The 57671-nt window shown below is 73.4% G+C and carries 44 protein-coding genes, 1 tRNA gene and 1 pseudogene (2 of these 46 running past the window's edge); 23 read left to right on the top strand and 23 right to left on the bottom strand.

The window, feature by feature from the left end:
• Together ACZ6JS_RS04950 and ACZ6JS_RS04945 are read left to right on the top strand one after the other, a co-directional pair.
• On the top strand, positions 1 to 512 hold the final stretch of the coding sequence (locus tag ACZ6JS_RS04950; RefSeq protein ID WP_469295816.1) for a VWA domain-containing protein. Its footprint begins 814 nt before the window's first position; only the last 512 of its 1326 coding nucleotides appear in the window; its start codon lies off the left edge, out of view; the stop codon is at positions 510 to 512.
• 45 nt (positions 513 to 557) lie between these two features.
• The gene (locus ACZ6JS_RS04945; protein ID WP_469295815.1) at positions 558 to 1559 is read left to right on the top strand and encodes an FHA domain-containing protein; all 1002 of its coding nucleotides are present in this window, start codon (positions 558 to 560) and stop codon (positions 1557 to 1559) included.
• On the opposite strand, the gene ACZ6JS_RS04940 is transcribed toward ACZ6JS_RS04945, so the two are convergent.
• Complete coding sequence (locus tag ACZ6JS_RS04940) at positions 1560 to 2549, bottom strand: methyltransferase domain-containing protein (RefSeq protein WP_469295814.1); 990 nt, start codon at positions 2547 to 2549, stop codon at positions 1560 to 1562. It abuts the gene before it with no gap.
• An 83-nt stretch (positions 2550 to 2632) separates the two neighbouring features.
• Between ACZ6JS_RS04940 and ACZ6JS_RS04935 the strand changes: the two genes are divergently transcribed.
• On the top strand, positions 2633 to 3037 hold the full coding sequence (locus ACZ6JS_RS04935) for a globin (RefSeq protein ID WP_392155063.1): 405 nt from the start codon (positions 2633 to 2635) through the stop codon (positions 3035 to 3037).
• A 65-nt stretch (positions 3038 to 3102) separates the two neighbouring features.
• On the opposite strand, the gene ACZ6JS_RS04930 is transcribed toward ACZ6JS_RS04935, so the two are convergent.
• From ACZ6JS_RS04930 to ACZ6JS_RS04890, 9 genes are all read right to left on the bottom strand, one after another.
• On the bottom strand, positions 3103 to 3813 hold the full coding sequence (locus tag ACZ6JS_RS04930) for a DUF8010 domain-containing protein (protein ID WP_469295812.1): 711 nt from the start codon (positions 3811 to 3813) through the stop codon (positions 3103 to 3105).
• On the bottom strand, positions 3810 to 4259 hold the full coding sequence (locus ACZ6JS_RS04925) for an acyl-CoA thioesterase (RefSeq protein WP_030655344.1): 450 nt from the start codon (positions 4257 to 4259) through the stop codon (positions 3810 to 3812). Before ACZ6JS_RS04925 ends, ACZ6JS_RS04930 begins: the two co-directional genes overlap by 4 nt.
• A 22-nt stretch (positions 4260 to 4281) precedes the next feature.
• Positions 4282 to 5946, bottom strand: a complete 1665-nt coding sequence (ettA, locus tag ACZ6JS_RS04920) for an energy-dependent translational throttle protein EttA (RefSeq protein WP_469295811.1) — start codon at positions 5944 to 5946, stop codon at positions 4282 to 4284.
• 122 nt (positions 5947 to 6068) lie between these two features.
• Positions 6069 to 6296, bottom strand: coding sequence for a hypothetical protein (locus ACZ6JS_RS04915; protein WP_469295810.1), 228 nt, complete (start codon positions 6294 to 6296; stop codon positions 6069 to 6071).
• 216 nt (positions 6297 to 6512) lie between these two features.
• Entirely contained in the window at positions 6513 to 7991 is a 1479-nt protein-coding gene (locus ACZ6JS_RS04910; protein ID WP_469295809.1) for a phosphatase PAP2 family protein, read from the bottom strand.
• An 83-nt stretch (positions 7992 to 8074) separates the two neighbouring features.
• The gene (locus tag ACZ6JS_RS04905) at positions 8075 to 9382 is read right to left on the bottom strand and encodes a thioester domain-containing protein (RefSeq protein WP_469295808.1); all 1308 of its coding nucleotides are present in this window, start codon (positions 9380 to 9382) and stop codon (positions 8075 to 8077) included.
• A 68-nt stretch (positions 9383 to 9450) separates the two neighbouring features.
• Positions 9451 to 9858, bottom strand: coding sequence for a single-stranded DNA-binding protein (locus tag ACZ6JS_RS04900; RefSeq protein WP_469295807.1), 408 nt, complete (start codon positions 9856 to 9858; stop codon positions 9451 to 9453).
• Between the two features lie 100 nt (positions 9859 to 9958).
• Positions 9959 to 11803: a GTPase gene (locus tag ACZ6JS_RS04895; protein WP_469295805.1), complete on the bottom strand. Its 1845-nt coding sequence runs from the start codon at positions 11801 to 11803 to the stop codon at positions 9959 to 9961.
• 4 nt (positions 11804 to 11807) lie between these two features.
• A complete protein-coding gene (locus tag ACZ6JS_RS04890; protein ID WP_469295804.1) occupies positions 11808 to 13442 on the bottom strand; it encodes a dynamin family protein in 1635 nt (544 codons plus the stop codon).
• A gap of 332 nt (positions 13443 to 13774) precedes the next feature.
• On the opposite strand from ACZ6JS_RS04890, the gene ACZ6JS_RS04885 reads away from it, so the two are divergent.
• The 3 genes from ACZ6JS_RS04885 (at position 13775) to ACZ6JS_RS04875 (ending at position 16680) form a co-directional block, all read left to right on the top strand.
• A tRNA-Arg gene (locus tag ACZ6JS_RS04885) sits at positions 13775 to 13847 on the top strand.
• A 370-nt stretch (positions 13848 to 14217) separates the two neighbouring features.
• Entirely contained in the window at positions 14218 to 15489 is a 1272-nt protein-coding gene (locus ACZ6JS_RS04880) for a phosphoribosyltransferase family protein (protein ID WP_469295803.1), read from the top strand.
• 60 nt (positions 15490 to 15549) lie between these two features.
• A complete protein-coding gene (locus tag ACZ6JS_RS04875) occupies positions 15550 to 16680 on the top strand; it encodes a sulfite oxidase (RefSeq protein WP_469295802.1) in 1131 nt (376 codons plus the stop codon).
• A gap of 158 nt (positions 16681 to 16838) precedes the next feature.
• Here the strand turns inward: ACZ6JS_RS04875 and ACZ6JS_RS04870 are convergent, their stop codons facing one another.
• Positions 16839 to 17306 (bottom strand): phospholipase, encoded by a 468-nt coding sequence (locus ACZ6JS_RS04870; RefSeq protein WP_469295801.1) that lies wholly within the window; start codon positions 17304 to 17306, stop codon positions 16839 to 16841.
• Between the two features lie 189 nt (positions 17307 to 17495).
• Between ACZ6JS_RS04870 and ACZ6JS_RS04865 the strand changes: the two genes are divergently transcribed.
• The 6 genes from ACZ6JS_RS04865 to ACZ6JS_RS04840 all read left to right on the top strand — a co-directional run bounded on the left by ACZ6JS_RS04865 (position 17496) and on the right by ACZ6JS_RS04840 (position 24202).
• Entirely contained in the window at positions 17496 to 17978 is a 483-nt protein-coding gene (locus tag ACZ6JS_RS04865) for a hypothetical protein (RefSeq protein ID WP_469295800.1), read from the top strand.
• 294 nt (positions 17979 to 18272) lie between these two features.
• Positions 18273 to 18686 (top strand): GNAT family N-acetyltransferase, encoded by a 414-nt coding sequence (locus ACZ6JS_RS04860; RefSeq protein ID WP_469295799.1) that lies wholly within the window; start codon positions 18273 to 18275, stop codon positions 18684 to 18686.
• Positions 18687 to 18822: 136 nt separating this feature from the next.
• Positions 18823 to 20079, top strand: coding sequence for a S8 family peptidase (locus ACZ6JS_RS04855; protein WP_469295797.1), 1257 nt, complete (start codon positions 18823 to 18825; stop codon positions 20077 to 20079).
• Positions 20080 to 20499: 420 nt separating this feature from the next.
• A complete protein-coding gene (locus tag ACZ6JS_RS04850) occupies positions 20500 to 21795 on the top strand; it encodes a hypothetical protein (protein ID WP_469295796.1) in 1296 nt (431 codons plus the stop codon).
• A gap of 91 nt (positions 21796 to 21886) precedes the next feature.
• Positions 21887 to 22963 (top strand): WxL protein peptidoglycan domain-containing protein, encoded by a 1077-nt coding sequence (locus ACZ6JS_RS04845; RefSeq protein ID WP_469295795.1) that lies wholly within the window; start codon positions 21887 to 21889, stop codon positions 22961 to 22963.
• A gap of 60 nt (positions 22964 to 23023) precedes the next feature.
• Entirely contained in the window at positions 23024 to 24202 is a 1179-nt protein-coding gene (locus ACZ6JS_RS04840; RefSeq protein WP_469295794.1) for a hypothetical protein, read from the top strand.
• A 164-nt stretch (positions 24203 to 24366) separates the two neighbouring features.
• On the opposite strand, the gene ACZ6JS_RS04835 is transcribed toward ACZ6JS_RS04840, so the two are convergent.
• Genes ACZ6JS_RS04835 through iolC form a run of 4 tightly spaced genes read right to left on the bottom strand, consistent with a single transcriptional unit; the run spans position 24367 to position 29614 of the window.
• Entirely contained in the window at positions 24367 to 25866 is a 1500-nt protein-coding gene (locus ACZ6JS_RS04835; RefSeq protein WP_469295792.1) for a CoA-acylating methylmalonate-semialdehyde dehydrogenase, read from the bottom strand.
• Positions 25867 to 25879: 13 nt separating this feature from the next.
• Positions 25880 to 27754, bottom strand: coding sequence for a 3D-(3,5/4)-trihydroxycyclohexane-1,2-dione acylhydrolase (decyclizing) (iolD, locus tag ACZ6JS_RS04830; protein WP_469295791.1), 1875 nt, complete (start codon positions 27752 to 27754; stop codon positions 25880 to 25882).
• A complete protein-coding gene (iolB, locus tag ACZ6JS_RS04825) occupies positions 27751 to 28626 on the bottom strand; it encodes a 5-deoxy-glucuronate isomerase (RefSeq protein WP_469296402.1) in 876 nt (291 codons plus the stop codon). Before iolB ends, iolD begins: the two co-directional genes overlap by 4 nt.
• A 7-nt stretch (positions 28627 to 28633) precedes the next feature.
• A complete protein-coding gene (gene iolC / locus ACZ6JS_RS04820) occupies positions 28634 to 29614 on the bottom strand; it encodes a 5-dehydro-2-deoxygluconokinase (RefSeq protein ID WP_469295789.1) in 981 nt (326 codons plus the stop codon).
• Between the two features lie 26 nt (positions 29615 to 29640).
• Between iolC and ACZ6JS_RS04815 the strand changes: the two genes are divergently transcribed.
• The 5 genes from ACZ6JS_RS04815 (at position 29641) to ACZ6JS_RS04795 (ending at position 34821) form a co-directional block, all read left to right on the top strand.
• Positions 29641 to 30555: a sugar phosphate isomerase/epimerase family protein gene (locus ACZ6JS_RS04815; RefSeq protein ID WP_469295787.1), complete on the top strand. Its 915-nt coding sequence runs from the start codon at positions 29641 to 29643 to the stop codon at positions 30553 to 30555.
• A gap of 21 nt (positions 30556 to 30576) precedes the next feature.
• Positions 30577 to 31590 (top strand): Gfo/Idh/MocA family protein, encoded by a 1014-nt coding sequence (locus tag ACZ6JS_RS04810; RefSeq protein ID WP_469295785.1) that lies wholly within the window; start codon positions 30577 to 30579, stop codon positions 31588 to 31590.
• Between the two features lie 265 nt (positions 31591 to 31855).
• Positions 31856 to 32056, top strand: a complete 201-nt coding sequence (locus tag ACZ6JS_RS04805; protein WP_469295783.1) for a helix-turn-helix transcriptional regulator — start codon at positions 31856 to 31858, stop codon at positions 32054 to 32056.
• Positions 32057 to 32196: 140 nt separating this feature from the next.
• Positions 32197 to 32430: a heavy-metal-associated domain-containing protein gene (locus ACZ6JS_RS04800; protein WP_469295782.1), complete on the top strand. Its 234-nt coding sequence runs from the start codon at positions 32197 to 32199 to the stop codon at positions 32428 to 32430.
• 117 nt (positions 32431 to 32547) lie between these two features.
• Positions 32548 to 34821 (top strand): heavy metal translocating P-type ATPase, encoded by a 2274-nt coding sequence (locus ACZ6JS_RS04795; RefSeq protein ID WP_469295780.1) that lies wholly within the window; start codon positions 32548 to 32550, stop codon positions 34819 to 34821.
• A 381-nt stretch (positions 34822 to 35202) separates the two neighbouring features.
• Here ACZ6JS_RS04795 and ACZ6JS_RS04790 read toward each other — a convergent pair whose 3' ends face one another.
• Together ACZ6JS_RS04790 and recD2 are read right to left on the bottom strand one after the other, a co-directional pair.
• Positions 35203 to 36492, bottom strand: a complete 1290-nt coding sequence (locus ACZ6JS_RS04790) for a citrate synthase (RefSeq protein ID WP_350995241.1) — start codon at positions 36490 to 36492, stop codon at positions 35203 to 35205.
• A gap of 183 nt (positions 36493 to 36675) precedes the next feature.
• Entirely contained in the window at positions 36676 to 38931 is a 2256-nt protein-coding gene (gene recD2 / locus ACZ6JS_RS04785) for an SF1B family DNA helicase RecD2 (RefSeq protein ID WP_469295779.1), read from the bottom strand.
• Between the two features lie 443 nt (positions 38932 to 39374).
• On the opposite strand from recD2, the pseudogene ACZ6JS_RS04780 reads away from it, so the two are divergent.
• Positions 39375 to 39872 (top strand): annotated as a pseudogene (locus ACZ6JS_RS04780) (GNAT family N-acetyltransferase); the annotation flags it as partial.
• Here the strand turns inward: ACZ6JS_RS04780 and ACZ6JS_RS04775 are convergent.
• Complete coding sequence (locus ACZ6JS_RS04775; protein WP_469295777.1) at positions 39823 to 40749, bottom strand: EamA family transporter; 927 nt, start codon at positions 40747 to 40749, stop codon at positions 39823 to 39825. The pseudogene ACZ6JS_RS04780 and the gene ACZ6JS_RS04775 sit on opposite strands and share 50 nt — an antisense overlap.
• Positions 40750 to 40838: 89 nt before the next feature.
• Between ACZ6JS_RS04775 and ACZ6JS_RS04770 the strand changes: the two genes are divergently transcribed.
• Together ACZ6JS_RS04770 and ACZ6JS_RS04765 are read left to right on the top strand one after the other, a co-directional pair.
• Complete coding sequence (locus tag ACZ6JS_RS04770) at positions 40839 to 41744, top strand: LysR substrate-binding domain-containing protein (protein WP_469295775.1); 906 nt, start codon at positions 40839 to 40841, stop codon at positions 41742 to 41744.
• 333 nt (positions 41745 to 42077) lie between these two features.
• Positions 42078 to 43895 (top strand): glycoside hydrolase family 3 protein, encoded by a 1818-nt coding sequence (locus tag ACZ6JS_RS04765; RefSeq protein ID WP_469295774.1) that lies wholly within the window; start codon positions 42078 to 42080, stop codon positions 43893 to 43895.
• Between the two features lie 89 nt (positions 43896 to 43984).
• On the opposite strand, the gene ACZ6JS_RS04760 is transcribed toward ACZ6JS_RS04765, so the two are convergent.
• Together ACZ6JS_RS04760 and ACZ6JS_RS04755 are read right to left on the bottom strand one after the other, a co-directional pair.
• Positions 43985 to 45418 (bottom strand): aminopeptidase, encoded by a 1434-nt coding sequence (locus tag ACZ6JS_RS04760; protein WP_469295773.1) that lies wholly within the window; start codon positions 45416 to 45418, stop codon positions 43985 to 43987.
• Between the two features lie 1063 nt (positions 45419 to 46481).
• Positions 46482 to 50336, bottom strand: a complete 3855-nt coding sequence (locus tag ACZ6JS_RS04755; protein WP_469295772.1) for an ABC transporter ATP-binding protein — start codon at positions 50334 to 50336, stop codon at positions 46482 to 46484.
• Positions 50337 to 50557: 221 nt separating this feature from the next.
• Between ACZ6JS_RS04755 and ACZ6JS_RS04750 the strand changes: the two genes are divergently transcribed.
• Positions 50558 to 51550, top strand: coding sequence for a hypothetical protein (locus ACZ6JS_RS04750; RefSeq protein ID WP_469295771.1), 993 nt, complete (start codon positions 50558 to 50560; stop codon positions 51548 to 51550).
• Here the strand turns inward: ACZ6JS_RS04750 and ACZ6JS_RS04745 are convergent.
• The 3 genes from ACZ6JS_RS04745 to speB all read right to left on the bottom strand — a co-directional run bounded on the left by ACZ6JS_RS04745 (position 51540) and on the right by speB (position 54954).
• Entirely contained in the window at positions 51540 to 52160 is a 621-nt protein-coding gene (locus ACZ6JS_RS04745) for a hypothetical protein (protein WP_469295770.1), read from the bottom strand. The genes ACZ6JS_RS04750 and ACZ6JS_RS04745 overlap by 11 nt on opposite strands.
• A 128-nt stretch (positions 52161 to 52288) precedes the next feature.
• Positions 52289 to 53974 (bottom strand): thiamine pyrophosphate-binding protein, encoded by a 1686-nt coding sequence (locus tag ACZ6JS_RS04740; RefSeq protein ID WP_469295768.1) that lies wholly within the window; start codon positions 53972 to 53974, stop codon positions 52289 to 52291.
• Positions 53975 to 53991: 17 nt separating this feature from the next.
• Complete coding sequence (speB, locus tag ACZ6JS_RS04735) at positions 53992 to 54954, bottom strand: agmatinase (protein ID WP_030840481.1); 963 nt, start codon at positions 54952 to 54954, stop codon at positions 53992 to 53994.
• A gap of 116 nt (positions 54955 to 55070) precedes the next feature.
• Here speB and ACZ6JS_RS04730 point away from each other — a divergent pair, with 116 nt between their 5' ends.
• Both ACZ6JS_RS04730 and ACZ6JS_RS04725 read left to right on the top strand, forming a co-directional pair.
• The gene (locus ACZ6JS_RS04730; RefSeq protein WP_469295767.1) at positions 55071 to 56468 is read left to right on the top strand and encodes a helix-turn-helix domain-containing protein; all 1398 of its coding nucleotides are present in this window, start codon (positions 55071 to 55073) and stop codon (positions 56466 to 56468) included.
• Between the two features lie 125 nt (positions 56469 to 56593).
• Positions 56594 to 57671, top strand: the 5' portion of a protein-coding gene (locus ACZ6JS_RS04725) for an acyl-CoA dehydrogenase family protein (protein ID WP_030655469.1). It continues 80 nt past the right edge of the window; 1078 of the gene's 1158 nt are visible here — the first part of the coding sequence; its start codon is at positions 56594 to 56596; the stop codon falls past the right edge of the window.

Below are 57671 nucleotides of genomic sequence, written 5' to 3'. Positions count from 1 at the left end.
CGGGCCCGCGCGCGGGCGACTACCCGACCGGGTCGTGGGGCGACGAGTCCCGCGAGTACCACGTGTGCGTACGCGTCCCCGGTGCGGCCGTCGGCCAGGAGATGCTCGCCTGCCGTGCCACCATGGTGCGGCCCGCGGCGGGCGGCGAGCCCGAGGCCGTCCTGGCCCAGGGCCTGGTGCGCGCGGTGTGGACGAACGACGTGGCCGCGTCCACCGCCATCAACCCGCAGGTCGCCCACTACACCGGGCAGGCGGAGCTGGCGAAGGCTATCCAGCAGGGCCTCGAGGCCCGCAAAATGGGCGATGTCGATGGTGCTACGGCCAAACTCGGACGGGCCGTACAACTGGCGAGCGTCTCCGGGAACGCCGACACAGCACGACTCCTGTCGAAGGTGGTGGATGTGGTGGACGCGGTGGCAGGTACTGTGCGGCTGAAAGCGAAGGTTGCCGACGCCGACGAGATGACTCTCGAAACGCGTTCGACGCAGACCGTCCGAGTGAAGAAGTCCTGAGAGCCTCCCGCGATGACGCAGGGAGAAGAAGGGGGAAGAGCCGCCATGCCGACCTGCCCGAACGGGCACCAGTCCGCCTCCGACGACTGGTGCGAGGTCTGCGGCCACCGCATGGGTACCCCGGAGGGGCCCCCCGCGGTGCCTTCCTACGGCTACGGCTTCCCCCCGACCGCCGGTGAACCGACGGCCCAGGCAGAACTGTGCCCGCAGTGCCGGACCCCGCGCGAGGCCATGGCCCCGTTCTGCGAGGAGTGCCGGTACAACTTCCTGACCCGCTCGGCGACCTCGTACACGCCGTCGGCCGCGGACCCGGCTCCGCCGGGGCCCGGCGCGGGCGCCCCCGCCGGGCCCCGTCCCGGCAGCACACCCCCGCCGCCCGTGCCCGCGCCGGGGACCTACGCGCAGGACCACTTCGAGTACCAGGGCTCGCGGCCGTCCCGGGTCAACCGCCCGGCCGAGCCGCTGCAGCGCGAGGACGACTGGCTGCTGTCGCCGCCCTCGCACGAGCCGCCGCAGGCCTACCAGCAGACCCCGCAGCCCCAGTACCAGCAGCAGCCCCCGCCGCAGCACCAGCAGGAGTACCAGCAGGAGTACCGGCAGCAGCCCCAGACGCCGTCGTACCAGCCCCTCCCGCCCCAGGGCGGTTCCTGGTCCGCGACGATCGGCCCCGACCGCTCGTACTTCATGGCGATGATGCAGCGCAGCGGACCGGAGGCGACCGGGCTCAACCTCCCCGCGTACTCCCCGGAGCAGCACCTCCCGCTGTCCGGCGGCCAGATCACCATCGGCCGCCGCCGCGCCTCCACGGGCGAGTCCCCCGACATCGACCTGTCGGTTCCCCCGGAGGACCCGGGTGTCTCCCACCAGCACGCGGTGCTGGTGCAGCAGCCCGACATGAGCTGGGCCGTGGTGGACCAGAACTCCACCAACGGCACCACCATCAACGGCGGAGAGGACCCGATCCAGCCCTACGTCCCGGTCCCGCTGGCCGACGGCGACCGCGTCCACGTGGGCGCCTGGACCACCATCACCATCCGCCGCGGCTGATCACGCCTCTCCCAGGGGCCATACGTAGGGCCCCTGGGGGTCGTCCAGCCATGACCACTGGCCTTCCGGGCCGACCGAGACCCCGAAGCGTTCGCGGGCCGGGCGGCCTTCGCTGCGCCACAGGTCCAGGGCCTCGCGGGGGGTGAGCACCCCGGCGGTCAGCACCAGCATGAACTGGAACCGCTCGTTCTCCACCAGGTCGTACGGGAGCCCGCGCACCATCGCCATCCGGTCGGGCGGCGGTACGGCCGTGGCCCCGCGCAGGGGGACGAAGTAGGCCGCGGTGTGCAGGAAGCGGCCCTCCGCGACATCGGCGTCCCGGACCGTGAGCGCGATCAGCCCGGTCGACAGCGGGGCCAGGATGCGCGCCCCCGGCCGGCACTGGCCGAGCCAGGCGTGCGGGACCAGCGGGAGGGTGCAGGTCACCAGGATCCGGTCGAAGGGGGCCCGGGCGGGGCAGCCCCGGGCGCCGTCGCCGGTGGCCACGGTCGGGTGGTACCCGAGGTGGGCCAGGTGGGCTCGCGCGGACTCGGTGATCTCCTCGTCCAGGTCCACCGTGGTGACGTGCTCGTCGCCGAGGCGGTGGCAGAGCAGTGCCGCGTTGTAGCCGGTGCCCGCGCCGATCTCCAGGACGTCGTCGCCGTCGCGGACGTCGAGGGCGGCCAGCATCTTCGCCATGAGGGAGGGCTGGCTGCTGGAGGAGACCAGCCGGCCGTCGCGCAGCCGGGTCGCCAGCGGAGCGTCGACGTACACGCCGCGCAGCCAGCGGGCACGGATCTGGGGGTCGGGGTCCTCGGCCCAGAGCCGTTCCTGGCCGGCGCCGCGCTCGGTCCAGAAGTAGGGGACGAAGACGTGCCGGGGCACGGCCGAGAAGGCCGCCCGCCAGCGCGGGTCGTCCAGTACCCCCGCCGCGGTCAGCTCCCGCACCTGGGCGGCGTGCGCGGTCTCCCGCAGATCCCGCGTCCCGGTGCGTGCCGTGTGTGCGCCCATGCCTCCACTGTCCTGCGCCCGGCCCCCACGTGCGAGCGCGAAGGCGCCCCCGGGCGGTACCGGACGTCTGAGACGATGGTCGGGTGAATGAGATTCCGCGGGGCGGCCTTCAGGAGCAGACCTTCTACGAGCAGGTGGGCGGCGAGGACACCTTCCGTCGCCTCGTGCGGCGCTTCTACCAAGGGGTCGCGGAGGACCCGCTGCTGCGCCCGATGTACCCGGAGGAGGATCTCGGTCCGGCCGAGGAGCGGTTCGCGCTGTTCCTGATGCAGTACTGGGGCGGTCCGACCACCTACAGCCAGCACCGCGGCCACCCGCGCCTGCGGATGCGGCACGCACCGTTCCAGGTGGACTCGGCGGCCCACGACGCCTGGCTGAAGCACATGCGGGTGGCGCTGGACGAGCTGGACCTGGCGCCGGAGCACGAGGCGCAGCTGTGGAAGTACCTCACGTACGCCGCCGCGTCGATGATCAACACGGCGGGTTAGGGAGTCACGCCGGGGGCCGGTCCCCGGGCGGGGGGGCCGGGGGTCGGACCGGGCCGGACCCGGTCTCAGACCGGGCGGACCTGGAAGGCGCCGAGGCCGCCGGTGGCGCCGGGGCGGCGGGTGGCGACGGAGCCGTACGGGGTGCGCAGCCGCAGCCAGCTCCCGGAGGCGAGCAGCGCCACGGGGTCGGGGGCGGCCGCGGGCGTGGGCGCGGGGACGGCGGCCCGTACCGGCCGCAGGAAGCCCAGGGACTGCGCGGCGTGGGCGACGCGCAGCGGGAGCTCGGTGTCGCCCAGGGTGCGGGACCAGATCTCGCGGCCGATGCGGTCACGCTCGGACCGGGTCCGGTGCTGCGCGGGCAGGGCCTCGTCGCGGGCTCGGAATTCGGCGACGGAGGCCGCCACGGCCTGCGCGATCGCCTCGGGTCCGGGCAGCCCCGGCACCTGCCGCCAGCCGCCGCGGGGCGGGAGCACCCCGGTCCAGGGCGGTCCGGTGACCGGCCCGGGCACGGTGGCCTCGGCCGTGGCCTCGTCGACGGATTCCAGGAGCTCTCCGGCGGACACGGTCACGTCCAGCGGCGTCGCCACGGGGACGGCGAGCCGCACGGTGCGGATGGCCAGGACCTCGAAGGAGGGCGGCCGCCCGAACACGCCGAGCGCGCCGCCGAGCGCCTGGAGGCGGACGGCGGCGGCCCGGTCGTAGTGCACCAGCCGGCCCAGGAAGGCGGCGAGGTCCGCCGCCTCCCCGGAGTCGGCGAAGCGCAGCTGCTCGCTCATGCCGCGATGGCCTCGGAACGCGGCTCGTCGAGGTACTCCTCCAGGAAGTGCCTCTCCTCGGCCGTGATGCGGCGCGGCCGTCCAGCGGCGAGGTTGTACGGCACGACCACGGTCTCCGCGCGCACGTAGACCGTTTCGGGCCTGTCCTCGGTCGCCTCGTCCTTGACCTCGTAGCGGATGGTCAGGGAAGCGGCGCCGATCCGGGTCACCCAGGACTCGATGAGGACGGGCTCGTGACGGTGCACGAGGGGCAGCTTGTAGTCGATCTCGTGGCGGGCCACGACGGATCCGCCCGTGAAGGACTCGCTGCCCTCGCCCGGCGCGAGGCGGAACATGAAGTCGATCCGCGCCTCCTCCAGGTAGCGGAGGAAGACGACGTTGTTGACGTGCCCGAAGGCATCCATGTCCGCCCAGCGCAGGGGGCAGCGGTAGTGGTGTCTGGCCATGGCCGTGACCTCAGCTCTCCCCTCAGCCTCGGGTGAGCTTCTTGTAGGTGGCGCGGTGCGGACGGGTCGCGTCCGGGCCGAGCCGCTCGATCTTGTTCTTCTCGTAGGACTCGAAGTTGCCCTCGAACCAGAACCACTTGGAGTCGCCCTCGTAGGCCAGGATGTGCGTGGCCACTCGGTCCAGGAACCAGCGGTCGTGGGAGACGACCACGGCCGCACCGGGGAACTCCAGCAGCGCGTTCTCCAGCGAGCCCAGGGTCTCGACGTCGAGGTCGTTGGTGGGCTCGTCGAGGAGCAGCAGGTTGCCGCCCTGCTTGAGGGTCAGCGCGAGGTTCAGGCGGTTGCGCTCACCGCCCGAGAGCACACCGGCCGGCTTCTGCTGGTCCGGGCCCTTGAAGCCGAAGGCGCTGACGTACGCGCGGGACGGCATCTCGACCTGGCCGACGTTGATGTAGTCCAGCTCGTCCGACACGACCGCCCAGAGGGTCTTCTTGGGGTCGATGTTGGCGCGGCCCTGGTCCACGTACGAGATCTTGACGGTCTCGCCGACCTTGATCTCGCCGGAGTCCGGCTTCTCCAGGCCCTGGATCATCTTGAAGAGCGTGGTCTTGCCGGCGCCGTTCGGGCCGATGATGCCGACGATGCCGTTGCGCGGCAGGGTGAAGGACAGGTCGTCGATGAGGACCTTGTCACCGAACGCCTTGGAGAGGTTGTTGACCTCGACCACGATCGAGCCCAGGCGCGGGCCCGGCGGGATCTGGATCTCCTCGAAGTCCAGCTTGCGCATCTTGTCGGCCTCGGCCGCCATCTCCTCGTAGCGGGCGAGGCGGGCCTTGGACTTGGCCTGGCGGCCCTTGGCGTTGGAGCGGACCCACTCCAGCTCTTCCTTGAGGCGCTTGGCGCGCTTCTCGTCCTTCTTGCCCTCGACCTTGAGGCGCTCGGCCTTCTTCTCCAGGTAGGTGGAGTAGTTGCCCTCGTAGGGGTGGGCGCGGCCGCGGTCGAGCTCGAGGATCCACTCGGCGACGTTGTCCAGGAAGTAGCGGTCGTGGGTGACGGCCACGACGGCACCCTTGTACTGGGCCAGGTGCTGCTCCAGCCAGTTCACCGACTCGGCGTCGAGGTGGTTGGTGGGCTCGTCGAGGAGCAGCAGGTCGGGGGCCTCGAGCAGCAGCTTGCAGAGGGCCACGCGGCGCTTCTCGCCACCGGAGAGGTTGGTGACGGGCCAGTCGCCGGGCGGGCAGCCCAGGGCGTCCATGGCCTGCTCCAGCTGGGCGTCGAGGTCCCACGCGTTGGCGTGGTCCAGGTCGTCCTGGAGCTTGCCCATCTCCTCCATCAGCTCGTCGGTGTAGTTCGTCGCCATTTCCTCGGCGATCGCGTTGAACCGGTTGAGCTTCTGCTTGATCGGGCCGACGCCGTCCTCGACGTTCTCCAGGACGGTCTTGGACTCGTCGAGCTTCGGCTCCTGCATGAGGATGCCGACGGAGTAGCCGGGCGAGAGGAAGGCGTCGCCGTTGGACGGCTGCTCGATCCCCGCCATGATCTTCAGAACGGTGGACTTACCGGCACCGTTCGGGCCGACCACACCGATCTTCGCGCCGGGCAGGAAGTTCAGGAAGACGTCGTCAAGGATCACCTTGTCGCCGTGTGCCTTGCGCGTCTTGCGCATGGTGTAGATGAACTCAGCCAAGAGAAACCGTCCGGCAGATCGATGGTGGGCAGATACACCCCATCTTGCCGTACGTCCATACCCGCGGGCGAATGGGTAGGTCAGAGCCCTCGAGCCGGGGATGTGCCCGCAGGCGGGTCCGGTCAGGCCGCTTCCCGGCGCGGGGGCGCCTTCCGTGCCTTCACCCCGACGGCGACGAGCGCCAGCCCGACGGCGACGATGCCCAGGTGGGCGGCGGACGGAAGGTCGACGACCTTGTGCAGCCACCCCCACTCCGTACCGAAGAAGGTTCGGGAGGCGAAGCCGAGGAGCCCCTGGACTCCTACGACGTAGCCGATGCTCTCGACGGTGTATCCGATGGTTGTCCGCACGGGTCAACCCTCTCGCGGCCGCGCCGCGGGGTCGTCCTCCACAGGGCCGAGGTGGCAGTAGGCCGAAGGATGCAGTCGCCGAAGGATGCTGGGGGCCGGAGGATGCTGGGGGCCGGAGGATGCAGTGGCCGCGTCCTGACGATCCGGCCGGGTTCGTGCCGCTTCCGGACGGCCTTGTCCGGGCCCCCGGCCCGCCCCGGTTCCGCGGGGCGGGCGTCAGAGGGGGCGGTAGACCGTGAGGGCCCCGGGGAGGGTGTCGAGGACCAGTTCGCCCGGCGCCTTGGCGTATTCGCCGTCGTAGGCGAGCGGGGTGCCCTTCGGAACGGACCCGATGCGCAGGCTGCGCAGGTGGGTGGCGGCGTGGACCGGGGACCGGCTCAGCGGGCCGGCGAAGGCGGCGGCCAGCAGGCGGGGGCCGGGCCGTCCGCCGCCGTAGACGACCCGCAGGTCGAGCAGACCCTCGCCGACGCTGTCGCGGCGGCCCGGGGTGGGGCCGGTGCCGTGGTAGGTGCCGTTGCCTGCGAAGAGAAGCCAGACACTGCGTGGCCGTCCGGCCAGTCGCAGCCGTACGGGCCGCTCGGCGCGCAGGACCTTCCAGGCGGCCAGCAGCGCGGCCGGGCCGCCGCCGATGCGCGGGCCCCAGCGCAGCCGGTGGCGCAGCAGTTCCGGGTAGGCGCCGATGCTGAAGTTGTTCAGGAAGTAGCCGGGCTCGCCGTCTGGGCCGGGTCCCGGGGAGAAGCGGCCCACGCCGATGTGGACGGCCTCTCCGTGTTCCAGGGCCTCGCAGGTGCTCTCGGGTCCGATGAGGCCGAGGTCGAGCGCGAAGTGGTTGAGGGTGCCGCCGGGGAACACGGCCAGGGGTACCCCGGCCCGCAGGGCGGCGGTGGCGGCCGCGTTGATGGTGCCGTCGCCGCCGCACACCCCGAGTACGGTGGCGTGCGCGGCCGCCTCAGCGAGTGCGGGAAGCAGGTCCCCGCCCGTGCACTCGACCACCTCGGCCTTGGGCAGCCGGGCGCGCAGTACGTCTTGCACGGCCGCCGCCGTCCCGGACCCGGTGTTGACGACCACCGTCAGCCCGGCCCCGTCGGGCAGCGCCGGGACCCCGATCGCCTTCGGTTCGTCGCCCGGCACGGCCCGGGCCTCCTGCACGTCCCGCGCGAGCCGGCGTACGACGAGGGCGGCGGCGACGCCCAGCGCCGCGCCCGCGACCACGTCGGAGGGGTAGTGCACTCCGGTGTAGACGCGGGAGAACGCCACCGACGCGGCGACCGGGGCGAGCGCGGCGCCGAGGGCGGGGGCCTCGAGCGCCAGCCCGGCGGTGAAGGCGAAGGCGGACGCCGAGTGCCCGGACGGGAAGGAGGTGGTCTGCGGCTGCACGGCCAGCTGCCGCACCACGGGCACTCCCTCCAGCAGCGGCCGGGGGCGGCGTACGGACCATTTGCCGACGGTGTTGATGGTGGAGGAGGCCAGCGCCAGTGAGGCCGCCCCGCGCAGGGCGGCCTTGCGCGCCCGGGCCGATCCGAAGACGGCGATGGCAGCGGCGGCCCCGCCCCACAGCACCCCGTGGTTCGCGGCACGCCCCAGGCGCGGCAGCACGCGGTCGGCGCCGGGCCAGTGCCTGCGGGCCACGGCGTCGAAGAGCCGGCGGTCCCACCGCGCGAAGGTGCCGGTCCAGGTCAGTTCTTGATCAACCATCTTCTGCCTCTACCCCCGATCCCGTGGCGGAACCGGCCCGGCGCTCCGCGCCGGCCGGCCTTCCTTCCCTTCCCACTCCTCTCCTACTCCTCCTCGTCGAGGGGGCGCTTGCGCAGCAGCAGGACGACGAGGCCGCCCAGTACGACCAGGCCCACCGCCAGGGAGGCGATGACGGGCGTGGCGGCCGAGCTGCCGCTGGTCGCCAGCCGCTCCTCGTCCGGGGAGGACGTGGGGAGCGACGCGGACTGCGCGCCCAGCGCGACCGCCGCCGAGCCGGCGCCCGGGTCCGATGCCGGGGTCGCGCCGGCCTCGGGCGCCGGGGCCGGCTGCCAGGCCGCCCGCGCCGTGGCGGCGGCCACGGACTCGCTGGAGCCGGCCACGATCTGCGCCTGGGCGGGGACGCCGCTGGTGAATACCCGGCCGACGGGCACCCTGGTCGCCCCCTGGACGGTGACCGAGGCCGTCCCGTCGGGGGTGCCCGCGGGCACCTCGAAGTAGATCCGGCTCCCGTTGACCGCCGTGGTCAGCGGCTGCCCGTCGGCGTCCACGACGCGCACCCCCATGGCGACGGCCGCCGCGTCCGGGACGACCGACACGCTGCGCGCGCCGGTGCGCACGGTCACCGGGCCGAGCCGCGTACCGACCGGCCCCGAGACGTCGCCGGGGTCGAGCCCCAGAGAGGCGGGCGGCTCCGGCAGCTGTCCCGCCGCCCGCTGGAGATAGTCGGCGAGCTTCTCCGCGGCCGGGTCAGCCGCCTCGACGCGCACGCCGTCCGCGAGCCGCCAGATCGCCACCTGGGTACCGGCCGCCGCGCTCTCCGCGGTGAGCGACACGGCTCCGGCCGCCTTGGCGAGCCCGGCCAGGTCGTTCAGCTGGGGGTAGGAGTGCTCCAGCACCCAGCGGATCCGCCCGGCCTGCCCGTTGCCCGCCAGCGGGCTGCCGCTCCAGCCGCTCTCCGTGTACCGGGCCTGCGGCTGGGCGTTGCCCGCCACCCCGACCCCGTACGTCTGGAGCATCCCGCCGCCGTCGACCCGCATCTCGTACAGGCCGGCGGGGATGTGCCGCACCGATCCGTCGCCGCCGTGGAGGACCGCCTGCCCGAACGTCTTCAGCCCGTCCAGGACGGCGCTCGCGCCCTCCGGTGAGCGGGGCGCCGGAGGGCCGGAGTCGGCGGCGGCCCGGGCGCCGGGCGCGGTGGCGAGGGCCGCGGCGAGCAGGGCGGCCGCGAGCGGCCGGCGCGCGGAGCCCCGTACCGCCGCGGCGGGTTCGAACGGGCCGGGACCAGGGGCGCAAGCGCCTGCGGGAACAGCGGGTGCGGGAGCAGCGGGAGCAGGAGCGGGAACAGCAGGAGCGGGAGCAGGAGTGGAGGATGCGGGAACGGCAATCGACACAGTCTTCCCCTTCGGGCCAAAGACCCAGGTGCCCGTGAGTACCGGGGAATCCTATCCGCCTCGAACACTCAACCCACCGCCGCCTTCTGAGTGTCCATCAGCGGATGATCGGTTCTCACCACTCGCCTGAAGGCCGCCGTGCCCCGGTTCAGGTCGTGCCCGATGGCGGTCGCGTCGATCTCCGCGCCGAAGCGCCGGCTGCCCTCCCCGTCAGGCGGGTCGTCCCGCACGCGCAACCGCCCGTGCACCACCAGCGGCTCGCCCACCGATACGGAACCGGCGAGGTTCACGGCGAGGGTGCGCCGGGCCCACACGGTGTAGAAGCTCGTGGTCCCGTCCGTCCAGGCGTCCTTGCGCCGGTCGAAGTACCGGGGCGTCACCGCGAAACGGAACCGCGCCGACGGGCCGTTCACCGTCTCCTTGTAGTCGACCTGCGTCGCCACGTGCCCCACCAACGTCACCTGGGTGTCGTACATCCCGACCGTCCTCCCCCGTCGTCCCGGCCCGCACGGACCATCCGTACGGGCTACGAGCCATGCTGCGGCCCGCGGCCGGTTTCCCGCTCCGGCCTGTGGACTACTGGCGGGTTGTGGACAACCGGCTCCCCCCTGCGGCGACCGCGGCGTACTGTTCGCGCACCTCGCGGTAGCGCAGCAACTCCGCCGCCACCGGTTCCAGCACCCGGGCCCGTCCGCATCCGGCCGCCGCCTGCCGCAGCCTGCGCTCCGCGTCCTGCCCGTACCGCCGCGCCGGGCCCCGCGCCGCGATGGAGCAGGCCCATTCCACGAGCGGGCCGCCGATGATGCCCGCCACCATGAGCAGCACCGGCGGCATCAGCTGCGGTTCCAGGACCCCGACGATCTGACCGACGAGCCACAGCCCGCCGAAGATCTGGAGCAGGGTCATGGCCGCCTGTGCCAGCACCGCCACCGGCCACCACGCGGGCCGCGGGGGTTTGGCGTTCGGCGCGGCGGCGGCGGGCCCGAGCGTCACCGCGATCTCGTCGAGCGCCTCCGGAAGCCGGTCCGCACCGCGCACGGCCGCCTCCCGGACGGCCTGCGCCCACGGTTCGGGCAGGCCCGCGACGGCTTCGTCGGCGACCACCCGCACGGCCTGCTCCACCCGCTGACGCGCGGTCACCTCCTCCTCGGCCGGAGCCGGCGCGGCCGTCTGGCCCCGGCCGCCGATCGCCGCCAGGGCGGCCAGGCCCGCCAGGGTGCGCGGTGCGCGGCGGTTCTCGTACCAGCGCCACAGCCGCAGCCACGGGGTTCCGCACGCCTTGCCGGCGTTGCGCCGCCAGGCCCGTTCGGCGGCGAGCCCGGCCGCGCAGGCCCCGACCGCCTCGGCGAGCCGGTCCTCGAACTCGGCGCGCGCCACCTCCCCGATCTCGGGTCCGGGGTGGCCGTCGGCGACGTACAGCGGCCGCAGCCGGACGGCCGCGCGGTCCACGTCCGCCGAGATCCGCCGGGTCGCGGCGCCCTTCTCCTGGGTGAACTGCCCGAGCAGTTCGCGCAGCTCCCCGACGCCGTCACCGGTCAGGGCGGACAGCCCGAGGACCGTCGCGCCGGGCTCGCCGTGTTCGCCGAGCGCGATGCCGTCCTCGTCGAGCAGCCGGCGCAGGTCGTCCAGGACCAGGTCGGCGGCCTCGCCGGGCAGCCGGTCCACCTGGTTGAGCACCACGAAGGTCACCTCGGCGTGTCCGGCCAGCGGGCGCAGGTACCGCTCGTGCAGCACCGCGTCGGCGTACTTCTCCGGGTCGACGACCCACACCACGGCGTCGACCAGCGCCAGTACGCGGTCCACGTGCTCGCGGTGCGCACCCAGCGCCGAGTCCAGGTCCGGCAGGTCCACGAGGACCATCCCGCGCAGGGCCTCGGCCTCCGGGGTCTCGCGGGGCCGGCGCCGCAGCCGTCCGGGGATCTCCAGCCGGTCCAGCAGCCCGGCGGCCCCGTCCGACCAGCTGCACGCGATGGGCGCGGCGGTGGTCGGGCGGCGCAGCCCGGTCTCGGAGATCTGTACCCCGGCGAGTGAATTGAAGAGCGTGGACTTGCCGCTTCCGGTCGCTCCGGCGATCGCGACGACCGTGTGCTGGGGTGAGAGCCCGCGGCGCGCGGCGGCCTCGTCCAGCACCCGTCCGGCCTCGGCGAGGGTCTTGCCGTCGAGCCGGGTCCGGGAGAGCCCGACCAGCTGGCGCAGTGCGTCGAGGCGCTGGCGCAGGGCCTGCGCCTCGGGGCTGAGCGGGGGCGCCGAGGACTTGCCGCCGTCGCTGCCCGCGCCGGAGACGGCCCGTACGAGCGCTTCGTCGCCCTCGCCGTCCGCGTCGGCGGCGTCCTCCTCGCCCGCTTCGACGGGGCGGGGGCGGGAACGCGCGATGAACCCGTCGTCCCAGCGGTCGTCGGTGCGGTCGGTCAGGGCGGTCACGGCGTCACCTCTCCTTCTGCAGTACGGACAGCGCGGCGATGAGTTCGGCCTGCGGTTCCGGGGTCACTTCGAGTGCTTCCAACGGGGCCAGGCGTCGGTCGCGTTCGCCGCGCAGCACCTCGTCGAGGTGGTCGCCGACCAGTTCCCCGCCCTTGTCGCGCAGCCGCAGGGCGGCTTGGGCGCCGATCCGCTCGGCGAGCTTCTCCCCGGCGGGCCGGGCCCGTTTGCCGCCGAGCAGCGCGGCGACGAGAAGGGCCGCGACGGCGTCGGCGTCGGGTGTCGGCTGCCTGTCGAGCCGGGCCACCTCCTCCTCGGCGAGTTCCTCCAGCACGCGCCGCCAGCGGCGTACGGCCATGCCGATGCGTTCCCCCGCCTCCCTGTCGGGCGTGGGCAGGGCCAGCGCACCGGAGGCCGGTTCGCGCCGCCAGGCTTCGGCGATCCGCTCGTCGGCGGCGGCGACGGCGCACTGGAGCAGGGCGGCGAGGGACTCGGCGAGGGAGTCCAGCAGTTCGTCGGCACTGGTGTCGAGGGGGTAGCCGCGCCACCGGGTCAGCGCGTCGCCGGCCAGTACGGCACCGCGGTCGAGGCGGCTCCGGACCCTTTTGCCCTCGCGCCGGTAGGCGTCCTCGACGGCCGAGGTCAGCCGTACGGCGGCGGCGTGCTGGGCGGCGACGGCGGAGGCGAGTTCGGGCATCCGCCGCCCCAGGGAGTCCAGCGCGCCGAGGGCGGTGCGCCCGACGGCGTACTGGCGGGCCGCCGGGTCCTGCGCGTGGTGGGCGAGCCAGGCGAACAGCGGGGCGACGGCGCTGGTGGGCAGCAGTCCGCCGCCGCCGGTCGATTCGGGGAGTTCGGGGACGGTGAAGCGCGGTACGTCGCCCAGTCCGGCCTTGGTGAGCAGGGCCCCGTACTGGCGGGAGACCTCGGCGAGGACCTGGTGCGGGACGCGGTCCAGGACGGTGACGAGGGTGGCCCGGTACTGCTTGGCGGTGCGCAGGAGGTTCCAGGGGACGGCATCGGCGTACCGCGAGGCGGTGGTGACCATCACCCAGACGTCGGCGGCGCAGATGAGTTCGGCGGCCAGTGTCCGGTTCTCGACGACGAGGGAGTCGATGTCGGGGGCGTCGAGGATGGCGAGGCCGCGCGGCAGGCTGGTGACGGTCTCGATCCGCATCTCGCGGGTCTCGTGGCCGCCCTGGGCGCCGGCGTGGCCGCGGCCCGGGCGCCGGCCGGGGGGCTTGGGGGGCTTGGGGGACGTTTCGTCGTCCTCGTGCGGCACCCAGACCCGCATCAGGTCGGGGAGTACGCGCATTCCGGCGAACCAGTGGTGGTCGTCGGGATGGCAGACGAGCACCGGTGTGCGGGTGGTGGGGCGCAGCACGCCGGCTTCGCTGACCTGGCGCCCTACGAGGGAGTTGACGAGGGTGGACTTACCGGCCCCGGTGGACCCGCCGACCACGGCGAGCAGGGGCGCCTCGGGCGCCTTCAGGCGCGGTACGAGGTAGTCGTCGAGCTGCGCGAGCAGCTCGGCTCTGGTCTGACGGGCCCGTGGGGCGCCGGGCAGGGGCAACGGCAGACGTACGGACGCGACCCGGTCGCGCAGGGCGGACAGGGCATCGAGCAGCTGAGGCCGAACATCCAAGGTCACCACATGCGAAGAATGCCCAATTTAGGACCATTTTTGAAGCTTATACGCCCCCTGCGCGCCGATCGCGACTTCAGCGGGACATTCCGGGCACGACGGACGAGTGGGGCGCAGGCATAACGAGTGCACAACACCCAGGGCGCCGCGGCGCAAAAGCGATGCGAGAATCGCACCTGCCTGCGATTATCGGGACCGCTTCACCGAACCTCCACATCGTGGCACGCGAGTGAAGCAACCGGGACAAGGCAACCGGAGCCCTATCCTTGACCCGGCACGGACCGAAGCCCCACCCCCACCAGGGGCTCCAGGCCCACCAGGGCCACCTTCCGGCCCCCGTAGCTCAGTGGATAGAGCAGGTGCCTTCTAAGCACTTGGCCGCAGGTTCGAGTCCTGCCGGGGGCACATATTCTCCACCACCCGAAGCCCTCCCGCCGCGGAGGGCTTTCGCGCAGGTCGCAGCGGTCGACCGGCCCGCCCGAGGGGCGGCTCCCACAGGCCGCGGGGCCGCGCCGGGGCCCGCTTCGGAGGCGCCGGAAGGCCGCGCCCGGCGCCAGTCGTCGCGGTCGTGCGGGGCGAACTCGCCCGCACCGAGCCACAGATCGGCTGAAAGGAGCCGTCCGGCGAGGCGTTCACCGGAAGGGGTCACTCCGCTTGGGGGTGCCGATGCCAGGTCCGCCGGCTCCCCCGACTTGCGGGAAGCCCCCGCGTGGGGTTGCGTCGGTAGAGGGGCTGTCCGTGCTCACGTCTCCCCTCGGGTTGGGGGTGAAACCCCGTGCTCTTCACCGACCGTACGGACGCCGGGGAGCGGCTCGCCGAAGCCGTCCGCCATCTGCAGGGGGAACGTCCCATCGTGCTGGGCCTGCCCCGCGGCGGCGTCCCGGTGGCCTTCCCCGTGGCGCGGGCCCTCGGCGCCCCGCTCGACGTGATCGTGGTCCGCAAGCTCGGCGTCCCGTACCACCGCGAGCTCGGGTTCGGCGCGATCGGCGAGGGCGGCGTACGCGTCATCAGCGAGGACATCGTCCGCAGCAGCCGCGCCACGCAGAAGGAGCTGGCTGCCGTCGAGCACGCCGAGGAGGCGGAGCTCGCCCGGCAGGCCCGCAGGTTCCGCGGCGACCGGCCCCGGATCCCGCTCGACGGCCGTACGGTGATCGTCGTGGACGACGGGATCGCCACCGGCGCCACGGCCGCCGCCGCGTGCCAGGTCGTACGGGCCCAGGGCGCGGCCCGTGTGGTGCTGGCCGTTCCCGTGGCGTCGCCCGACGCGGTCGCCCGGCTGCGCGGCGAGACCGACGAGGTGGTCTGCCTCTCCGCGCCGCGCTCCTTCCGGGCCGTCGGCGAGTGGTACCGGGACTTCTCCCAGACCCCCGACGAGGAGGTCGTCTCCCTCCTGGCGCGGGCGGCAGGCCCCGCGCCCGGGCCTGCCGCGCGGGCCGTACCGGTCGAGGTGGACGCCGGAGGTCTGGCCCTGGCCGGCGACCTGGTCCTGCCGGAAGGCGCCGGGGCGGTCGTCATGTTCGCCCACGGCTCCGGCAGCAGCCGTCGCAGCCCGCGGAACCGGGCCGTCGCGGCGGACCTGAACAGGGCGGGCCTGGGCACCCTGCTCTTCGACCTGCTGACACCCGCCGAGGAGGCCGACCGGGCCAACGTCTTCGACATAGCGACCCTGGGCGGACGGCTCGCGGACGCCACCGCCTGGCTGCGCCGGCGCCAGTCCCTCCCGATCGGATACTTCGGGGCGAGCACCGGGGCCGCCGCCGCGCTGTGGGCCGCGTCCGCGGCCGATGCGGACATCGGCGCCGTGGTGTCCCGCGGCGGCCGGCCCGACCTCGCCGGGCCCCGGCTGGCCGCCGTACGGGCGCCCACGCTGCTCGTCGTCGGCGGCCGCGACACCACCGTGCTCGACCTCAACCGCGCGGCGCAGCGGGAGCTGCGCTGCGAGAACCGGCTGGAGGTGGTCCCGGGCGCCACGCACCTCTTCGAAGAGCCGGGCGCCCTGGAGGAGGTGGCCGCCCTGGCCCGTGCCTGGTTCGCCCGGCACCTGTGACGGGACGGGCCGGGGGCGCGACGACGTGCCCCGCGGCGTGGGACGCGCGACCATGGGGAGATGGAGCAGGCGTCCGTGCGGGATGTCAGCGCCCCGGCGCGCATCGCCCCGGCCGGTGAGGGCATCGGCGAGGAGGAGTTGGCACTCGCCGCCCGCAACCACGGCCTGCCGTTGGAAGCCCTGCGCTACGACGTCACACCTCCCGGGCTGCACTACGTACTGGTCCACTACGACATCCCTGCCGCCGACGCGGACGGCTGGCGGCTGACCGTGGGCGGCCGGGTCGGCACGCCGCTCGCGTTGGATCTCGACGCCCTGCACGCGCTGCCCGCCGTCACCCACCGGGTCACGATGGAGTGCGCGGGCAACGGCCGGGCACTCCTGTCGCCCCGGCCGGTCAGCCAGCCGTGGCTCGTCGAGGCGGTCGGTACCGCCGACTGGACCGGGGTCCCCCTGGGCCTCGTACTGGACCGGGCGGGGGTGCGGCCCGATGCGGTCGAAGCCGTCTTCACGGGAGCCGACCACGGTGTGGAGCGCGGTGTCGAGCAGGACTACCGGCGCAGCCTGCCGCTGCCGTACGCCACCGCGGACGACTCGGGCGTGCTGCTCGCGTACGCCATGAACGGCCTGCCCCTGCCGCCGCAGCACGGATACCCGCTGCGGCTGGTAGTGCCCGGTTGGTACGGCATGGCACACGTCAAATGGCTGTGCGACATCACGCTCGTGGACGAGCCGTTCACCGGGTTCCAGCAGTCCGCGGCCTACCGCTTCCGGTGGTCCGCCGACGAGCCGGACGATCCCGGCGAGCCGGTCACCCGGATCGCGCCGCGCGCCCTGATGGTTCCGCCGGGCTTCCCCGACTTCATGTCGCGCACCCGCGTCGTGCGCCCCGGGCCCGTCCGGCTCCGGGGGCGGGCCTGGTCCGGGCACGGGGCCGTCGCCCGGGTGGAGGTGAGCACCGACGACGGGCTCAGCTGGGCCCGGGCCGAGCTGGCCGCCCCGGATCCGCATCCGTGGGCCTGGCAGGCCTGGAGCTGCGCCTGGACGGCCGTACCGGGCCGCCACACCCTCACCGTCCGCGCCACGGACAGCGGCGGCCGCACGCAGCCCCTCGAACAGCCGTGGAACCGCGGCGGTTTCGGCAACAACCTGGTCCAGCGGGTTCCCGTGCTCTGCCTGGCGGCCGACTAGGGGGCTCTTTCGGATCAGGCCGGACCGGGGAGCGGCGTCCGGTGCCGTGCATCGCGAGGCGGAGGGAGAAGTCGACGCGGAGCATCGGCGACCGACGACAGCGCGGTGAGGCGCGGTGCCGGACCTCGCGAGCCCCGGCGGGATCCGAAAGGGAGGTCCTAGGAAATACCGAGGAGCCTGACCGCCTGGTAGTACGTCCACGCGGTGCCGTCGCACGACCGCTTGCGGCTGCCCGAGAAGTGGGCGCACACCCGCTTCAGGTCCGCGTGGAACGCCTCGTCGAGCCGGGCCTTCGCCGCCGGGAACAGCCCTGCCGCCCGGTGGTTGCGGTAACCGAAGTCGTGGCGGGCGCAGGCCGCCGCGAAGGGGAAGCCGAAGGGGTTGTCCGGGGAGGTGGTGCACTGGTCGGTCGACCAGTCGAAGCCGTACGCCGCCCAGGCGGCGCGGTGCCCGCGCGCGTCGGCCCAGGCCTCGTAACTCGCGGAGCTGGGCTGCGTCCAGCGGCTCAGCACCTGCGGCTTGTCGGCCGGGACCTCGGGCGCGGCCCAGGCGGCGGCGGGCGCCAGGGCGAGCACGGCCGTGGCCGTGGCGGTGGCGAGGGCGGGGACGAGGCGGCGACGGTGCATGGGGAGTCCTCGGGGGCCGGGCGGACGGGCATCCGGCCAACGGGGCCGAGTGCCGCCCGGTTACTGGGTGTCGTGCCGCCATGACCGGAGCCACTCCCAGGTATGACGCCGTGTGCGACCTTCGGCCAGGACACGTTTCCTTCTGAGGAGGGACGCGCACGGGGCAGCTCACGGCCGAAACTTGGAGGCATGAACCGCCGCCCGCTCGTCATCGCCGCCGCCACCGCGGGAGTCCTCGCCACCGCCGCGTTCGCCCTGCCCAACCTCCCGCCCAACCCCGTGACGGACACGATCGACCACAAGGTGTTCAAGGAGAAGGGCAAGCGCTTCGCGACCGCCGCCCAAGCCCCTACGCGCACGGAAGCCCCCTTCGCCCTGCCGTCCTGGATACCCAAGGACGCCACCGATGTCCGCATACGCGTGCGCACCACCGGCCAGGACCGGCTCATCCGCTTCGACCTGGGCAAGACCCCGCTGGACGGACCGCAGTGCGCGGCGGGCGCCCCGAAGCGACAGGGCGCGCCCGACCTGCACGCCAAGTGGTGGCCGCGCGCCCTGCGGGCCGAAGTCCGCGCCGAGTGCCGGGACTTTCACCAGTACCAGGTGGCGGTGCGCGGCAAGCGGGTCTATGCCTGGACCGACGGCACCCCTTCACCGCGGGCCCAGGGCTGAGGGCTGTTCCGTAGGGCGACAGGGCCGCGGCGGCGGCTCGGGCGAAGCCCTCGGGGTTGTCCAGCACAGACGGGTGGCGGTCACCCGGCTCCACCCAGCGGATCCGGTGGCCCCCGACCGGCCACGACATGCCTCCCGTCGCTCCTCCCGTTGCTCTCCCGGGCCCTCAAGCCCTCGGGCCGCGGACAGGCCGGTCGCCCTCGGGATCGACCCGGCCGGGGGTGTCCGTGCCGCCCGCCACGCCGTGCCCGGCTACGCCCCGCCACCGGCCGCGCGCGCATTATCGTGACCGCCATGGACATCCGCCGGGCCTTCACACCCGCCGAACTCTCGGCCGCCGAATCCCTCTTCGACGGGCCCGCCCGCCAGGAGTGGTCCGAGCGCTTCCTCATGGCCCCCGGGCACCTGATGCTCATCGCCTACGTGGACGGTGTGCCCGCGGGGATGGTCTCCGGCGTCGAGATGGTCCACCCCGACAAGGGCACCGAGATGTGCCTGTACGAGCTCTCCGTGGACGAGGGCTACCGGCGCCGCGGCATCGGCCGGGCCCTGACCCTGGCCCTCGCGGACGAGGCGAGGGAACGCGGCTGCTACGGCATGTGGGTGGGCGTCGACACCGACAACGAGGCCGCGCTGGCCACCTACGACGCCGCCGGGGCCCGCGACGAGGGCGTGTTCTCCATGCGCGGCTGGCCACTCGCCCCGTAGGGCGTGCCGTGCCGTGCCGATCAGGGGTGATCCGCCCTGATGGACACGGCACACCGCACCCGGGCGGCGGCGTGTCGTGCGCCCACTCGGCGCACCCTCCGCGCGCCCGCACCGCCCCTCGCAGAGCATCAGCCGCATGACCGCAACCGCATTCGCCACGCTCATCCCCGCGGCCGCCCTGCTCGCGGCCGCCGTCACGAGCCCCCCACCGGCGCCCGACCCCGACTCCCGCTCCCGCGCCGGATCCGGCTCCACCGCCCCCTACGTCGTCGTCCTCAAGGACACCGCCTCCCGTGCCCCGGCCCGCGCCCTGGCCGCCGAGGCCGCGGAGGCCGGGGACGAGGTCGGGTTCGTCTACGAGGCCGCCCTGAACGGCTTCGCCGTCCGCACCACGGCCGCGCGGGCCGCCGCCCTGGCCGCCGACCCCCGGGTGGCCTCCGTCGAACCGGACGCGGTCTTCCACATCACGGACGTCACCACGGGCACCACCGGCACCACAGCGGGCACCACCACGGGCACCACCGACACGCCTCAAGCCCGGCCGCAGGCGCCGGCCCCTTGGACCCTGGACCGGATCGACCAGCGCGAGCTCCCGCTCGACGGCTCGTACACGTACGGCACGAAGGCCGAGGCCGTCACCGTCTACGTCCTCGACACCGGGATCAACACCGGCCACCAGGAGTTCGGCGGCCGCGCCCGGGCCGGGCACAACGCCGTTCTCCTGGAGGGCTCCCGCGACTGCAACGGCCATGGCACGCACGTCGCGGGGACCGTCGGCGGGGAGACGTACGGGGTCGCCAAGGGCGTCTCCCTCGTCTCCGTGAAGGTGGCCGACTGCCGCGGCGACGGACGCCTGTCGGCCATGATCAAGGGCCTCGACTGGGTGGCCCGGGACGCCGCCCGCGCCCCGGGCACTCGGGCCGTGGCCAACATGAGCATGGGCGGCAGCCGCAGCCGCGCCCTGGACGCCGCCGTCCTGCGGATCGTGACCTCCGGGGTCACGTTCGTCGCGGCCGCCGGCAACGAGGGCAGGAACGCCTGCGGCGGGTCCCCCGCCTCCGTCCCGCAGGCTCTCACCGTCGGCGCGACCGACGCCGCAGACCGCCGGGCGTCGTTCTCCAACCACGGCTCCTGCGTCGACCTGTTCGCGCCCGGCGTGGCCGTCACCTCCGCCTGGAAGGACTCCGCCACCGCCACCGCCCGCTCCTCCGGTACCTCGATGGCCGCCCCGCACGTGGCGGGAGCCGCCGCTCTGCTCCTGGCCCGCGGCACGGCGCGCACCCCGGCGCAGGTCTCCGAGGCGCTGGTACGCGGCGCCGTACCCGACCGGATCACCGGGCTGCCGACCGGCACCCCGAACCGGCTGCTGCACATCACAGCCGACCGGCACTGACCCAGGGCGGACCCGAGGCTGCCCGGGGACGACGCAGCACTGGCCCCCGCCCGACCAGCCCCGAGACCACCGGCCCCGCCCCGAGCAGCGCCGAGCAGCACTGGCGGCGCCCCGAGCCGTGCCGACAGGAGCCGAGCGCAGCGACCGCGGAAGACCTCAGCAGGACCGCAGCAGGACCGCCCGGACACGGCCTGTACCGACGGCCGGTCCGCCCGGCGCGCGTGACCACCCCGGCCGGTCGGTACCCGGTGGGCCATCAGCCTGTCCCTGATGGCCCATCAATTTCTGTGTGCTTCGGGCGAAAGCAAGTCATTGACTTCTCATCACCGTGACGCGTCAATATCGGCCACCGCACCGGCTCGGCCTCCCCCACACAGCGGGTGGGGGGAGGGTTCGTCATGACGAAGGAGTCGCGACCCAGTGAGTACGAGAACGCATCTTCGAAAGGTGCTGGCAGGGGCCGGGGCGCTGTCGCTGGCCCTGACCGGCGCAGTGGTGGGCCTGGCGGGCTCCGCGCAGGCCGCGACCAAGACCACGACCGTCTTCGAGAACTGCGACGCCCCGGCGCCTCAGCCGGACGGCTCGGGCAACCAGAACTGGACCGTCACGCTGCCCGACGGCGCCAAGGCCGGTGACGTCGTCCCGATCACGATCGACCCGGGTGCCAGCCCCCTGATCCCCTCGTTCTCCGTCACCACGGTGAACACGTCCAAGATCACCCTCAAGGTCGGCTCCACCACCCAGGTGGTCACGAGCCCGCCGGAGACCGTGTCCGTCGTGGCCGGGCAGCCGCTCGACCCCAAGGCGTTCTCCGGAACCATCAAGATCCCGGACGGTACCGAGGGCACGACCGTCCAGGTCGCACTCGATCTGGCGGTGACCGACGCGGACCTCTCCGGTTCGGTCTTCACCACCACCTGTACCCCTGCGCCCCGCCCGAGCGCCTCGCTCGGATCGGTCGCCGTCGAGGCCCTGCCCAAGGACCCGGTCACGACGAAGCTGACGCCCAACAGCGGCCCGGCGGGCACCGCCGTCGTGGTGGGCGGCGCCAACTTCCCGGCGGGCGCCGTCACCTGTTCCGCCCTGCTCGCCGGGGCGGCGACCGGTGACACGGGCACCGGCACGGCGGACGCGTCCGGCGCCGCCACCTGCACCATCACGGTGACCAAGAAGGCCGACACCATCAAGATCGACGGTTCGGTCACCCCGTACAAGGCCTTCGTCTTCCTCGAGGAGCAGGCCGGCGTGAAGAACCCCGTCGACGTCGAGGTCCTTCCCGGGCCGCTGGCCCTGGGCCCGAAGGACGGCCAGCCGGCCGTCAGCTTCGGCTCGGTCACCATCAACGGCAAGGCCCAGTCGGTGGTCGGGGTCTTCAACGCGGCGACCGTCCAGGACTTCCGCGGGGGCTCGCTCGGCTGGGACGTGACCGCGACCCGTACGCCGTTCCTGAACCAGACCACCGGTCACTCGATGGCGAAGGCGCAGATCGGCATCCAGCCGTCCTGCACCGTGACCAACCCGGACAGCCCGAGCACCTGCACCGCGGGCGCACCCGGCGCGATCTCCGACGTCCCGATGAAGGTGGCCTCCCAGGCCGCCGGGGGCGACGAGCTGACCGGTGGCGAGTTCGCCGTCGGCGGCGCCGGGATGATCCAGCTCCCGCCGTTCATGTTCGCCGACACCTACCAGACGGTCGTGACCTTCTCGATCGCCTGATCGGCACCCGCACGGCACGCTCCGCCAGGGTGGTGCGGCGCTCCGGCGCCGCACCACCCCTCCCCCTTTCCGCGCCGACTGGAGACCGCCCATGCGCCCCCGCAGCAGCACGCCCAGCCGCTCCCGCACCGGCACCCGCGCCTCCCTGAACGGTTCGCTCCTCGGCCTGCTCCTCGGCCTGCTCCTCTTGGGCGCCGTCCTGCTGCCCGCCCGCCCGGCGACGGCTGCGGACAACGGCACATGGGGGGTGTTCCCGACGCCCGCAGCCGGTGCGGCAATGAGCGCTCGCGGGTACTTCTTCCACCAGGGCGCGGCCGGGAGCACGCTCTCCGACAGCGTCACGGTCCTGAACTCCTCCGACAGGGAGCTGACGTTCCGGGTATTCGCCACCGACGCGGTGAACACCCCGGCCGGCGGCGCGTTCGCGCTGCTGCCGGTGGAGACCAGGCCGAAGGGCCTCGGCGCGTGGATCGTCCTGGCGCCGGAGACGGCGAGCACCGTCACCGTGCCCGCCAAGGGCCGCAAGGACATCCCCTTCACCGTGAAGGTCCCGCCGGACGCGACGCCCGGCGACCACGTGGGCGGGATCGTGGCGCTGGGCACCGCCGTGGAGGGCGTGCAGCAGGACGGCAAGGTCCAGGTCGGGGTGCGGCGTTCGGTGGGCGCCCGCCTGTACTTCCGGGTGCCGGGGCCCGTCACGCCCGGGCTGAGCGTGGAGGACGTGCGGGTCAGCCGGTCCGCCCCGCTGCTGCCCTGGGTGAAGGACGCCCGCGCCACGGTCCGTTATGCGCTGGTCAACCGGGGCAACGTGGTGGTCGAGCCGAACGTGGCGATCACCGCGCAGGGGTTGTTCGGCCGCCGGGTGCTGGACCGGCCGGGACGCGACCTGAAGCTGACCCTCCTGCCGGGCCAGCGGATCGAGCTGGCCGAACCGTGGCCGGACGCACCCCAGTCGGACCGGGTGACCGTCAGGATCACGGCGGCCGCGGCCGGCCACCCCGATCTCGTCTCCCGCTCCGGGACCGACTTCGTCGCCGTGCCGTGGCCCGCCGTGGGCCTGCTGCTCGTACTGACGGGTGCGGGCCTCACCGTGCGGGTGCTGCGGCGGCGCCGTCGCGCCGAGAGCGAACAGGATCAATCCGTCCTGGACTTGGCTGGGACGCGCTGACCGGGAAAGGTGTCTCCGGGTGACGGTATTCGGCCATCACCGGCTCAAGGGGGGACACAGTTGAGGGAACGACAGCACGGCGACGCGGCCGGGGGCATCGGACTGCTGACCCGCATCGAGCGCGCCCTGGGAACCGGCACCGCCGCCTACCTGCCCGGCGAAGGCTGGATCCGCCTCACCCTCCCGCTCGACGACGGCGGCCCGGCCCCCGTGACCGTGGACGTGATCGCGGACACGGCTCGGGCCCCGGAGGGCATCGCGTACCTGCTGCCCGGCGGCGGGCTGAACTTCGCGGCGGAATTCTTCACCGCGGGCATCCCGGGCATCCGGGGCGACCGCAACCTCGCCCACGCGCTGCGCCGCCGGGGCCTGCTCGTCGTCGGTGTCACCCCGCGCGAGGACGCCGCCGCGGCGGCCGACGTCTCCGCCGCCCGGGGGCTCGCAGCGCACCGCCGCGACCTGGCCCGGGTGGTGGGCGCGCTGGACCGCGAACTGGGACTGCCGTACGAGTACGTCGGGCACTCGGCCGGGGCCGCCCTCGCGCTGGACGCGGCCTCGCACGACACCTCGCCGCGGCTGCGCCGGGTCGTGGCGCTGGACACGACGGGGCCGTACACGGGCGATCTCGCGCTGCGGGCCGCCGACACCCGGGACGCGTACGCCACCCAGCTCGCGCAGGGCGTCCCCCTGGTCGATCCGGGGCTCGCGGCAGTGATCGCCAAGGCGGTGGCAGATCCGGACGGGGTCTCCCCGGTGCCGTGGCCGCCGGACCCGGCGCGGCGCTTCACCCACTCCGGGCTCGCCCATTTCGCGCTGATCCGCACGGCCGCGCTTCCGGGACCGACCAACTGGATCTACGCCCGGGGGCACAGCGCCGGGACCTACGACTTCGGCACGACTCCCGCGGAGGACCGCTTCACGCTGACCCGCACCCCGCTGGCGACCTGGCACGCGGCGACCACGGCTCTCGGCAGCGGCCTCCTGTCGGCGGCGCTGATGCGGGATCTCGCAGCGATCTGGGCGGGCGACGACGAAACGTACCGCATCGCGTGGGACCGCATCACCGCAGAGGTGGTCTGGATCAACACCGAGCTGGGACGCGGCGACCACCCGCGCGGTGCGGAGCTGATCCGCGCGGGCGGCAACGAGCGCGTCTCCTTCACCGTGGTCCCGGGATACGGCCACGGCGACGTGGTCTGGGCCGGCGCAGCCGCGTCGGACGTCTGGTCGCGGTTCTGACCCGCCGGGGAACGGAACCCGCCCCCCGCGGTGAGGGCTGCGGGGGGCGGGTCGGTCCTACGGGTCCGACAGGCTGCGGGCCTGCGGGGCCTACCGGCAGGGGGCTGAGCGGCCCGGGCTGAGCGGCCCGGGCATTGCGGCCCGGGCCGCCCGGAGGGCGGGCGTCAGTGGTTGCGCGGGAAGCCCAGGTCCACGCCGGCGGGGGCGTCCGAGGGATCCGGCCAGCGGGTCGTGACAACCTTGCCGCGGGTGTAGAAGTGGATGCCGTCGTTGCCGTAGACGTGGTGGTCGCCGAAGAGCGAGTCCTTCCAGCCGCCGAAGGAGTGGTAGCCCACCGGCACCGGGATCGGGACGTTGACGCCGACCATGCCCGCCTGGATCTCCAGCTGGAAGCGGCGGGCGGCGCCGCCGTCGCGGGTGAAGATCGCGGTGCCGTTGCCGAACGGCGAGGCGTTGATGAGGGCCACACCCTCCTCGTAGGTCTCGGTGCGCAGGACGCACAGCACCGGGCCGAAGATCTCGTCGCGGTAGGCGTCGGAGTCGGTGCGGACGTTGTCGAGCAGCGAGAGGCCGATCCAGTGGCCGTTCTCATTGCCCTCGACCGTGTATCCGGTGCCGTCCAGGACCACGTCGGCGCCCTGCGCGGCCGCGCCCTTCACGTACGAGGCGACCTTGTCGCGGTGGGCGGCCGTGATCAGCGGGCCCATCTCCGAGGTCGGGTCGTTGCCGGGGCCGACCTTGATCTTCTCGGCGCGCTCGCGGATCTTGTCGACCAGCGTGTCGGCGATGGAGCCGACGGCGACGACGGCGGAGATCGCCATGCAGCGCTCGCCGGCCGAGCCGTAGGCGGCCGAGACCGCCGCGTCGGCGGCCGCGTCCAGGTCGGCGTCGGGCAGGACCAGCATGTGGTTCTTGGCGCCGCCGAGCGCCTGCACCCGCTTGCCGTTGGCGGAGGCGGTGGTGTGGATGTGGCGGGCGATCGGGGTGGAGCCGACGAAGGAGACGGCCGCGACGTCGGGGTGGGCGAGCAGCGCGTCGACCGCCACCTTGTCGCCGTGGACCACGTTCAGCACACCCGCCGGCAGGCCGGCCTCGGACATCAGCTCGGCCAGCTTGTTGGATGCCGACGGGTCCTTCTCGCTCGGCTTGAGGACGAAGGTGTTGCCGCAGGCGATGGCCAGCGGGAACATCCACATCGGGACCATCGCGGGGAAGTTGAAGGGCGTGATCCCCGCGACGACGCCCAGCGGCTGGCGGATGGCGGACACGTCGACGCGGTTGGACACCGACGTCGACAGCTCGCCCTTGAGCTGCGTGGTGATCCCGCAGGCCAGCTCGACGATCTCCAGGCCGCGGGCGACCTCACCCAGCGCGTCCGAGTGGACCTTGCCGTGCTCGGCGGTGATCAGCTCGGCGACGGCGTCGCGGTTGGCGTCGAGCAGCGCCCGGTAGGCGAAGAGCACCTTGGTACGGGCGGCCAGCGAGGACTGGCCCCAGGACAGGAAGGCCTCCTTGGCGACCTGCACCGCGGCGTCGACCTCCTCGGCCGACGCGAGCGCGACCTGCGTGGTGACCTCGCCGGTGGCCGGGTCGGTGACCGGGCCGTAGTTGCCCGACGCGCCCTCGACGGTCTTGCCACCGATCCAGTGGTTGACGGTCTTCATGCCTATTGCTCCTTCACAGATGGCGACGTCGCTGCGCGGCTTGCCGGTCGTACTCTTCACGGGCCTGGGCCGCCGCCTTACGGGTCGCGGTCTCGGCCACAGGAACATCCCACCACGCCTGTGCCGGGGGTGGGCCCGACACAGTGTCGGGCGTTCGGGTCTGTACGTAGACACATGTGGGACGCGTCGCCGAGCGGGCCTCGGCGAGGGCTTCCCGCAGGTCACGTACGGTGCGGGCGCGGATGACGGCCATTCCGAGGGAGGCGGCGTTGGCCGCGAGGTCCACCGGAAGGGGGTCCCCGGTGTACGCGCCGTCGGGCGCCCGGAAGCGGTAGGCGGTGCCGAAGCCCTCGCCGCCGACCACCCCCGAGAGGCCGCCGATGGAGGCGTAGCCGTGGTTGTCCAGGACGACCACCTTGATCGGGACGCCCTCCTGGACGGCGGTGACGATTTCGGTGGGGTTCATCAGGTACGTCCCGTCGCCGACCAGTGCCCACACGGGCCGGCCGGGGGCGGCGAGCGCGACCCCGATGGCGGCCGGGATCTCGTAGCCCATGCAGGAGTAGCCGTACTCCAGGTGGTACTGGTCCGCCGACCGGGCCCGCCACAGCTTGTGCAGGTCACCGGGGAGCGAACCGGCCGCGTTGACCAGGATGTCGGAGCCGTCGACGAGCCGGTCGAGCAGCCCGAGCACCTGGGCCTGGGTGGGCGGGAGCTCCTCGTCGGGCGCGGACACGGCGTAGGCCAGGTCGACGCGGGCGTCCCAGCGGGCGGCCTCCTGCCGGTACGCCGTCTCGTACGCGGCGTGCACGCGGTGGCCGGCCAGCGCCTCCCGGAGTTCGTCGAGGGCCTCGCGGGCGTCGGCGACCAGAGGCCGGGCGGCGAGCTTGTGGGCGTCGTACGGGTCCAGGTTGAGGCCGATGAACCGGACGGCGGGATTCTGGAAGAGGGTCGCCGAGGCGGTGGTGAAGTCGCTGAGCCGGGTCCCGGCGGCGAGGACCAGGTCGGCGTCCCGGGCGAGGGCGTCGGCGGTGGCCGTGCCGGTGTGGCCGATCCCGCCCACGTCGGCACGATGGCCGTACGGGAGCACGCCCTTGCCCGCCTGGGTGACGGCGACCGGGATCCCGGTGGCCTCGGCGAGGGCCGCGAGGGAGGCCTGGGCCGCGCTGTGCCGGATCCCGCCGCCCGCGACGATCAGGGGGCGCGCGGAACCCCGTACGGCGTCCGCGGCGGCGGCGAGCTCGGCACGGTCGGGCCGCGGGCGGCGCACACCCCAGATCCGTTCGGCGAAGAACTCCTCGGGCCAGTCGTACGCCTCCGCCTGCACGTCCTGCGGCAGCGCCAGGGTGACGGCGCCGGTCTGCACCGGGTCGGTGAGGACGCGGACGGCCTGGAGGGCGGCCGGGATCAGGGCCTCGGGCCGGGTGACCCGGTCGAAGTGGCGGGAAACGGGCCGCAGGGCGTCATTGACGGACACGTCCCCGGCGTGGGGGACCTCCAGCTGTTGGAGGACGGGATCGGCGGGCCGGGTCGCGAAGGTGTCGCCGGGCAGCAGCAGCACCGGGATCCGGTTGATCGTGGCGAGGGCGGCGCCGGTGACGAGGTTGGTGGCGCCGGGGCCGATGGAGGTGGTGACGGCGTGGGTGGAGAGCCGGCCGCTCTGGCGGGCGTATCCGACGGCGGCATGCACCATGGCCTGCTCGTTGCGGCCCTGGAGGAAGGGCATGGTCTCCTGCCCGGACTCCAGCAGGGCCTGCCCGATGCCGGCCACGTTCCCGTGCCCGAAGATCCCCCACGTGGCGGCGACGAGCCGGCGGCGCCGTCCGTCGCGCTCGGTGTACTGGGCGGCGAGGAAGCGTACGAGCGCCTGGGCGGCGGTGAGCCTCATCGGTGGTCCTCCGCTCCTGCTCGGGGGAAGGGCAGCCGGGGGTCGACGTCCTGGCCGGCCCAGGTCCCGCGGATCCAGCCGTGGTCGGGGTGGTCGCGGATCAGCCACTCCCGGGGCCCGCCTCCGGCCGGTCCGGCCATCACGTTGAGGTAGTACATGTCGTGCCCGGGGGCGGCGATGGACGGCCCGTGCCAGCCGTCCGGGATCAGCACGGCGTCGCCGGTCCGCACCTCGGTCAGGATGTCGGTCTTCCCGGCCGGGGAGGGCGTGACGCGCTGGTACCCGAGGCCGGGGACGTCCCCGTGGGGGGCGATCTCGAACCAGTAGATCTCCTCCAGGCGGGACTCCTCGCCCGGGAGGTGCTCGTCGTGCTTGTGCGGCGGGTACGAGGACCAGTTCCCGCCGGGGGTGAGCACCTCGACGGCGATCAGCCGGTCGCAGTCGAAGCCGGTGGTGCCTGCGGCGGCGAAGTTGTTGACCTGCCGCGAGCAGTGGCCCGCGCCGCGCAGCTCCACGGCCACGCCCTCGGCCGGACCGTAGCGCGGGGGCAGGCGCCGCTCGCACCGCGCGCCGGCGAGCGCGACCCGGCCGCCCGCGGCGGAGCGGATCCCGGTGTGCGCGTCCCGGGGCACGTACGCGAAGTCGGTGACCGCCTGGAACACCCCGGCCCTCCCCCGCAGTTCGAAAACGTGCGGCTCCGCTGCGGCGGCGCCGCCCCCGAACCCCCGCGCCCCAGGCGCCGACGGGGCCGGATCGCAGCGGACCCGGCAGCCGCCCGACAGCGGGAGCACGATCCATTCCGCGTCGCCGCAGGCGAACTCGTACGTCTCCCCCGGCTCAAGGTCCAGCACCCGCAGCCGGGTCCATTCCATCTCCCACTCAGACACCGCCGGCACGCCCCAGCACCTCCTCCACCTCGTGAGAGAACGGCATCGCGCTGGAGCACGCCAGCCGCGAGGCCACGATCGCGCCCGCCGCGTTGGCGTACCGCACGACACGCCCCAACTCCCACCCCGCCAGCAGCCCGTGGCACAGCGCGCCGCCGAACGCGTCCCCCGCGCCCAGCCCGTTGACCACCTCGACCCCGACCGGTGCGGCCTCCACCGCCGTCCCGTCGCGATGGACCGCCAGCACGCCCTCCGGGCCCCGCTTGACGACCGCGAGTTCCACTCCGGCCGCGAGCAGCGCCCGGGCCGCCGCGTGGGGCTCGGACTCGCCGGTGGCGATCTCGCACTCCTCCTGGTTCCCGACGGCCACCGTCGCGTGCGCGAGCGCCCGCTCGTAGTAGGGCTGCGGTTTCTCCCGCCACAGCGTCGGCCGCCAGTCCAGGTCGAACACCGTCGTCCCCGAACGGCCCCGGGCCTGCAGCGCCGCCAGGGCCGCCGCCCGCGAGGGCTCCTCGCTCAGGCCCGTGCCCGTCATCCAGAACACGCGGGCCGCCCGTACCGCCTCCAGGTCCACCTCGTCCGCCGCGATCTCCAGGTCCGGGGCCTTCGGCAGCCGGTAGAAGTACAGCGGGAAGCGGTCGGGCGGGAACATCTCGCAGAAGGTGATCGGCGTAGGCAGGCCCGCAACCTCGGTCACCCACCGGCCGTCCACCCCGAAGCCCCGCAGCTCGGTGCGCAGATACGCGCCGAAGGGGTCCGCTCCGGTCCGGCTGATCAGCGCCACCCGCCGCCCCAGGCGGGCCGCGGCGACGGCCACGTTCGCCGCGGAGCCGCCCAGGAACCTGGCGAACGTCTCCGCCTCGGCCAGTGGTACGCCGGCCTTGGGCGGGTAGAGATCCACCCCGATCCGGCCCATCGTGATCAGGTCGAACGGATACGGATCGCCGGTGCCGGTCACAGTCAGTCCTCCCACTCGTCCTCCACCCTAAGGTGGCCGTTATGACGTCCTCCCCGCCCGCGTTGACCCGTATCCGCATCGGTTCGGCTCCGGACTCCTGGGGTGTCTGGTTTCCCGACGACCCGCAGCAGACCCCGTGGCGGCGTTTCCTCGACGAGGTGGCCGACGCCGGGTACGAGTGGATCGAGCTCGGCCCGTACGGCTATCTGCCCACGGACCCCGCCCGGCTCACGGAGGAGACGGCCGCGCGCGGCCTTCGCGTCTCGGCCGGGACGGTCTTCACCGGACTCCATCACGGACCCGGCGTGTGGGAGGAGACCTGGGAGCACGTGTCGCGGATCGCGGCGCTGACCCAGGCCATGGGCGCGGCGCATCTCGTCGTCATCCCCTCCTTCTGGCGGGACGACAAGACCGGGAAGGTGCTGGAGGACCGCACTCTCACCGCCGCCCAGTGGCGCGAACTGGCCTCCCAGACCGAGCGCCTGGGTCGCGAGGTCCAGGACCGGTACGGCCTGCGGATCGTCGTCCACCCGCACGCCGACACGCACATCGACACCCCCGAGAACGTGGCCCGCTTCCTGGACGCCACCGATCCGGCCCTGGTCTCCCTCTGCCTGGACACCGGCCACTACGCGTACTGCGGCGGCGACAGCGTGCAGGCCGTGGAGGCCTTCGCCGAGCGGATCGGCTACCTCCACCTCAAGCAGGTGGACCCGCGGATCCTCGCCGACGTCGTCGCCGAGGAGCTGCCCTTCGGGCCGGCCGTGGCCCGCGGGGTGATGTGCGAACCGCCGTCGGGGGTGCCCGCGCTGGAGCCCGTACTGGCGGCGGCCCAGCGTCTGGGCGTGGACCTGTTCGCCATCGTGGAGCAGGACATGTATCCCTGTCCGCCCGACCGGCCGCTGCCGATCGCCCGCCGTACCCGGGCCTACCTGCGCTCCTGCGGCGCCCGCTGACAGTTTCGGAGGGAACACGACATGACCAGCACGCTCGGCATCGCCGTCATCGGCACCGGGAAGATGGGCGCGGACCATGTGCGCCGGTTCGGGCGGACCGTAGGCGGGGCCCGGGTGGTGGCCGTGGCGGACCCGGACGGGGACCGGGTCAAGGAGGTCGCGGGCGCCCTCGACGGCGCGAGTGCGCACACCGACCCGGCGGCGGCGATAGCCGCGCCGGGGGTCCAGGCCGTACTGATCGCATCGCCCGGGCCCGCCCACGAGGAAGCGATCCTGCAGGCCCTGGCGCGGGAGCTGCCGGTGCTGTGCGAGAAGCCGCTGACCCCGGAGCCGGCGGGGGCGTTGCGCATCATGGAGGCCGAGCAGCGGCTGGGGCGGCGCCTGGTGCAGGTGGGGTTCATGCGGCGCCACGACGCCGAGTACGAGCGGCTCAAGGAGTTGCTGGACGCGGGCGGGATCGGCCGCCCGCTCTTCCTGCACTGCCGGCACCGCAACGCCTCCTCGCCGTCCTTCTTCACCAGCGACATGCTGATCAGCGACTCCGTGGTGCACGAGGTGGACGCGGCCCGCTGGCTGCTGGGGCAGGAGATCACCGCGGTCACCGTGCTCTCGCCGCGGGCGACGTCGGCCGCGCCCGAGGGTCTGGCCGATCCCCGCTTGGTACTGCTGGAGACGTCCGGTGGGGCCGTCGTGGACGTGGAGATCTTCGTCAACTGCGGTTTCGGCTACCAGGTGCAGTGCGAGGCGGTGGGCGAGGCGGGCAGCGCCCGGATCGGCGACGGCCACGCGATGGTGGTCCAGGCGGCGGGCCGGTGGGGCGGCGAGATCGTCCAGGACTTCACGGTGCGCTTCGCCGACGCCTACGACCGGCAGCTGCGGCGCTGGGTGGCCGCGGCCGCGCGCGGCGGGGTGGCGGGGCCCGGCGCGTGGGACGGGTACGCGGCGGCGGCCGTCTCCGAGGCGGGCCTGGCTGCGGCGCGCAGCGGCGTACGGACGGTGGTGGAGCTGGCGGACCGGCCGGCCCTGTACCGCTGATCCGCTGCGGCGGTCCGCCCCCGGCTGGTCCACGTCCCCGCACCTGTCTCATCCGACCCTTGTGTCTCTCCGGTCACAGGGGTCGTCCTTCTGTCACGCATGTCCGCGTTACGCGGGTTTTCCGTCACAGGGGGGCGACAGCCCCTGCCGCGCACTCGTCCCGCGTCGTTCCCCGGGCACAACGCGAGTGATCGTCAGCGTCCACGCGCCGGATCCCCGACGGCCGCCCGGCCGGCCCGGCGGCGTGGACCAGGAGGTGTCCGACATGAGCGAGCGACAGCTGTGGTCGTACAAGGAGATCGCTGCACACATCCGGGTCCAGCCGGACACCGTGCGCTCCTACCGCAAGCACGGCCTTCTTCCGCCGCCCGACCACGTGGAGGCCGGCAAGCCCTACTGGTACGCCGACACGGTCCGCGCCTGGGTGGCCCGCCGGCCCGGCAACCGGGGGCGCCGGGAGGACTGAGGCCGCCACGGCGGGGAAAGACCGGATGCCGATGCTCGCTTTATACCCCCCAGGGGTATACTCTCGGATTGTCGGGAGGACGGTGGAGTCACAGGCCGCCCCTCCCGGCGACCGGACACACCCCTGAAGAGGAGAACGACATGACCGCCGAGACGGACACCCAGACCACCACCGTCTACCGGGTGACCGGCATGACCTGCGGCCACTGCGAGGGCGCGGTGACCAGCGAGCTCTCCGCCCTGCCGGGCGTCACCTCGGTCAAGGCCGTCGCCGCGTCCGGCGAGGTCACCGTGGTCTCCGAGGCCCCGCTCGCCGACGAGGACGTCCGCGCCGCGGTGGACGAGGCCGGCTACGAGTTCGCCGGACAGGTCTGAGCGGCACCCGCGCCCTTTCATCGGCAGCACCCGCGGCACTTCGCAGCACCCCGCCGGGCCGTGCCGGCCAGCTCATACTGGACCCGTACGGCCCGGCCATCCCCCTGGAGCCGGAACATGACCAGCACAGTGCACGACGGACCGATAACGGCGGTCGAACTCTCCATCGGCGGAATGACCTGCGCCTCCTGCGCGGCCCGCATCGAGAAGAAACTCAACCGGATGGACGGCGTCGAGGCGACGGTGAACTACGCCACCGAGAAGGCCCATGTCTCCTACGGCGGAGACGTCCAGGTCGCCGACCTGATCGCGACCGTCGTCAGGACCGGTTACACCGCCGAGCAACCCGCGCCGCCCGCCCCCGTGGCCGACGAGGGGCAGGAGCGGGCGGCCGAGGCACCCGACCCGGCACTGTCCGCCCTGCGGCAGCGCCTGCTGGTCTCCGCCGCGCTCGCCCTGCCGGTCGTCCTGCTCGCGATGGTCCCCGCCCTCCAGTTCGACAACTGGCAGTGGCTCTCGCTGACCCTGGCCGCGCCCGTCGTGGTGTGGGGCGGCTTCCCCTTCCACAAGGCCGCCTGGACCAACGCCCGCCACGGCGCGGCGACCATGGACACCCTGGTCTCGGTCGGCACGCTCGCCGCCTTCGCCTGGTCACTGTGGGCGCTGTTCTTCGGCCACGCGGGCATGCCCGGCATGCGGCACGGCTTCACCCTCTTCACACTCCAGGGGGGCGGCGTCTCCCGCACCGACGGCTCCTCCGCCATCTATCTGGAGGTCGCGGCCGGAGTCGTCGCCTTCATCCTCCTCGGCCGCTACCTGGAGGCGCGCTCCAAGCGGAAGGCAGGCGCGGCCCTCAAGGCCCTTCTGGAGCTGGGCGCCAAGGACGTCGTCGTCCTGCGGGCGGGCAAGGAGGTGCGCATCCCGGTGGCCGCGCTCACCGTGGGCGACCGCTTCGTCGTCCGCCCCGGCGAGAAGATCGCCACCGACGGCGCGGTCGTCGAGGGCAGCTCCGCCGTGGACGCCTCCATGCTGACCGGCGAATCCGTCCCGGTCGAGGTGTCCGCCGGCGACTTCGTCACCGGCGCCACCGTCAACACCTCCGGACGCCTGCTCGTCGAGGCCACCAGGGTCGGGGCCGACACCCAGCTCGCCCGGATGGCCAAGCTGGTCGAGGACGCACAGAACGGCAAGGCCGAGGTGCAGCGCCTCGCCGACCGGATCTCCTCGATCTTCGTGCCCGTCGTCCTGGTCCTCGCGCTCGGCACCTGGATCGGCTGGCTGCTCGCCACCGACGACGCGACGGCCGCCTTCACGGCCGCGGTGGCCGTCCTGATCATCGCCTGCCCGTGCGCCCTGGGCCTGGCCACCCCGACCGCGCTGATGGTCGGCACCGGGCGGGGGGCGCAGCTCGGCATCCTGATCAAGGGCCCCGAGGTGCTGGAGTCCACCCGCCGCGTGGACACCGTCGTCCTGGACAAGACCGGCACCGTCACCACCGGCCGGATGACCCTGGTCGGCGTCGTCGCCGCCGAGGGGGTCGACCAGCTCGAACTGCTGCGCCTGGCCGGGTCCCTGGAGCACGCCTCGGAGCACCCGATCGCCCGGGCCGTCGCCACCGCGGCCGCCGACCGGGCGGGCGCGCTGCCCGTGCCGGAGGGCTTCGAGAACATCGCCGGCCTCGGCGTCCAGGGCATGGTCGACGGGCACGCCGTCCTGGTGGGCCGCGAGCAGCTGCTGGCGAACTGGTCGATCACCCTCCCGGACGGGCTCGCGCGGGCCAAGGCGGCCGCGGAGGCCGAAGGCGGCACCGCCGTGCTGGTGGCCTGGGACGGCGCGGCGCGCGGGGTCCTGACGGTGGCCGACGCGGTCAAGGAGACCAGCGCCGAGGCGGTCGCCCGGCTGCGGGAACTGGGATTGGCCCCGGTCCTGCTGACCGGCGACAACCGGGCGGTGGCGGAGACGGTGGCCCGCGAGGTGGGCATCGACGAGGTGATCGCCGAGGTGCTCCCGCAGGACAAGGTGGACGTCGTACGCCGCCTCCAGGCCGAGGGCCGTACGGTCGCCATGGTCGGCGACGGGGTCAACGACGCGGCCGCACTGGCCCAGGCCGACCTGGGGCTGGCCATGGGCACCGGCACCGACGCGGCCATCGAGGCCGGCGACCTGACCCTCGTACGGGGCGACCTGCGCGTGGCGGCGGACGCGATCCGACTCTCCCGCCGGACCCTGGCCACCATCAAGGGCAACCTCTTCTGGGCCTTCGGCTACAACGTCGCGGCCCTGCCGCTGGCGGCCGCCGGCCTGCTCAACCCGATGATCGCGGGGGCCGCGATGGCCTTCTCCTCGGTCTTCGTGGTGACCAACAGCCTGCGGTTGAGGTCCTTCCGCTAGTGGATGACCTTCGCATCGTTCCCACACTTCCTTCACGGGAGACGCAGATCACAGTGACCTCAACGTAACCATCCGGGGTCGTGACGGGTCTAATGGGGCGATGCCAGGAACGTCTTGGGGGACGTTCCACGGAAACCTTGGGGGTTTTCCGTGGCATCCGCCGGCCGGGACACGTGCCCGCGGGAGGCTTTGAGCGGCCCTCCCGACCCGAACGGGTCCCGGCTCAAGGACGCCCCGATCCGGGTCCCGTGGGGGGAATCCGTTTCGGGGGGAACAGGGAAGCGCCCCGACCGTCGACCCGTGGGGGGATCGACGGCGGGGCGCTTCTCGTACACCTGGGGCGGCGCCGCCCTGTCCTGCGCGGCGCCCGAGGGCCTCGGGTCAGCGGGCCTCGACGGGAACGAAGTCGCGCAGGACCTCGCCCGTGTAGATCTGGCGCGGGCGGCCGATGCGGGAGCCCGGCTCCTTGATCATTTCCTGCCACTGGGCGATCCAGCCGGGGAGGCGGCCGAGCGCGAAGAGCACGGTGAACATCTCGGTCGGGAAGCCCATGGCCCGGTAGATCAGACCGGTGTAGAAGTCCACGTTCGGGTAGAGGTTGCGCTCGACGAAGTACGAGTCGGCCAGCGCGTGCTCTTCCAGCTTGAGCGCGATGTCGAGCAGCTCGTCGCTCTTGCCGAGCGCCGAGAGGACGTCGTGCGCCGCCGCCTTGATGATCTTCGCCCGGGGGTCGAAGCTCTTGTAGACGCGGTGCCCGAAGCCCATCAGGCGGACGCCGTCCTCCTTGTTCTTCACCTTGCGGATGAAGGCGTCGACGTCGCCGCCGTCGTTCTTGATGCCCTCGAGCATCTCCAGGACGGACTGGTTGGCGCCGCCGTGCAGCGGACCCCACAGGGCCGAGATGCCGGCGGAGATCGAGGCGAACATGTTCGCCTGCGAGGAGCCGACCAGGCGCACGGTGGAGGTGGAGCAGTTCTGCTCGTGGTCCGCGTGCAGGATCAGCAGCTTGTCGAGCGCGGAGACCACGACCGGGTCCAGGTCGTACTCCTGGGCCGGCACGGAGAAGGTCATGCGCAGGAAGTTCTCGACGTAGCCGAGGTCGTTGCGCGGGTAGACCACCGGGTGGCCGACCGACTTCTTGTACGCGTAGGCCGCGATCGTCGGGAGCTTGGCCAGCAGCCGGATCGTCGAGAGGTGGCGCTGCGTCTCGTCGAAGGGGTTGTGGCTGTCCTGGTAGAACGTGGACAGCGCGCTGACGACCGAGGACAGCATCGCCATCGGGTGGGCGTCGCGCGGGAAGCCGTCGTAGAAGCGCTTGACGTCCTCGTGCAGCAGCGTGTGCTGGGTGATCTCGTTGCGGAACGACGCGAGCTGGTCGACGGTCGGCAGCTCACCGTTGATCAGCAGGTAGGCCACCTCGATGAAGGACGAACGCTCGGCCAGCTGCTCGATCGGGTAGCCGCGGTACCGCAGGATGCCCTGCTCACCGTCGAGGTAGGTGATCGCGGACTTGTAGGCCGCGGTGTTGCCGTAGCCGCTGTCCAGCGTGACGAGCCCGGTCTGGGCCCGCAGCTTCGAGATGTCGAAGCCCTGGTCGCCGACGGTGCTCTCAACCACCGGGTAGGTGTATTCACCGTCCGCGTACCGGAGTACTACAGAGTTGTCGCTCACGTCATCCCTCACCGACGTAGTGCCTCTTCTTCGAGGTGCCCTGACTGTCCTCTACCTTCCCCCATTTGGCGCAGGAGAGTGCACTCGGGGTCGGCCTTTGGTCTTTCTGGCGGCACTGAGTGCCGCCAACCTGTTCATCCTGCCCCCTCCGCGCGGCGGCGGGAACCCCAAATGATCGATCATCTAGGTGATGTTTCCCACCGGTATGCGTCCGGACAGCCGGGGCGCGACCGCCGTGTACCTCCTACCTGCGGAAACGGTACGCACAGCCTGACCGAGAGCCTTTCGGGACCCGACGAGGACGACCAGTTTCTTCGCCCGGGTCACCGCCGTGTAGAGCAGATTCCGCTGGAGCATCATCCAAGCACCGGTGGTGACCGGGATCACCACAGCGGGATATTCACTCCCCTGGGAGCGGTGGATGGTGACGGCGTAGGCGTGGGCCAGCTCGTCGAGTTCCGAGAACTCGTAGCCGATCTCCTCGTCCTCCTCCGTCCGCACCGTCAGGCGCTGTTCGTCCGCGTCCAGGGCGACGACCACGCCGACCGTGCCGTTGAAGACGCCGTTGGCGCCCTTCTCGTAGTTGTTGCGGATCTGGGTGACCTTGTCGCCCACCCGGAAGACCCGGCCGCCGAACCGCTTCTCCGGCAGGTCGGGGCGGGCCGGCGTCATCGCCTGCTGGAGCAGTCCGTTGAGGTTCCCCGCACCCGCCGGGCCGCGGTGCATGGGGGCGAGCACCTGGACGTCCCGCCTCGGGTCGAGGCCGAACCTGGCCGGGATCCTGCGGGCCGCCACGTCCACGGCCAGCACGCCCGCCGCCTCGGTGTCCTCCTCGGGGAAGAGGAAGAAGTCCGGCAGTCCGTCGGTGATCGGCGGCAGCCCGGTGTTGATGCGGTGCGCGTTGGTGACCACCCCGGACTGCTGGGCCTGCCGGAAGATCCGGGTCAGCCGCACCGCGGGCACCGGGCCGCCCTCCGCCAGCAGGTCCCGCAGGACCTCCCCGGCGCCGACCGACGGCAGCTGGTCCACGTCCCCCACGAGCAGCAGGTGAGCACCCGGCGCCACCGCCTTGACCAGCTTGTTGGCCAGCAGCAGGTCCAGCATCGAGGCCTCGTCGACCACGACCAGGTCGGCGTCCAGCGGGCGGTCCCGGTCGTACGCGGCGTCCCCGCCCGGCTTGAGTTCCAGCAGCCGGTGCACCGTGGAGGCCTCTGCCCCGGTGAGCTCGGCGAGCCGCTTGGCCGCCCGGCCGGTGGGCGCGGCCAGCACCACCTTGGCCCTCTTGGCCCGGGCCAGCTCGACGATGGAGCGCACGGTGAAGGACTTGCCGCAGCCGGGGCCGCCGGTGAGGACGGCGACCCGGCGGGTCAGCGCCAGCTTGACCGCGTCGCGCTGCTCGGGGGCGAGCGTGGCCCCCGTACGCCCGGCGAGCCAGCCGAGGGCCTTGTCCCAGTCGACATCCTGGAAGGACGGCATCCGGTCGTCCTCGGCGTTCAGCAGCCGCCGCACCTGCCCGACCAGGGACAGCTCGGCCCGGTGGAAGGGCACCAGGTATACGGCGGTCAGCGGGTCGGGCCCGCCCTGCGGGTCCGGAACGCACTCCCGCACGACCCCTTCCGGGTCGGCGGCGAGCTCGGCCAGGCACTCGATCACCAGCCCGGTGTCGACCTGGAGCAGCTTGACCCCGTCGGCGATGAGCTTCTCCTCGGGCAGGAAGCAGTGGCCCTGGTCGGTGGACTGGGACAGGGCGTACTGCAGTCCGGCCTTGACCCGTTCGGGGCTGTCGTGCGGGATCCCGACGGCCTGGGCGATGCGGTCGGCGGTCAGGAAGCCGATGCCCCACACGTCGGCGGCGAGCCGGTAGGGCTGGTTGTTGACGACGGAGATGGAGGCGTCGCCGTACTTCTTGTAGATGCGCACCGCGATGGAGGTGGAGACGCCGACGCCCTGGAGGAAGACCATGACCTCCTTGATGGCCTTCTGCTCCTCCCAGGCTGCCCCGATCAGCTTCGTCCGCTTGGGGCCGAGCCCGGGCACCTCGATCAGCCGCTTCGGCTCGGCCTCGATCACGTCGAGCGTGCCGGTGCCGAAGTGCTCCACGATCCGGTCGGCGATCTTCGGGCCGATGCCCTTGATCAGGCCGGAGCCGAGGTAGCGGCGGATGCCCTGGATGGTGGCGGGCAGGACGGTCCGGTAGTTCTCCACGGTGAACTGCCGGCCGTACTGCGGGTGGGAGCCCCAGCGGCCCTCCATGCGCAGGGATTCGCCGGGCTGCGCCCCCAGCAGGGAGCCGACCACGGTGAGCAGGTCGCCGCCGCCGCGGCCGGTGTCGACGCGCGCGACCGTGTAGCCGCTCTCCTCGTTGGCGTAGGTGATGCGCTCGAGGACGCCCTCGACCACCGCCAATTGCACCGCCGCCCGTACCCCGTCCGTTGCCATGCCCCGAAGCTACCGGTCGGCGCCGACATCCCGTCAGGCCTGTGGACAGCGCGAAGGGGGTCCCGCCTCGCGGCCGGACCCCCTCACGGTTACCCCTCCCTCGCCGGACTTCCCGATCCCCCCAGATCCCTCCCCGGAAGTGCCGACGCAACATACGACCCGCGGTACCCCCGGAGGGTTGCATCCGGAGTCACAGATTTACGTTTCCGTTACCCAATGCCTACCCGAGGTACTGGCACATCGGTACGGACGTAGCGTTTCAGGCACGGGCGAATCTTCGATCCAGGACGACGTGTCGGGCGCAGCGGCCCGCGGCGGCCCCCGTACGGCGCGGGGCGGGCGGCGGTCGCGGGCATCCTCCCGGCCCGCCCCGCGCGCTATCCTCGGGCGCCATGGACACGCCCGCGGCACCCCGTACTCCTGCGGACCCCGAGGCGAAGGGGGTGCGCCTGCGTGACCCCGGGCCCGGCGAGCTGGGCTGGATCGTGCAGCGGCACGGCGCGCTGTACGCCGCCGAGTACGGCTGGAACGCCGAGTTCGAGGGCCTGGTGGCCCGGATCGTCGCGGACTTCGCCGAGGACCACGACCCGTACCTGGAACGGGTCTGGATCGCCGATCTGGACGGCAGCCCGGTGGGCTCGGTGATGTGCGTGCGTGAGGACGGCGCCCCCGGCACCGCCCGTCTGCGGCTGCTCCTGGTCGACCCCGAGGGGCGCGGCCGCGGCATCGGCGGCCTGCTGGTCGACACGGTCGTCGCCTTCGCCCGCTCGGTCGGCTACCGCGAGCTGGTGCTGTGGACCAACGACGTGCTGGTCGACGCCCGCGAGCTCTACCTGCGGGCAGGGTTCACCCTGGTCGCGGAGCGCCCGCACCGCTCGTACGGGGTCTCCCTCATCGGACAGGACTGGCGCCTGCCGCTGCAGGACGACTCCCCGCGCTGACGGCAGCGGTACGGGTCCGGGGCCGTACGGGGGCCAGCGACGTCAGCCCCACCCCGCCGACCAGCAGCACCGCCGCCGCCCAGCGCAGGCCCGACACCTGCTCTCCCAGCACCAGGGCCGCGGAGGACATTCCGAAGACCGGTACCAGCAGGCTGAACGGAGCCACCGACGAGGCGGGGTAGCGGCGCAGCAGGTAGCCCCAGGCGCCGAAGCCGAACACGGTCGAGACCCACGCGACGTACGCGATGACGCCCACCCCGGACCAGTCCAGGGCCCGCAGCGCGGCCAGGTCCCGCTCGGGCCCCTCCAGCAGCAGCGACAGCCCGAACAGCGGCAGCACCGGCACGGTGCACACCCACACCATGAAGTTCAGCGCGTCGGGCGGGGAGGCCTTGCGGGTCAGCACGTTGGACACGCCCCAGCAGGCGGCGGCCGCCACGACCAGGGTGAAGCCGAGCACCGGCCCGGAGGTTCCCCCGTCCACGGCGGCGGCGGCGATCCCGGCCAGCGCCACGGTCATGCCGAGCAGCCGCACCCGGCCGGGCCGCTCGCGGAGCACGACGGCGGCGAGGGCGGCGGTGAAGACGGCCTGGATCTGCAGGACGAGGGAGGAGAGCCCGGCCGGCATGCCCGCGTCCATGCCGGTGAAGAGCAGGCCGAACTTGGCGATGCCGAGGGCGACCCCCACCCCCGCGATCCACTTCCAGGCGACCTTGGGCGGCCCGACGAAGAACACGGCGGGCAGGGCGGCGACGAGGAAGCGGAGCGCGGACAGCAGCAGGGGTGGGAAGTGGTCGAGTCCGATCTCGATGACCACGAAGTTGAAGCCCCAGACGGCGGCGACGAGCACGGCGAGTGCGGTGTGTACGGGACGCATGACCCGAGCATCGGCCCGCCCGACCATGTAGCACCAGCGCGGATCTCTTCATCCATGGATGAAGCACTCCTAACGCATAGGATGAGGGCATGCTCGATCTCGCCCGGCTGCGCGCCCTGCACGCCGTATCCGTCCACGGCTCGGTCGCGGGCGCGGCGGCCGCCCTCGGCTACACGCCCTCCGCGGTCTCGCAGCAGATCGCCAAGCTGGAGCGGGAGACCCGCACCACCCTGCTGGAGCGGCGCGGGCGCGGCGTCGCCCTCACCGAGGAGGCCCGCCACCTGGCGGACACCGCGCAGGAGTTGCTGGCGATCGTGGAGCGCGCCGAGACCACCCTGGAGGAGCGGCGCGGGCGGCCGAGCGGGCTGCTCACGGTCGCCGCGTTCGCCTCGGCCGCGCGCGGACTGCTGCCGGGGGTGCTGGCCGAACTGGCCCGTCGGCACCCGGCCCTGGACGTGCGCCTCACCGAGGTCGACCCGCACCTGTCCGTCGACCTTGTGGCCCGCGGCGTCACCGATCTGGCCGTGGCCCACGACTGGGACATCGCCCCGCTGCCCGCACCCGAGGGGGTGGAGCAGGCCCTCATCGGGGACGACCGCTGCGACCTGGTGGTGCCGGCCGGCCACCCCTTCACCGCCCGGGGGACCGTCCGCCGCTCGGACCTCGGCGGCCAGCGCTGGGTGTGCCAGCCGCCCGGACGGGTCTGCCACGACTGGCTGATGCGGACGCTGCGCACCGCCGGTTTCGAGCCGGACATCGCGCACGTCGCCGAGGAGAACCACACCATCGTGGCCCTGGTCGCGGCCGGACTCGGGGTGGCGGTCGTCCCGCGGTTGGGCACCGGCGCCCTGCCGGCGGGGGCCGTGGCCGTACCGCTGGAACCGGGCCCCGTCCGCAGGCTGTACGCCCTCTGGCGCACCGGCGCAGCCCGCCGCCCGGCCATCACCGAAACCGTCCGCACCCTCCAGGAGCACTGGGCGGTGTCCGCGCAGTAGCGCCGGGGCCGCCGGACGGGGCCGTACCGGGATGCTCCCGCGGGGGCGTCCGCCCGCGACCAGCCCGGTGCCGGCAGGTCCCTGCGGCCCTCACGGGGCCCCCGCGGTCGGATGCGCGGCCGATCGTCCCCGCAGGGCGCGGACGCGACCGCCCCGCCACGTCCGGCGTCCGAGGGGACGCCCCGGGGTCCCCTGCGCCGCCGGCCCCCAGCCCCCGGCCGACAGGCTCCGCCCGACAGGCCGCCGCCTACCGCCCCGCCCGCCCCGCCCCGGTTGGGCGACACGCTGCGACACGCCCGGTCCCGTGCGGACGGCACCGGTAGGGTCCGGCCCGTGCCGAACCACGCCTCCCGCCGGACCCTGCTCGCCGCGGCCGCCGCGGTCGCCGCCACGGCCGCGGGGGCGGCCGCCTCCGCCTCGGGTCCCGCGCGCACCACCACCGCCGACGCCCTCAATCCGGACGACCCCGCCGGCCGCCGGCCCGACCGGGCCCGGCTGCGGCGCGCCGTCGACCGGATGAGCCTCGCGGAGAAGGTCGGACAGCTCTTCGTCTCCCGGGCGTACGGGCATTCCGCGACCGACCCGGACACGGCGGACGCCGAGCAGAACCAGGCGCTGTTCGGCGTGCGCACCGCCGCCGAACTGGTCTCCCGCTACCACCTCGGCGGGATCGTCTACTTCGCCTGGGCCCACAACACCCGCACCCCGCATCAGATCGCGGCGCTCTCGGCCGGCCTCCAGCGGGCCGCCCTCACCACCGGCGCCCGGATCCCGCTCCTGCTCTCCACCGACCAGGAGCACGGCGCCGTCGCCCGGATCGGCAGGCCCGCGACGCTGTTCCCGGGGGCGATGGCGCTCGGCGCCTCCGGCTCCGCCGCCGACGCCCGGCGCGCCGCCCGCATCGCGGGCACCGAACTGGCGGCCATGGGCATCCGGCAGGACTACGCACCGGTGGCCGACGTCAACGTCAACCCGGCCAATCCGGTCATCGGCGTACGGTCCTTCGGCTCCGACCCGCGCGCCGTCGCCGAACTGGTCGCCGCCCAGGTGCGCGGCTACCAGGGCGCCGGCGTGGCCGCCACCGCCAAGCACTTCCCCGGCCACGGCGACACCGAGACCGACAGCCATGTCGGACTGCCGGTGATGCGGCACACCCGCGCCGACTGGGAGGAGCTCGACGAGCCGCCCTTCCGGGCCGCGGTGGAGGCCGGCGTGGACGCGATCATGACGGCGCACATCGTCTTCCCGGCGCTGGACCCCTCCGGCGACCCGGCCACCCTCTCCCGGCCGATCGTCACCGGCATCCTGCGCGAACGCCTCGACTTCCAGGGCGTGGTGGTCACCGACGCCCTGGACATGGCCGGGGTCCGCCAGAGGTACGGTGACGACCGCGTGCCCGTGCTGGCCCTCCTGGCCGGCTGCGATCAGCTGCTGAACCCGCCGGACCTGCCGTTGGCCCATCGCAGCGTGCTGGCGGCTGTCGCGTCGGGTGAGCTGACCGAGGCCCGCATCGAGGAGTCGGTGCTGCGGATCCTGGAACTGAAGTCCCGCCGCGGACTGTTCGACGAGGCCCGCCCTTCGGCGGCGACGGTGGACACGGTGGTCGGCGTACGCGAACACCTCGATGCCGCCGACCGCATCGCCGCCGCCACCACGACCCTGCTGGCGAACCCCGGCAGGCTGGTGCCCGTCGATGCCAAGGCCGCGCCGAGGCTGCTGGTCACCGGGACGGACCCGGTCTCCCCCAGCGCGGGCACCGGCCCGCCCACGGTCGTACTGGCCCGGGAGCTGACCTCCCTGGGCTGCCGGGCCGCGGCGGTGGCGCCCGCGCGCGCGGTGGCCGCGGCGCCCGGGCACGCTGCGGTGCTGGTGTGCACGTACAACGTGCCGGAGGGGGACGGTCCGCAGCGCGCCCTGGTGACGGAGCTGCTCGCCACCGGCGTCCCCGTGGTCCTGGTGGCGCTCCGCAACCCCTACGACCCGGCCCGGCTGCCGGCCTGCGCGGCGGAGCTGGCGACGTATTCCTGGGGGGATGCGGAGATGCGGGCGGCGGCCCGGGTCCTCACCGGGGCGGCCCGGCCCGTGGGCCGTCTGCCCGTCCCGGTCCCGGGCCGCTACCCGCTGGGCCACGGGCTCTCGCTCGACACCTGAGACGCGACGCCCGGCACCGGCGGCCGACACGGCGGAGGGCGTGCCCGCGGGATGCGGACACGCCCTCGCCGTTCACCGGCCGTACGCCGCTACGGGCGCAGCTGCGGCTCGCGCTCCAGGTCGCGCCGGTCGAGCTCGGCGTCCGGCGCCGCCAGCGGCGCCGCCCGGCCCGGGTCGGCGAGCGCGGCGGCCGGCGCCACCCCGGCCCACTGGAGGATCTTGGCGGTGGCGAGGGCCTTCTCGCCGTCCAGGAGCTTGGCGACGTTCGCCCCGTGGTTGGCGCCCGGCGCGATCATCACGTGGCTGTCGCGCGCCCCGTAGCCGATGCGGAACGGCTCGGCGCCCCACGGGTCGTTCTGCCCGTACACGAACAGCATCTGGTGGGCGTTGTCGCGCACCCACTTGTCGATGTCCGCCATGGCTCCCGGCTGGAAGGTCATGGGGATGTCGCGGGGCACGAAGTTGCGCGGCGGCTGGTAGCCGTAGCGGCTCAGGTTGCCCAGGTGCGGCTGCTTGATGTCCGGGGAGCCGAGCTGGGTGCCCGCCTGGTAGTAGTACGGCGTGTACGTCTCCAGGCCCTGGTCGGCATAGGCGGAGAAGCCGGAGATCGCGTCGATCGAGTCCCAGATCTCCTGGTCCGTGGCGGTGGCGGCGGCCGGGATCGAGGCGCAGTCGGCCAGCAGGCTGTACTGCCAGAAGGCCCACACGTAGTCGAGGACGACGGCCTCGTAGGCCTTGTCGAGGCTGCCGACGGTGGTGAAGGTCCAGCCGTTCTCGGCGGCGGCCGCCGCGTACTTGGCCTCCAGGGGCTCGCGGCGCACCAGCGCCTCGCGCTGGACCGCGTTCAGCCTGTCGCGGCACTCCTTGGTGCCCACCTTGGCGAAGAACCGGTCGTAGGCCGAGTCCTCCTTGTTGACGACGTCGTTGGGCGCGACGTACGCGACGACGCCGTCCATGTCACGCGGGTAGAAGCGCTCGTAGTACGTCGCCGTCATGCCGCCCTTGCTGCCGCCGGTGGCCAGCCAGTTCTTCTTGTAGATCTTCTTCAGGGCGGTGAAGATGCGGTGCTGGTCGCTGGCGGCCTGCCAGATGTCCAGGTTCGCCCAGTTGGCCGCGTCGGGCCGGGAGGGCGTGAAGAACCGATACTCCATGGAGACCTGGTTGCCGTCGATGATGGTCGTCGGCTCACTGCGGCGCGGGTTGGTGCTGACGTTGTATCCGGAGGTGAAGAACACCGACGGCCGTGAGACGTCCTTGTGCAACAGGGTCAAGCGTTGCTTGAAGGTGCCCTTCCACGGCTGCCGGTGGTCGACCGGCTGCTCGTAGTTCAGCACGAAGAAGCGGTAGCCGGGGTACGGCTTCTCCTCGATCAGGCTCATCCCGGGAATGCCGAGGATCTGGTCCTTGATGTCCGCGGCGGCCGCCGGCTCCGCGGCGGTGGCCGCTTGTGCCGTGGAGCCGGCCGCGCCCATGGTGCCGATGAGCACCACGAGCGACAGCAGCCATCCGAGCGTCTTGCGCATTCGCCCTCCCCTTGAGTTCACTTCGGTCGCCGTGAACCTAACCGGGCCAACACACCACTGAACAGACCTAGTTGGGACTGTCCCTCAGCACAGGATCCAGCCGGAGTCGGCCGAGCCCCCTCCCGCATCCCCCTTTACGTACACACAGCGGCTGATCGCCCCCACGGTGACGGGCCCGGCATGGCGGGTGAATCGGCCCGCGTCGCGCACCGGCGCTCCGCCGCGCGGCTGGATGCTGACCGCCATCCGCCGCCGATCGCCGGGAGTACGGGCCACAGTCATCGCGCAGGCCCGGGTGCGGCTCTTGTAGACACGCAGCTCGCCCGCCTCGAACGGCACCGTCCGCGCCAGCCGGCCCGCACATCCGCTGCTCGCGGCCTGGGCGGGCGCTCCGGCGGACAGCCCGCCGGCGCAGAGCCACAGGGCAACTGTGAGCGCTCCCAACGACGCGGCGCGGCGGCCGCGCCCGTTCCGCCCCTTCACCATCCAGCCCCCCGATCGGTCGTACGCGCGGTCTGCGCACGCACGTACGACGCCCGGGCGCCCGGAAAGGTTGCCGTCGCCAAGGATCCGGCCACCCGCCGCGGGCCGCTCCTCCCTCGTCCGCGTGCATCCTCAACTCCCCGTCGGGACGACGGAAGTTCGCCATCCGCCGCGAGATCACGCCAGGTGGCCGCAGGACCGCACAACGTGTCCGCGGATGCGGACACCGTCCGTGAAAGGCACCCACACGACGAACGACTGCTCGACGCACGCGCAGCGCGGGCCGGCCCACGACCGTTCGTTCCGCCTTCCGAGGATGCGGGCGATCCTCGTGATCGTGGACACCGGCGGCGACGGGGTCATCGGCCCGACGGAGTTCCAACGGGCGCGGGAGGCCTTCGACACGGACCTGAGCACCGCCACACCGAGGCGCTGTTCCGGCAGACCGAGGTGGACGGGGACGGCACACCGACGGTGGACGAACTCCTCGGCGCGGTACGCGAGTACCGCACCGGCACCGACGAGGACGCCCCGGGGAACGTGCTGGTCGGCGAGTTCTGGTCCCCGGGGCTCCCGCCGGTCAGGCCGCGGCCCGCTCGTCCTCCCCGACGAAGGTGCGCCACAGTTCGGCGTACCGGCCTCCGCGGGCCAGGAGTTCGGCGTGGGAGCCGTCCTCGACGACGCGGCCGCGGTCCATGACGACGACCCGGTCGGCCCGCGCGGCGGTGGTCAGCCGGTGCGCCACCACCAGCGTGGTGCGCTTGCCCGCGAGCCGGTCCGTCGCCTGGTTGACCTGGGCCTCGGTGGCCAGGTCGAGGGCAGCGGTGGCCTCGTCGAGCAGCAGCACGTCCGGGTCGACGAGTTCGGCGCGGGCCAGCGCGATCAGCTGGCGCTGTCCCGCGGAGAGGTTGCGGCCGCGTTCGGCGACGGTGTGCAGGTAGCCGCCGTCGAGGGTGGCGATCATGGCGTGGGCGCCGACCGCGCGGGCGGCGGCCTCCACCTCTTCGTCGCTCGCCGCCGGCCGCCCGTAGGCGATGGCGTCGCGGACGGTCCCCGGGAAGAGGTACGACTCCTGGGGGACGACGCCCAGCCGGTGGCGGTACGCCGTCAGGTCCAGCTCCCGCAGGTCGGCTCCGTCGGCGGTGATCCGGCCGGAGGTCGGGTCGTAGAACCGGGCCACCATCTTGACCAGGGTGGACTTTCCGGCGCCGGTCTCGCCGACGAAGGCGACGGTCTGCCCGGCGGGTATGCGCAGGCTGATGCCGGCCAGGGCCTCGCCCTTCTCGCCGCGCTCGGCCGCCGTACCGTACTGGAAGCGGACGTTCTCGAAGGCGATCTCCCCGCGCAGCGACGGCAGTTCGCGCGGGGCCTGGGGCCGCGGGGTGGTGGTGGGCTCGCGCAGCAGGTCCTGGATGCGGCGGAGGGAGACGGTGGCCTGCTGGTAGCCGTCGAAGACCTGGGAGAGCTGCTGGACCGGGGCGAAGAACAGGTCGATGTAGAGCAGGTAGGCGACGAGCGCGCCGGTGGTGAGCGTCCCTGCCTCCACCCGGCCCGCACCGACGATCAGCACGGCGGCCGCGGCGGCCGAGGACAGCAGCTGGACGAACGGGAAGTAGACCGAGATCAGCCACTGGCCGCGGACCCGGGCCTCGCGGTAGGAGTCGCTGCGCTCGGCGAAGCGGGTGGCGCCGGAGCCCTCGCGGCGGAAGGCCTGGACGATGCGCAGACCGGAGACGGACTCCTGGAGGTCGGCGTTGACCAGGCTGACCCGGTCGCGGGCGAGCTCGTAGGCGGCGACGGACTTGCGGCGGAACACGATCGTCCCGACGACCAGGACGGGCAGGGTCGCGAAGACGATCAGCGCGAGCTCGACGTCGAGGACGAGCAGGGCGACCAGGATCCCGAAGAAGGTGAAGACGGAGACGACGGCCGTGACCAGTCCGGTCTGCAGGAACGTCGACAGCGAGTCCACGTCCGTGGTCATCCGGGTCATGATCTTGCCGGTCAGCTCGCGCTCGTAGTAGTCGAGGCCGAGCCGCTGGAGCTGCGCGAAGATCTTGACGCGGAGGGAGTACAGGACGCGCTCGCCGGTGCGGCCGGTCATCCGGGTCTCGGCGAACTGCGCGGCCCATTGGGCGACGACGACCGCGAGGGCGAGCCCGGCGGCCGCCCAGACGGCGCCGAGCACGGCCGCTTCCACGCCCTGGTCGATGCCGTGGCGGATCAGGATCGGCAGGAGCAGTCCGGATCCCGCGTCCACGGCGACGAGGGCCAGGCTGACGGCGAGCGGCGCCCAGAACCCCTTCAGCAGACGGCGCAGGCCGTAGCTCTCCTCGGCGGCCGCGGCCCGGTTCTCGTCCACATCGGGCAGGTCGTCGGCGGGCGGCAGCGCGGCGACCTGAGCGAGCAGTTCGGGGGTGGCGGGCGTCCCGGCCACCGCTCCGGCCATGGAGTGGCCGGCTCCGGGCGCCCCGCCGGGGGCGGGGGCGGTGCGGGGGCCGGTCGCCGCGTCGGGCTCCTCGCGGCGGCGCCAGAGCTCGGGGGTGATCCCGGCGGGAACCCTGCGCTTGGCGTTGACGGGTTCGGAGTCGATCTCGGCCTCGAACTCGATGTCCCGTTCGAGGTCGCGGTCGAGCTCGCTCTCGAACTCGGCCATCGCGAGGGCGTCCGGGGTGCGCGGCGAGCCGGCACCGAGCGCGTCGGGGTCGGTGAGCAGCCTGCGGTAGAGCGGTGAGCGCTTCTGCAGTTCCTCGTGCGTCCCGATCTCGGCGAGCCGCCCGCGGTCCAGGACGGCGATCCGGTCGGCCAGCGCGAGCGTGGAGCGGCGGTGGGCGATCAGCAGGGTGGTCCGCCCGGCCATGACGGCGCGCAGGGCCTCGTGGATCTCGTGCTCGACGCGGGCGTCCACCGCGGAGGTGGCGTCGTCGAGGAGCAGCAGCCGGGGGTCGGTGAGGATGGCGCGGGCCAGGGCGATGCGCTGGCGCTGGCCGCCGGAGAGGGTCAAGCCCTGCTCGCCGACCTTGGTGTCGTAGCCGGCGGGCAGCGCCCGGACGAAACCGTCGGCCTGGGCGGCGCGGGCGGCGGCCTCGATCTGCTCGTCGGTGGCGCCCGGGTGCCCGTAGGCGATGTTGGCGCGGATGGTGTCGGAGAAGAGGAAGGAGTCCTCGGGGACGAGGCCGATCGCGCCGCGCAGGGACGCGTAGGTCAGCTCCCGGACGTCGTGGCCGCCGATGCGGACGGTGCCGCGGTCGGCGTCGTAGAAGCGCGGCATGAGGAGCGAGATGGTGGACTTCCCGCTGCCCGAGGCGCCGACGACCGCGACGGTCTCGCCTTCCGCCACGGACAGCGAGAACCCGTCGAGGACGGGCCGCTCGGGGTCGTAGCCGAAGTGGACGTCCTCGAACTCCACGGTGGCGGGCGCGTCGGTGGGCAGTTCGCGTGCGCCCTCCCGGATCGCGGGCTCCGTGTCGATGAGCTCGAAAACCCGGTCCGCGCCGGCGCGGGCCTGCTGGGCGACGGTGAGGACCATGGCGAGCATGCGGACGGGGCCGACGAGCTGCGCGAGGTAGGTGGAGAAGGCGACGAAGGTGCCGAGGGTGACCCGCCCCTCGGTGGCCATCCAGCCGCCGAGCGCCAGCATGGCGACCTGGGCGAGCGCGGGCACGGCCTGCAGGGCGGGGGTGTAGCGGGAGTTGAGCCGGATGGCCCGCATCCGCCCGGCGAACAGCCGGCGCCCGGCGTCGCGGAGCTTGCCGGTCTCCTGCTCCTCCTGGCCGAAGCCCTTGACGACGCGTACGCCGGTCACGGCACCGTCGACGACGCCCGCGACGGCGGCGGCCTGGCTCTGCGCGTACCAGGTGGCGGGGAAGAGCTTCTTGCGGCTGCGCTTGGCGATGAACCAGAGGGCGGGGGCCATCAGCAGCGCGACGACGGTCAGCAGCGGCGACAGCCACAGCATGATCCCGAGGGATATCCCGAAGAGCAGGAAGTTCCCGATCGTCATCGGGAGCATGAAGAGCAGGCCCTGGATGAGCTGGAGGTCGGTGGTGGCGCGCCCGACGACCTGCCCGGTGGACAGTTCGTCCTGCCGCCGCCCGTCGAGGCGGGAGATGGTGTCGTACATGTCCGTGCGCAGGTCGTGCTGCACGTCGAGGGCGAGGCGGCCCCCGTAGTACCGGCGTACGTAGGTGAGGACGTACACGAGCAGGGCGGCGGCTATGAGCATCCCGGCCCAGGGGCCCATGGGCTTGGTGCGGTCCCCGATGACGTCGTCGATGATCACCTTGGTGACCAGCGGCACGAGCGCCATGACGGCCATCCCCGCCAGCGAGGAGCCGAGCGCGAGCAGCACGTTGCCCTTGTACCGCCAGGTGTGGGCGGCGAGCCGCTTGACCCAGCCCCGTTTCTCCCCCGCCGCTGTCTGTGCCGCCGCCACGTAGGCCTCCCCGTTCGGTCCTGTCCTGCCGGAAGCGGGAACGCCCCGACCGGCGGATTTCATCCCGCCGCAACAATTCGAACGTGTACGCCGGTCGCCTCCGGCGCACGCGGAGAGCCCCGGCATGTGGTCCGTCCGGGTCGTACGCCGCCCGGCGATCCCGTTCAGCCGCCCGGCTCCGCCCAGGTGCGGGCTCCGAGAGCGGCCGACAGACTGGGCGCATGCCGGAGCCGCACGAGCAGCCGCCGCCCGGACCGCGGCCGGCGGACCCGGCGGCCCCGTCGAGCCCGTCGAGCCCGTCGAGCCCGTCGAGCCCGTCGAGCCCGTCGAGCCCGTCGAGGACGTTCCTGGAGAAGGTCGCGTACATCGCGGCGCCGGGAACCATCGTCCTCGGACTCCTCTACTACTTCGGGACCACCTACACCGAGGCGTACTACGCCACTTTCGGCGTGCCGACGGCCGACCTCCAGCTCTCCGTCGAGGCGTACCTGGTGCGGAGCCCGAGCGCGATCTTCTTCCCCCTCTGGTTGCTGCTGTTCTGCGGGCTGGCCGTGCTGCTGGTGCTGGGGTGTGCGGGGCGGTTGCTGGGCCGGCCGGAGCAGCGGGCGCGTCGTGAGGCGGCGACCGGCTGGCTGCTCGCGACGGGGCTGCTGCTGGTGCTGGCGGGGTTCCCGGTCTTCTTCTGGGAGGACCGGCTGCCGCGACTGCCCGAGGGCTGGCTCCGCCAGTTCGTGCCCTGCCTGACGGTGGCCCTGGGCGCCACGCTCGCGTTCGCCGCCGTACAGCTGCGCCTGAGCAGCGGCCCCGACGGACGTGCCCTGGCGGATCCCGGGCACCGCTCGGCCGACCGGCTGTGGCTGGCAGCCGGCGCCCTGCTCCTCGGGGTCCTGACGATGAGCCTGTTCTTCGGCATGGCGCGGTACGTGGCGGCGGCGGGACGCGTGGAAGCCATGAAGGACGCCGCGGGCGGCTACGTATCCAGCCCGAGGGCTGTCATCTATTCCCGGGTGCCGGTGACCCACCATGCTCCGGGGATCCTCTTCGACGACCTGGGCAGCCACGGGAGCCCGTACCGCTACCAGTACCGCGGCTTCCGCGTCCTTGCCAAGACGCCGGCCCGCCTCTACCTCGTCTCCCACGTACCCGGCCAGAAGTCCCGCACCCTGGTGGTACTGCCCGACGACAACACGGTCAGGATCGAGATCAGTCCGTGAGGCCGGGCTCGGGACTGTCCGTGGGGCTCGGGTCAGGACTCCCGGACTCGGTGGGGCCGCCCGTTGTCGCAGGCGGCGAGGGCGTCCCGGTACCCGTGGTGTCCCCGTCGCCGGGGGTGGCCTCGCCCACCGCCTGACCGGAAATCCCGACGGACAGGACACCGCCGTCGGAGGTCGTCGCCGTCAGCTGCCCGCTGTAGGAGCCCGGCGCCGTCGCGATGTGCCGGACCCTGATCCGGCACGTGCCGCCGGGCGGCAGCTCGACGTCCGTACAGGTGTCCTCGGTGATCGACGTCTCGCCGCTGTCGACGGTGACCGCGAGGTTCTGGACGGTGACGGGGTCGCCGCCGGTGTTGACCACGGTGACGTCGCCGCTGGCGGGCTCGCCGACCGGCGAGGTCGGGACGTCGACGTGGGAGTCCGACTCGTCCATCCCCTGGCCCAGGAACACCGATGCCGAGGCGTCGGGGGTGGTCGGCACCTCGGTCGAGGACGGGGGCGGGGTTGTCGGCCCGGGCGGGTCGGGCGTCGGGCCGCCGCAGCCCGCGGCGGCGGACAGTGCCCCGGCCGCCACCGCCGCGGTGAGACCCCGTACGACTGTGCGCAGCACGGCACCACCACTTCCGCTCCGGATCGGGTCCGCTGCCAAGGTCCCACAGTTGCGTCCGCGTCCCGTCCCGGCGGCGTCGGTGACACAGCGTCATCACCCGAAGGAGCGCGCTGCGCGGCCCCGGAGGGTCACAGGTGGGTCGGGGCGAACATCCTGAGGGTGGCCGGGAGGACCAGGACCGAGGGGCCCGGGGTGGTGAGGGCCTTCTTGAGGTCGGCCGTCAGGGATTCCGGGGTCGTCGTGGCGGCCGGGACGCCGAAGGACTCCGCCAGGGCGGCGAAGTCGGGGCGGGTGAGCTCCGTGCCCGTGGTGCGGCCCTCGAAGGCGTCGCTCATGTACTCGCGCAGGATGCCGTAGCCGCCGTCGTCCACGATCAGCCAGGTGACGTCCAGGTCGTGCTGGCGGGCCGTGGCCAGTTCCGCCAGCGAGTACATCGCGCCGCCGTCCCCGGAGACGGCGAGCACCGGGGTGTCCGGCTCCGCGACGCAGGCGCCGAGGGCGGCGGGGAAGGCGTAGCCGAGGCCGCCGGCGCCCTGGGCCGAGTGCATGGTGTTGGGGTGCTTGGCGTCGAAGGCCGACCACGCCCAGTAGGACAGGATCGTCATGTCCCAGAAGGAGGGGGAGCGGGCCGGCAGCGCGGACCGGATCGAGGTAAGGAGGGACTGCTCCAGGGCGAGGTCCTGGTCCGCGAGGCGGGCCGCGATGTCCTCCAGGACCATGCGGACCCGCTCGGGGGCGTGGTCGTCCTGCCGCTCGGCCACCGTCTCCAGCAGGGCCTGGAGGGCGAGGCGGGCGTCGGCGTGGATGCCGAGGGCCGGGTGGTTGGCCTCCAGCTTGCCCAGGTCCGCGTCGATGTGGACGATCCGGCCCGTGGGGAAGAACGTGTGGTAGTTCGAGGACAGTTCCCCGAGGCCGGAGCCGACGACGAGGAGCACGTCGGCGTCCTCGAGGAAGTCCGTCATGTGGCGGTCCTCCAGCCAGGACTGGAGGGACAGCGGGTGCGTCCAGGGGAAGGCGCCCTTGCCGCCGAAGGTGGTGACCACGGGTGCGTCCAGCCGCTCCGCGAGCTGCCTGAGCTTGCCGGAGGCGTCCGAGCGGACGACTCCGCCGCCCGCGATGATCACCGGGCGGGCGGCCCGCGACAGCCAGTGGGCCGCCACCGCGGTCAGTTCGGGGCGGGGGGCGAGCTCGTGCGGGGTCGCGTCCATGCCCGTGACCTGCGGGACGACCGTCTCCGACCGCAGGACGTCCTCCGGGATCTCCACCCAGACCGGGCCGTGGGGGGCCGTGAGCGCGGACTCCCAGGCCTCCGCGACGACCGAGGGGATCTGAGAGGCGGTGCGCGCCTCGTGGACCGACTTGACCACGTCCCGGAAGGAGGCGGCCTGGTCGCGCAGCTCGTGCAGGTGGCCGCGCCGTCCGCCGCCGAGGCCCGCGACCGGCACCTGGGAGGAGATGGCGAGGACGGGGGCGGAAGCCGCCGCCGCCTCCGCCAGGGCCGGCAGGGCCGTGAGCGCGCCGGGGCCGGTGGACAGCAGGAGGGGAGCCGCCTCGCCGGTGATCCGGCCGTACGCGTCGGCTGCGAAGCCGGCGTTGCTCTCCACCCGGAGGGTGACCAGCCGCAGGTCGGAGCGCCCCACCGCGTCGAAGAGACCGAGGGCGTGCTGCCCCGGCAGGCCGAACACGGTGGTGGCGCCCAGCGAACGCAGCGTCTCCACGACCAGGTCCCCGCCCGTCCGCCCCGGGGGCGGCGCGAGGGCGGCGGCCGTCTGGGCCTCGGTGGGACGGAGTACCAGGTCGTGGTCGTGCGTCACGGGGTGTGGTGCCCTTCTTACTTCGCCTTCGACGCCGCGATCTGGCGGCTCATGATCGTGGTGAGCTCGTACGCGGTGTGCGAGGCCGCGACCGAGGTGATCTCGGCGTGATCGTACGCCGGAGCGACCTCGACCACGTCGGCGGAAACGAGGTTGCAGGAGGACAGGCCGCGGATGATCTCCAGCAGCTCGCGGGAGGTCATGCCGCCGGCCTCGGGGGTGCCGGTGCCGGGCGCGTGCGCCGGGTCCAGGACGTCGATGTCGATGGAGATGTAGAGCGGGCGGTCGCCGATGCGCTGGCGCAGCTGGTCGGCGACCTCGTCGGCTCCGCGGCGGTAGACGTCGGCCGAGGTGACGATGCCGAAGCCCATCTTCGCGTCGTCGTCAAGGTCCTGCTTGCCGTAGAGCGGGCCGCGGGTACCGACGTGGGAGAGGGCCTCGGTGTCGAGGATGCCCTCCTCGACGGCGCGGCGGAACGGCGTGCCGTGGGTGTACTCGGCGCCGAAGTAGGTGTCCCAGGTGTCCAGGTGCGCGTCGAAGTGCAGGAGCGCGACCGGGCCGTGCTTCTTGGCTACGGAGCGGAGCAGGGGCAGGGCGATGGTGTGGTCGCCGCCGAGGGTCATCAGGCGGGAGCCGCCCGCGAGGAGTTCGTCGGCGGCGGCCTCGACCGTCTCGACGGCCTCGTTGATGTTGAAGGGGTTCACCGCGATGTCGCCGGCGTCCGCGACCTGCGCGAGGGCGAAGGGGGAGGCGTCCTGTGCCGGGTTGTAGGGGCGCAGCAGGCGGGAGGCCTCGCGGATGGCGTTGCCGCCGAAGCGGGCGCCGGGGCGGTAGGAGACGCCCGAGTCGAAGGGCACGCCGACGACGGCGACGTCCGCGGAGCCGACCTCGTCGAGGCGGGGCAGCCGGGCGAAGGTCGCCGGGCCCGCGTAGCGCGGGATGCGGGAGGAGTCGACGGGTCCGCGCGGCTGCGTGCTCATGGCTGTGCCTCTTTCTCTGGCCTGACGTGTGCGGTCCTTCGAGCGTAAGCGGGCCGCAGGAGGGTGGGGAGTGTACGTTTCATCCATCTGGCCCTGCTGATGTGTACGGAGTATCCATGCCTGCCGCTCCCCGCGATCCGGAGTACGGCAACGGGCCCGCCGGCGAGCCGCTCACCCCGCCGGTGCTCCTCGCCTCCCTGCTCGCCGACCGGGAGCTCGGCCTGCGCCACCTCGCCGGGCCGGCCACTGCCGGGGTGCACGGCGTGCACGCCTCCGAGATGCCCGACCCCTCCCCGTACCTGCTCGGCGGCGAGCTGCTGCTGACCGCCGGGGCGGGCCCCGGCGAGGACCCCGACGGGTACGTGGCCCGGCTGGCCTGGGCGGGGGCGGCCGCCCTCGGCTTCGGCGTGGCCCCGGTGCACGAGGAGGTCCCGGCCGCGCTGGCGGAGGCCTGTGCCCGGCACAGGCTGCCCTTGCTGGAGGTTCCGCCGCGGACCCCGTTCTCGGCGGTCGCCCGCGCGGTGGGGCGGCTGACGGCGGAGGCCCGGACCCGGGAGCTGCGCCGGACCACCGAGGCCCAGCAGGCCCTGGCGGCGGCCGCGGCCCGGCCCGATCCGGTGCCGGCGGTGCTGGCCCGGCTCGCCGCGAGCCTGGGCGGCTCGGTCGCCCTGTGGCCGGGCGGCCGGACGGCGGGTCCGGAGCTGCCCGCCCCGGCCCGGGAGGCACTGTCCGAGCTGCTGGCCCGGGTCGGCCGCGGGGGCGGGCCCGCCACGGCCACGGACCGGGCGGGCGGACACCACCTGGCCGCCTACGCCCTGGCCGGGCGGGCCGCACTGGGCACCGCGACCCCGGCCCGCGCGCCCGGCGACCACACCGTGGCCTCGGTGGCCGCCGTACTGCTCACCCTGCTCACCGCCGAGCGGCCCGCCGGGGCCGAGGCCGCGGCCCTGACCCGGCTGCTGCTCGACGGGGATCCGGCCGCGGCCCTGACGGCCGGGCCGTGGTACGCCGTCCACGCCCGCGGTACAGGGGATCCGCAGGCCCTCGCGGTCGCGCTGGGCACCGTACTGCTGGACCCGCACGAGGGCGGCGTACGGCTGCTGACCGACCGGGAGCCCGACGCCCAGCCCGGGTGGCGGCTGGGAGTGAGCGCCCCGGCCGGGCCGGACGGCCTGGCCGCCGCCGACGCGCAGGCAGGGCGGGCCCTCCGGCGCGCGGAGGCGGCCCGGACCCCGCTGGCCCGGCACGCCGACGCCGGCTTCGCGGGTCTGGTCGGGGAGGCCGAGGCCCGCGCCCACGCCGAGGCCCTGCTCGGCCCGCTCGCGCCCGCACTGCGCGAGACCCTGCGGGCCTGGCTGGCCCACCACGGCGGCTGGGACCGTACGGCGGCCGCCCTGGGGGTGCACCGCAACACCGTGCGCCAGCGCGTGGCGCGCTGCGCGGCCCTGCTGGATCGGGACCTGGACGACCCGGACGTCCGGATGGAGCTGTGGTTCGCGCTGCGCCAGGAGTGATCCGGCCACGGGTGTGACGTACGCGCGTGCGACCGGCTCTGGACAGCCTGGTCAACTCGTCGGTAACTTAGTCTGAGCAAGCGCTTAATTTAGGCGGCGGACCGCCGCGACGAAGGGAGCCGGCCGTGCGCCGTACGGTGTTCAACGAGGACCACGAGGCGTTCCGCGAGACCATCCGCGCCTTCATCGAGGCCGAGGTCGTCCCCGTCTACGACGAGTGGTTCGCCGCGGGCCAGGCGCCGCGCGACTTCTACTACAAGCTCGGCGAGCTGGGCGTCTTCGGCATCAACGTGCCCGAGGAGTTCGGCGGCGCCGGCCTGGACACCCACAAGTTCGAAGCCGTCCTGTACGAGGAGACCTCCCGCGCGGGCGTGAACTTCGGCGGCTCCGGCGTGCACGTGCTGCTCGCCCTGCCCTACATCAAGATGCTCGCCGACGACGAGCAGAAGAAGCGCTTCCTGCCGAAGTTCGTCTCCGGCGAGGAGATGTGGGCCCTCGCCATGACCGAGCCGGGCACCGGCTCGGACGTCGCGGGCATGAAGACCACCGCCAAGCTCTCCGAGGACGGCACCCACTACGTCCTCAACGGCTCCAAGACCTTCATCACCGGCGGCGTCCACGCCGACCGCGTGATCGTCTGCGCCCGCACCTCCGCCCCGAGCGCGGACGACCGCCGCTTCGGCATCTCCCTCTTCGCCGTGGACACCAAGTCCGAGGGCTACTCCATCGGCCGCAAGCTCGACAAGCTGGGCCTGAAGACCTCCGACACCGCCGAGCTGGCGTTCGTCGACGTGAAGGTTCCCGTCGAGGACCTGCTCGGCGAGGAGGGCAAGGGCTTCTACTACCTCGGCCACAACCTGGCCTCCGAGCGCTGGGGCATCGCCTTCGGCGCCTACGCCCAGGCCGCCGCGGCCGTCCGGTTCGCCCAGCAGTACGTCACCGAGCGCACCGTCTTCGGCAAGCCCGTCGCGCACTTCCAGAACACCAAGTTCGAGCTGGCCGCCTGCCAGGCCGAGGTGGACGCCGCGCAGGCCGTCGCCGACCGCGCCCTGGAGGCCCTGGACGCCGGCGAGCTGACCCCGGCCGAGGCCGCCTCCGCGAAGCTGTTCTGCACCGAGGTCGCGCACCGCGTCATCGACCGCTGCCTCCAGCTGCACGGCGGCTACGGCTACATGAACGAGTACCCGATCGCCCGCCTGTACG

This window comes from Streptomyces sp. NPDC046349 (genome assembly GCF_055587885.1).
Note: the sequence above shows the minus strand (reverse complement) of the source record. Positions and strands in the feature narration are given on the sequence as shown.

Coding starts and splice junctions, on each gene's coding strand:
- ACZ6JS_RS04815 (WP_469295787.1), top strand. CDS start 29,641: ATGACGTCCTCCCCGCCCGCGTTGACCCGTATCCGCATCGGTTCGGCT.
- ACZ6JS_RS04795 (WP_469295780.1), top strand. CDS start 32,548: ATGACCAGCACAGTGCACGACGGACCGATAACGGCGGTCGAACTCTCC.
- ACZ6JS_RS04940 (WP_469295814.1), bottom strand. CDS start 2,549: ATGGGCGCACACACGGCACGCACCGGGACGCGGGATCTGCGGGAGACC.
- ACZ6JS_RS04750 (WP_469295771.1), top strand. CDS start 50,558: ATGCCGGAGCCGCACGAGCAGCCGCCGCCCGGACCGCGGCCGGCGGAC.
- ACZ6JS_RS04860 (WP_469295799.1), top strand. CDS start 18,273: ATGGACATCCGCCGGGCCTTCACACCCGCCGAACTCTCGGCCGCCGAA.
- ACZ6JS_RS04900 (WP_469295807.1), bottom strand. CDS start 9,858: ATGTACGACACCCAGGTGACGTTGGTGGGGCACGTGGCGACGCAGGTC.
- ACZ6JS_RS04855 (WP_469295797.1), top strand. CDS start 18,823: ATGACCGCAACCGCATTCGCCACGCTCATCCCCGCGGCCGCCCTGCTC.
- ACZ6JS_RS04870 (WP_469295801.1), bottom strand. CDS start 17,306: ATGCACCGTCGCCGCCTCGTCCCCGCCCTCGCCACCGCCACGGCCACG.
- ACZ6JS_RS04945 (WP_469295815.1), top strand. CDS start 558: ATGCCGACCTGCCCGAACGGGCACCAGTCCGCCTCCGACGACTGGTGC.
- iolB (WP_469296402.1), bottom strand. CDS start 28,626: ATGGAATGGACCCGGCTGCGGGTGCTGGACCTTGAGCCGGGGGAGACG.
- ACZ6JS_RS04925 (WP_030655344.1), bottom strand. CDS start 4,259: ATGGCCAGACACCACTACCGCTGCCCCCTGCGCTGGGCGGACATGGAT.
- recD2 (WP_469295779.1), bottom strand. CDS start 38,931: ATGGCAACGGACGGGGTACGGGCGGCGGTGCAATTGGCGGTGGTCGAG.
- ACZ6JS_RS04805 (WP_469295783.1), top strand. CDS start 31,856: ATGAGCGAGCGACAGCTGTGGTCGTACAAGGAGATCGCTGCACACATC.
- ACZ6JS_RS04875 (WP_469295802.1), top strand. CDS start 15,550: ATGGAGCAGGCGTCCGTGCGGGATGTCAGCGCCCCGGCGCGCATCGCC.
- ACZ6JS_RS04930 (WP_469295812.1), bottom strand. CDS start 3,813: ATGAGCGAGCAGCTGCGCTTCGCCGACTCCGGGGAGGCGGCGGACCTC.
- ACZ6JS_RS04800 (WP_469295782.1), top strand. CDS start 32,197: ATGACCGCCGAGACGGACACCCAGACCACCACCGTCTACCGGGTGACC.
- iolD (WP_469295791.1), bottom strand. CDS start 27,754: ATGAGGCTCACCGCCGCCCAGGCGCTCGTACGCTTCCTCGCCGCCCAG.
- speB (WP_030840481.1), bottom strand. CDS start 54,954: ATGAGCACGCAGCCGCGCGGACCCGTCGACTCCTCCCGCATCCCGCGC.
- ACZ6JS_RS04835 (WP_469295792.1), bottom strand. CDS start 25,866: ATGAAGACCGTCAACCACTGGATCGGTGGCAAGACCGTCGAGGGCGCG.
- ACZ6JS_RS04910 (WP_469295809.1), bottom strand. CDS start 7,991: ATGGTTGATCAAGAACTGACCTGGACCGGCACCTTCGCGCGGTGGGAC.
- ACZ6JS_RS04770 (WP_469295775.1), top strand. CDS start 40,839: ATGCTCGATCTCGCCCGGCTGCGCGCCCTGCACGCCGTATCCGTCCAC.
- ACZ6JS_RS04775 (WP_469295777.1), bottom strand. CDS start 40,749: ATGCGTCCCGTACACACCGCACTCGCCGTGCTCGTCGCCGCCGTCTGG.
- ACZ6JS_RS04730 (WP_469295767.1), top strand. CDS start 55,071: ATGCCTGCCGCTCCCCGCGATCCGGAGTACGGCAACGGGCCCGCCGGC.
- ACZ6JS_RS04845 (WP_469295795.1), top strand. CDS start 21,887: ATGCGCCCCCGCAGCAGCACGCCCAGCCGCTCCCGCACCGGCACCCGC.
- ACZ6JS_RS04760 (WP_469295773.1), bottom strand. CDS start 45,418: ATGCGCAAGACGCTCGGATGGCTGCTGTCGCTCGTGGTGCTCATCGGC.
- ACZ6JS_RS04810 (WP_469295785.1), top strand. CDS start 30,577: ATGACCAGCACGCTCGGCATCGCCGTCATCGGCACCGGGAAGATGGGC.
- ACZ6JS_RS04865 (WP_469295800.1), top strand. CDS start 17,496: ATGAACCGCCGCCCGCTCGTCATCGCCGCCGCCACCGCGGGAGTCCTC.